This window comes from Pontibacter qinzhouensis (assembly GCF_008017455.1).
Classification (GTDB): domain Bacteria; phylum Bacteroidota; class Bacteroidia; order Cytophagales; family Hymenobacteraceae; genus Pontibacter; species Pontibacter qinzhouensis.
In genome coordinates this window covers 1-57,671 of sequence record NZ_VRTY01000008.1, presented here as the reverse complement: position 1 = coordinate 57,671, position 57,671 = coordinate 1, and the positions used below count along the sequence as shown (strand labels likewise).

Genomic DNA, 57,671 nt, shown 5'->3' with positions numbered 1-57,671 from the left:
GATGCTCATGTCGCTGGACCGGACCGTGAAAACCGAGGTGATGAAGCGAAAATTCAAGTCGGGTGTTTATACCCTCAGCATCGACAGAAGCAAGCTCGAAGCAGGCGAGAACCTGCTGGTGCTGACCATCAACAACAAGCAATCTATTAAAAAGATAATGCTGAACTAAGCCTGGTTTGCCTTAGCCCAGGCTTTGCAGCTTCTCCGTCAGGGTCTCTATCAGTTCGTCGGTCCAGCGGGTGGCAATAGTCTCGTATTCGTTTTTAGTCCAGACTTGCGGGTACTGCTTTTCGAGCCATGTTTTGGTTTTGTCGGGGCCAACCTCGTAAAAATCGATGTGCAGCTTAAAGAGCAGGTCTTTGGCCAGGTCGAAAGCCGGCACGCCTGCCCGCTGAAAGCCCTCCAGCCGCAGCCGCAGCCCAAGCTGCTGCACATTGCCTTTTTCGAGGCTGATTTCTTCTGTTGTGTCGGCAGCAGTTCCTTTCGTCCAGGTATCCAATACGCGCTCCAGGTGGAAATCGTGAAACATCGGGATAATAGCCTCCAGGTTTCTGTGTAGCTGCTCTGCCAGCACCGGCAGCACTTTATCGTAAAGCTGTTGTATAGCCTGTTTATCTCGTGTCATTATGGGTAGTAATGATAGGTTCTGATACAAAATTAAGGAACATATCCGGATTAAGCGCACGGTAAATTCAGGACCTTCCTGAACATACCCTTGACACCAAAAGCGACAAAATGCCTTTGGAAGGGTATTTTTATTTGAATAATTGATGCGCCCCTCCCACTAAGCTCCCATGCTGCTGGTGCTCACGTTTTTAATGTTGTGCAGCAGGCAACTAAAAAGTCCGGAAACACGCCGCTGCAGCTATGCCTCAATAAATTTAACCTACTCGTTACGGTAAACCTTCAGGACTTCCGGGCATAATCTTTAATTTTGAAGTTCTGATGCTGGTGGTCTACTGCCTTTGGCAAGATACGCGAAAACTGGTAACTGAGAGGCTCTGGCGGGGAAACAGTACCTATAGCATACCATTCTAAAAAAAGTGACTGCCCCCGAAAACATAACGATCTGCTGCCTGTTAAATATTTTTTATAACCTATATATACGCAGTTCTACAGAACACACGTTGAAGTTCTAAATACAGTAGTTCATTTAGATCTGAACTATTAAAACCAATTAAAAGAATGCTCTTTACCTCTACTTGTACCAATGCAATTCGTTTGTTTGCACCTTTGCTCTTTTGCCTGGTGCAGTTATCACAGCATGCTGTCGCTCAGGCAACCAAATATACCATCAGCGGCACCATAAAAAATAAAGCCAGTGGCGAGACCCTGATCGGGGCAACCGTGCGGGTGGCAGAACTGCCCGGAACAGGGGCCGCTACCAATGAGTTCGGTAATTTCTCAATCACACTTCCGGCTGCTTCCTATACGCTCCTGATCGATTATGTAGGGTTTCAGCAACAGCAGCAGCAGGTAAACCTCGACAAAAGTTTGCGGTTAACTATTGGGCTGGAGTCGCAGAGCAGGCAGCTAAGCGAGGTAGTGGTAACATCTACGCGTGCCGACCAGAACGTAAGAAGCCCGCAGGCGGGGGTGGAGAAGCTCGATATGCAGGAAATTAACCTGCTGCCCGTGCTCATGGGCGAACGCGATGTGCTGAAAACGGTGCAACTGCTGCCGGGCATTAAATCGGCGGGCGAGGGCAATGCCGGATTTTATGTAAGAGGAGGAGGGGCCGACCAGAACCTGATTCTGCTCGACGATGCGCCTGTTTATAATGCCTCTCATTTACTCGGTTTTTTCTCCACTTTTAACTCCGATGCCATAAAAGATGTGACCGTGTACAAAGGCGGTATGCCTGCGGAGTACGGTGGCAGGCTGTCGTCGGTGCTGGATATTAAGATGAACGATGGCAACAACCAGGATTATAAAGTGAGTGGTGGCATCGGGCTTATCTCGGCCAGGCTTAATGTAGAAGGTCCTATTCAAAAAGATAAATCGTCGTTTCTGATAAGCGGACGCAGAACTTATGCCGACACCTTTCTGAAACTGAGCGGCGACGATAACTTCAGGAACAGCTCCCTTTACTTTTACGACCTCAATGCCAAACTCAGCTATACCTTATCGGAAAAAGACAGGCTTTTTGTGTCGGGTTACTTTGGCCGCGATAAGCTGGGTTTCAGAGATCAGTTTGGCATTGACTGGGGAAATGCCACCGGCACTGTGCGCTGGAGCCACCTGATCAGCGACCGCCTTTTCTCCAACACCTCCTTTATCTTCAGCGATTACAGTTACAAAATCGGCATCAACACAAATAATAATAACTTCGAAATTACCTCGCGCATTCAGGACCTGAACCTGAAGCAGGAATTCGATTTTTTCCCTAATCCGCAAAATGCGATCAAATTCGGGATAAACGCTATTTACCACAAGGTTGTGCCCGGCGAGATATCAGTAACCGGCGAGTCGAATATAAACCCAAGTGCCCTTCAGGAAAGATATTCGCTTGAGAATGCTGCCTATATCACCAACACCTGGACAGCCAACGAGCGACTCAGCCTTATTTATGGGTTGCGGGTTACCTCGTTCAGCATTTTTGGCAAAGGCGATTTTTATACCCTTAACCAAAATCGTGAGGTAACAGGATTTACCAGTTATGGCTCCGGCGAAATTGTGAAGACTTATTTTAACCTGGAGCCGCGCCTGTCAGGAGCGTACCAGCTTAACGAAACATCGTCGCTGAAGGCCTCTTATGCCCGCACCAGCCAGTACCTGCACCTGCTCTCAAACTCCACCACCACCAACCCCACCGACAGGTGGGTGCCAAGCTCCAACAACATAAAGCCGGGGCTTGCCGACCAGGTATCGTTGGGTTACTTCCGTAACTTCTCCGATAACCTGTATGAGTTTGGTGTGGAAGGTTACTACAAGCACATGCAAAACCAGATCGACTATAAGGACGGTGCTAACATTACCAACAGCGATATAGTGGAGACGGAGCTGCTCTTCGGCAAGGGCCGCGCGTATGGCGTAGAGTTTTTCCTGAAAAAGAAATACGGCCGGTTTAATGGCTGGATCGGCTACACACTCTCGCGCTCCGAACGATTAATAGAGGGCATCAACAACAACAACTGGTATGCTGCCAGGCAAGACCGAACCCACGATATTTCTATTGTAGGTATTTACCAGCTTTCAGAAAAATGGACGCTTTCGGGTAACTGGGTGTACAACACTGGCAACGCTGTTACCTTTCCGAGTGGGAAGTACCGCGTAGACGACCAGGTAGTGTTTTACTACACCGAGCGTAACGGCTACCGCATGCCCGATTACCACCGCATGGATATAGGTGCCACCAAAACCCTGAAAGACACTGAAAAATACTCTTCGGAGCTGGTCTTCAGCATTTACAACGTGTATGGCCGCGAAAACGCTTTCCTGATCAACTTCAGAGAAAACGAAGTAGACCCCTCCAGAACGGAAGCTTACCAGATTGCTCTCTTTAAAATGGTGCCTTCCATCTCCTATAATTTCAGATTCTAAACCAGTCGCTCCAGATGAAACTATATCAAATGCGCTACCTGCTCCTTCTGCTTGCTGCCGCACTCTTAACCCAATTTCTGACCGCCTGCGAACGCGTAGTAGATATCGACTTAAACACAACCTCGCCGCGCTATGTTATAGAAGGCTACCTGACCAACGGCGAAAACCCGGGCCAGGTAACCATTACCCGTACCAAAAACTTTTCTGATAATAATGTGTTCGAAGGCATCAGTAATGCTGTTGTTACTATTTCTGATAACGCTGGCACAACCGAAACACTAACGCAGCAAAGCCCGGGCATTTACACAGTTAGCAGCCTGGCTGGCGTGCCGGGCAGATCTTACCATATGGTGGTCACTATCGGCGACGAAACGTTTAGCGCTGTTTCTACTATGCCCACACCTGTTCCTTTCGATAGCTTGTATGTAGAAGAAGTAACTACTTTCGGCGATGGGCGCCTGGTGCCTTATGCCCTCTTTAACGATCCGGCCGAAGAAGATAATTTTTACCGCTACGAGCTGTACATCAACAACCAGAAGGTAAACAACATTTTTATAAGCCGCGACCAGTATAACAATGGCAGAACCGTACGGCGATCTTTGCCCCGCTTTGGCGACGACGAAGATGACATTAAACCGGGCGATAACATTCTGGTAGAAATGCAATCGATAGAGCGCCCTGTTTACGACTACTTCTATAGCCTGAACCAGACCATTGGCCAGAATGCGGCTGCTCCGGGTAACCCGGTAACTAACATTACGGGTGGTGCTTTAGGATATTTTAGTGCGCACACGGTGCAGCGAAGAAATGTAGTGGTAGAGTAAGTTCTGATGGAGTAAGGCAGGTTTTACAAAAATATAATCGGATATAGCCTTTTGCCGATATAAAAAGTCGTACAACAAAGGCAGCCAACTTCTATCTTTGAGGTTGATGCTGTAGAAGCAGCTGTGTTCGGCTTCCTGCATTACATTTCTAAAGAACCTTTACGAACAACTATGCATAGAATTATACTGTTTTTCTTATTTCTGCTCCTGAGCCAGGTGCAGGTGCTGGCACAGGTAGAGCTAAGCAGCTTTTCAGCGACAGGCCGTGGCGGTGTTATGAACACGTTTGTGTCCGATTACCAGGCCATTGGCGTGAATCCATCTAACCTTGCCAGAGGCTCCAACTTGGTGGCATTTACGGTGTTTGAGGGTGGTGCCGCGGTGAGTTCAAAAACCTTTACCAGGCAAACCTTACGACAATTCCTGAACATCTCGGATGCGCAGAGTATTTCTATGGCCGACCGGCAGCAGTTTGCCAGAGCTTTTGCAAGCAACAACGTGCTGAACATTGGTGCCGATCTGAACACATTTGCCATTTCAGCTAACCTGGGCCATTTGGGTAGCTTTGCTTTCAGTAACCGGCAGCGTATGCTGGGCAATGTGGCCTTCAATAAAAACTTTGCAGAGTTGGCTTTTCTGGGCGACGATGCCCCTATTTACGACGAAGTAAATTCAGGCGATATAGTGTATGTGTCTGATGTGTTTGATGGTACTGCCATAAAAGCATCGTGGCTGAACGAGTGGAACCTGGCCTATGGGCGCAAACTGCTGGAGTTGCCCCTGCTCGATTTGTATGCCGGTGTTGGCTATAAGTACCTGCAAGGCATGGCCATTTATGAGTTCAGCGCCCTTGATGGTAACGTAAAAGCCTATAACGCCGCTGCTCCTGTACTGGATATCGATTACAGCGAGTACATCAACAGCCCTGGTTTTAATTATAAAGGAACAGGAGGCTTGTTGCGCCCGGTAGGGCATGGGCATGGTTTCGACCTGGGCATTTCAGCTGAAATAAATAAAATGGTGAAGGCCGCTCTCTCTGTGACCGATATCGGAAAAATAACCTGGAACGAAAACCTGCTCCAAGGCCAGGACAATGGTTTCAGGCTACCACCAAGAGGAGACAGAAACAACGACGATTACTGGGATGAGTTTATAGACATTGCCCAGAACGTAGTCGACAGCGCTTTTACATTTACTCCTGTAGATCAGATACAAACCAGCCTGCCCACTCGCCTGCGCGCAGGTGTTGGTATGCAGTTAGGAAAAAGAGTAGAAGTCGGGCTGGATTTTGTGGCACCCTTAAACAAAGCGCCAGGTAATTTGGCATCGAGCTTTGTAGGGCTGGGCGTAGATTTTATGCCGGTTCGGTTTATCCGCTTAAGTTCGGGCCTCTCTACAGGTGCCGGCGAAAAATTTAACCTGCCGCTGGGTTTCTCTGTAGTTACACCGGTTTATGAGTTCGGTATTGCCACTCGCGATATTGTAGCCCCCTTCTCCGAAAATAATCCGGGCGCTTCGTTTGCCATGGGCTTTCTGCGGTTTAAGATCGGCAAAGCCGTAAGGTAAGCTTGGTTAAGCCCTATAGCAGATTTAGAATTCCCAATTATTCTAATGGAATACCCCTTCCAAAGGTTTTGAGGCTCCTTAGCATCCAAGGGTAAAAACTATTTGATGATTACCAGATGTCTCACCTCTTGTTTATGATCCTTTATAAACAGGAGGTGAGACACACCAGTTACTTCCTGAAATCTTATTGAACAAACTCCTTTTGCGCTCACATAGCTGTGTCAGCGCTTTTTTGTTATATAACAGGTGTTAGTTGTGCCACTATATGAAAAGAGAATGCAGACAATTACGCATGAAAGAATGTTCCATGGTTTTAATTTTTATTTGGACTTATTCTAAATAAGTCTACATTTGCAGATGTATTTGGTACAGCTGTACCTGGTACTGTTAAAAAATAGAGCTACACAGCGCCAACTGTGTAGCTCAACCCAGCTTTCGCCGGGTACTTTCGAGAAAAAGTATATGCAAGTTAACAAAATTTTGCTGTTGGGCATACTCTGTGCCCTTAGCTTATTAGCGCACGCCCAACAGGGTGCATCAGGTACTATTGCCGGAAAGGTGACTTACCCAACAGGTGAGCCATTTGCAGGCGCAACCATTCGCGTTGCCGGAACTACTACAGGCGCTGTTACCGATCCAGAGGGAGCTTATGCCTTGTCGGTGCCTGCCGGTACTCCCATTACCATTCATGTTACGGCAGTAGGGCAGGTAGCGCAGCAAAAGGAAGTTACCCTGAAAAACGGCCAGCAGCTTCGCCTCGATTTCGAACTGAAAGAAAATGCCCATCTCATTAAAGGCGTAACGGTTGTAGGCAAAACCGAAATAAACCAGATCAGGGAGCAGGCCTATAACGTTACCGCCATCGATGCCACCAAACTCCACAACTCTACCCTCGACCTAAGCCACGCCCTCGATAAAGTAGCCGGTGTGCGGGTGCGCGAAACAGGAGGTGTCGGTTCCAGCATGAATTTCTCGCTGAACGGCTTTACGGGCAGGCAGGTAAAGTTTTTTCTGGATGGCGTGCCCATGGATAACTTTGGCTCCTCGTTTCAGCTGAACAACATACCGGTAAACCTGGCCGAGCGCATTGAGGTGTACAAAGGCGTGGTGCCGATTTGGCTCGGTTCTGATGCCTTGGGAGGCGCTGTAAATATTGTAACCAGCAGTGCTCCCCGCTCTTACCTCGATGCTTCCTACTCCTTCGGTTCTTTCAACACACACCGGTCGGTGCTAAATGCTGGTTATGTTGCGAACTCAGGCTTCACGCTGCAGGTTAACGCTTTTCAGAACTACTCCGACAACAACTACTGGGTAGATGTAGATGTGGCAGACATCAACACCGGTAAATATTACCCGAACCAGCGGGTAAGGAGATTCCACAACACTTACCACAACGAAACAGTTATAGCCAAGGTGGGAGTGGTCGGAAAGCCTTACGCCGATAAACTTTTTCTGGGTGTAACCCTGGGGCAGAACTACTCCGAAATTCAGACAGGAGCCCGCCTGGTAAGTGTGTTCGGCGACTGGCACAGAAAAGGCAACATTGTAATGCCCACGCTGCAGTACCAGAAGCGTAACCTGCTCACCAAAGGCCTCGATGTAACATTAAATGCCAACTACAACCTTGGAACAGAGCAGAACATAGACACGGTGTACCGCCGTTACAACTGGTTCGGAGACTATAAACAGTACGAAGGTGCCGGTAGCGAGCGCTCCAGGTCTATGTACAAATACAGCAACAACAACGGCCTGCTGACCGCAAACCTGAACTACCAGCTCGGCCAAAAGCAGACCCTGTCGCTGAACCACGTGTACAACACCTTCGACCGGAAAGGCAGCGATGAGCTTTACCCGGAAAACAACAGCTACGAGCAACCCAGAAAGAGCCTTAAAAACATTACCGGCTTTGGCTATAAGTTCGACTATAACGAGCGCTGGAGTTCAACTGCTTTTGTAAAACACTAAGCCCAGACCAACAGGTACAGCCAGTCTGTTAACCCGAGTGGCAACTGGGGCGATGTAGCCTACCTGGAGCAGGAAAACAAGTTCAGCAAGTTGGGGTATGGTGCTGCCTCTACCTATTACATAACGCCCAACGTTCAGGTAAAAGCCTCTTACGAAAAAAGCTACCGTCTGCCCGAAACCGAGGAACTGTACGGCGACCTGATAAACCTGCAGGGTAACATCGCTCTCGACCCGGAAACCAGCCATAACTATAACCTGGGCATCAGCTACGAAACAAACCCGGGCACGGTGCACCAGTTCAGCCTGGCCGGTAACATGATGTACCGCGATGCCCGTGACTTTATAAGGGCCAGGCTGAACAACAACCAAACCATGCAGGTAATGGATAACCTCTTTAACGTAACCAATGCCGGCGTTGATGGCGAGATCAGGTACTTCTACAAAAAGCTGCTTTCTGCAGGCGTAAACTTTACTTACCAGAACCTGCGCAACAACACCCACTACGATGAGGACCAGGCAACCGAGAGCGTGGTGTACCGCGACCGCATACCGAACATGCCTTTTCTTTTTGGCAACGCGGACCTGTCACTTTTCCTGCGCGACCTCCTGAAGAAAGGCAACCATCTGACCTTAGGCTACAACCTGCTTTATGTGCACGCTTTCTACCTGTACTGGCCCAGCCTTGGCTCCGACAAGCTCGATATTCCGAGGCAGCTCTCGCACGACCTGAACTTTACTTATGCCCTGGGTGGCGGCAAATACAACCTGACCCTGGAATGCAGAAACCTGGCAAACGCCAAGCTCTACGACAACTTTAGTCTGCAGAAGCCGGGCAGAAGCTTTGCCGTGAAGCTAAGATATTTCATGAATCGCTAATCAGTTAATCCATCTTACATAAACCAATTTTATAAACGTGAAAAATAACAAAATTTTACTTGCTGCTTACCTGTTCCTGAGCATGTTGTTCACCACCTCTTGTAACGAAGACGATCCCATTCCGGCTGTAGAAGAAACCACCGGCACGACCAAATACATCATCACCTCTACGCCCACTGCCTCCGAAGGAGTAGCCGACTACCTGCTCACCACCGACGACCTGACAACCGGCACTATAAGCACAGTGGGCAATGGCATAGAGCAGGATGGTACTTATCGCTACTATGTTACAAACAAAAACAGGTTCTTCAGCTTGTTGTACGGGCAGGGCAACCCGGGAGCTGTAACCACCTACGAACTGAACGGGCAAGGCAAACTCACCAAACTGTCTAACTTCCAGTCAGAAGCAGTGCAGGCTTTTGCAGCCGTAAACGACGACATCCTGATGATGAAAATACCTCGCAGCGGAGACGAAAACGCATCGTGGTACCGGGTAAACGCAGAGCAGATGCAAATAGTAGGCGAAGGCAAAGTAAACATCGTGAAGCTGGCTGGCAACGGAGAACGGGCACACTTTACGTGGCTTACACAGGTTGGCGACAAAGTATACGCCCCCTACATGAGCATAAAAGGCTGCTGCAGCGATGCCTTCGGAACGCAATACCCTGATAGCAGCTGGGTAGCCGTGTTCTCTTACCCCGACATGGCCCTCGAAAAAGTTATAAAAGATGATCGCATCAGCTTTGTTGGTCGCTATTTTACCAATGGCCTTGTAGCCGATGAGAAAGGCGATGCTTATGCTTTTTCATCATCGGTGGCGACCAGCAGCGGCAACTATACTTCTTCTAAGCCATCGGCGGTACTCAAAATTAACAAAGGACAAACGGAGTTTGACCAAATTTATTACTTTGACCTGGAGCAGGCTTCCGGCGGCTATCACATAACGGCCCAGAACTATGCTGGCAACGGTAAATTTATCCTGATGATGTCTGATGTGAAAAATGCCTACGGTGTAGGAAAACGATTTGCCGTGGCCGATGTGTATGCCAAAACATTTACCTGGGTGCAGGGAGCACCAGAGGCTACTGCTATTACAGATGTAACCACCAACAACCTGGTAGTGGAAGATGGTATTGCCTACATTGGTATTACCACCGCCGAAGGCAGTTATGTGTATAAGTTCGATGCCGGTGCTGCCACTGCCACACAAGGTATAAAAGTGGACGGTGGCAAAATTACAGCCATCAGCAAGCTCAGCTACTAACCTCCTGTACCGTTTTCAGGAAGAGGCTCTAAAAGCTAATCCCGGATAGGCCACCAGTATACTTATAAATTAATACACGCCATGGCGAAGCAACAGAAAAAAACCTCCCGCTCCTTGTTTTACCGCATCTCGGCCTGGCTGCACCTTTGGCTGGGGCTTATTTCGGGTATTGTGGTGGTGGTGGTGAGCCTAACGGCTGCTGCCCTTAGCTTTGAACACGAACTGCGGGTATGGCTGCAGCCCTACCAAACAGTAGCAGACACCGGAAAAGAGTTTCTGCCGCCTTCTGTGCTAAGCCAGGCAGTAAAAGATAAATACGGGTTTCCGTCGGTTTACGCGGTTAGTTACCAGGGCAGAACCCGCAGCGCCATTGTGCCCTACTACGCCAACCGGAAAGATTACCAGGTGGTGTATGTAAACCCCTACACGGCCGAAGTGCTGCACAACCAGCACCTGAACGACGATTTTTTCCGGATTATGCTCATGGGCCATTACCAGCTATGGCTGCCCCGCAACATCGGCAAGCCCGTGGTAGCCTACAGTACCCTTATTTTTGTAATTACCTTGGTAACCGGGCTTGTATTATGGTGGCCTAAAAAGTGGACTTCTGCTACCAGAAACCGTAGCTTCTTCCTGAATTTTAAAGCCAGCCTGAAGCGAATAAATTACGACCTGCACAATGTGCTCGGGTTTTATGCCCTGCTGGTGGCCCTGGTGCTGGGTTTAACCGGCATGGTCTATGGCATGAAATGGTTCTCCGACACCGTGTACTGGGTTGGCTCCGGCGGCCAGACGCTTACCCTGGAAAGGCCTGTGTCAGACACCACACTACTAGCCCAAGGTGCAGGAGCCGAAGAAGACGTACTGTTTACCCAGCTGCAGCGACGGCAAGTAGATTTGCAGGCAAATAATGTAAGCATCACATATCCGTTTAGTAAGGCGGGTGCCTGGGGAGTAGAAGTAAATCCGAAACCGGGCACTCGTTTTCTGGCGCAAACAGATTATTACGAGCAGCATTCGCTAAAGAAGTTGCACACCAAACCTCCTTTTCCGCATGGCAACGGAGGCGACAAACTCATGCAACTGAATTACGATCTCCATGTAGGCTCTATTGGTGGAATCTGGACAAAAATTATCGCTTTCCTGGCTTGTATTATTTCAGGAAGCCTGCCTATTACCGGTTTCATTGTCTGGTGGGGCAAAAAGAAAAAAGGAAAATTAAGGGGGAAGAAGGAAAGAATGCCTGAAAACCGGGAATTGGTAACTGCCGATGCGGCTGCTCCGGCGAAACGCCGGGTCAGAAAAGTAGTTCGCTCCTAATCTTTAAAAGGGCACAAGTATCTAGGCATAAGATGTTAGACTTTTTTCCCTTCTATCAAAATTAAAGAAATCAAACGTTGGATTCCGGAATTTGTGACGCTGTCTATATCTGAATAGGACTTTTGGCCTGTATTGATTCAAATAAATTCCATTCTCTTACATGAATTAATTAAATTCAAAATACAATTAATATGAAACTACTAAAATGCACTTTTTTACTTTGCGGTTTATTGTTGCTACATACTACCGCTACGGCGCATGCCCTCTGGATAGAAACAGCCGGTGCAGGCAAAGCCGGGCAACCGCACCAGGTAAAAATATTTTATGGTGAATTTGAGCACGGCACTCTTGAGACTGTTTCGGAATGGTATGCCGATGTGCGTACGTTTAAGCTTTGGCTTACTGACCCGGACGGAAAGCAGCAGGAGGTAGAGGTGTGGGCGGCAGAGAATCATTTTGTCGCATCGTTTACGCCTGCCTCAGAGGGCCAGTACCGCCTGCACGTAAACCACTTGACCGGCGAAGTAGCAGGAACCACGGTATACGAATTTAACAGCTCGGCCCTTGTAATGGTCGGCAATAAAGCATCGGTAGCACCAGAACCGCCAATTAGGAAAGACCTGTTGCTGACCCTGCCAGCCGGGCAGCAGCCTCGCCGGAACAAGCTCGTTACTTTGCAGGTGCACAACCAGGAGCAGGCAGCAAAAGAGGTGCGTGTTAATGTTATGGCGCCTGCTGGCTGGCAAAAGCAAATTGTAACCAGCTCGCAAGGGCAGGCCACATTTACACCTGAGTGGAGCGGCAACTACCTGTTAGAGGCACAACACAAAGAGGAAGCAGAAGGGGAGATAGGAGGCAAACCCTACAAGGCCATCTATAAAATAGCTACGCGACACCTGGAAGTTAAATAAAGTCTCGCTTACTATCATTTATTTCTAAGTCAAAAGAGCGTCTGCCTCCAATGTCGGGCAGACGCTCTTTTGATTTATTGGCCGGTGGTAGTGCCTAGGCCGACACTGTCGGTGCCAGTGCCGGTGGCGTTCGTGCTGAGTGTGTCGGAGGTGCCGGTGCCAGGCATGTCGCCTGTTATGTCTGCTCCCGTTTCGCGGGTTTCGCCCTCTAGCGATTCTGGTGGCATGCTTGCATTTTCGCCAGAATCTCCTCCTGTACCTCCACACGATGCCAGGCTAAGCGAGGATCCTATAAACAGTGAAGCTAATATCAGTTTTAGTTTATTTTTCATAGTATTTCTTTTTAAGTTGATGCGGCACATGATACAGGCTGTGCGGCAATTTTAATTATCATTATACGCAAGTTGCCCGATAGGTTCTAAAAGAGACGCAGTGTGTGAGGGTATGGAGCAATGAAAAATCAAATTATTCGAATCAAAATGCCCTCCAGAAGCTTTTTGCTCCTTTAGAGGCCAAGGGTAAGTAGACGCGGAGACAGGCTTAGTTCTTTGGCTGGAAAGGCTGCCTCACAAACGACACCTGCCCCATGGCGTCTTTCTCGTAACGGGCCAGGCAATGTTCCTGGTAGGCAGCTGCTATGTTTTCTTCGCCTGGAGTTACCTGTTGAGGAACCGGAGAACCTTGCCTGAAAAAATAAACTTTGGTGTTGCCGTATTTAGTGTGTGGCATAAAGTCGCCATACTGCTGCATTTCCTGCCACAGCGTGTCGGTTACTGTTATGGCATATACACGCACAATAGGACCTGTATTGTTCTCGTTTCGGTACATAGCTATTTCCTTGAAATCACCCTCCAAATCCTGCGGACCGGGCTGTGAGAAAGAATCGAAAATGAACCAGATGATTAGGGCTGCAGCGATCAGGATAAGAATCGTTTTTATTTTCATAAGGGAAATCTAACGTTTGATAAGGATGAGGCTGTCGGGTTTGGAACCAGAGCAAAACTAGCCAGATTGCCTCTGGAAGGCTCTTTTCATTAGAATAATTTGTTGCTGATCTGACTATCAGGGCTTGGGCGCCTTTGTTTAAGTTTTCTTGATTTTAGTAATGAGGTCAGTAGCATATAAACGGCCGAAGGAATACCCACCCAGACCAGTTCACTTTTAATAACCCGCCAGCCCCACTCGCTAAAGAAGTTGCCAACTCCAATTGGCGAAACTTGGATTGGCCGCCAGGGCAGAAAATAACGGGTATTATTGAAGGGTGCAAATACGGCAACCCCTAAGCCTCCATTGGTTAAGGCATCGAGCAAAATATGGGAAGCCGTGCAGAGCGAGAAAAAGAGGATAAGCAGTAAACCCTTTTGGCTAGTGAGTTTAATATTCCTGTAAAAGATAGCTGTTATGATGATGCCCAACAGCAAAGCAAACACCAACGAGTGAGAAAAGCCTCTGTGGCCCAGTGCATGTTCATAAGGTACTCCCAGCTTAAACATCACCACATCCGCATCCGGAACAATAGCACACACGATGCCCAGAAACCAGAATTTAGCAGAGGTAAGCCTGCCGGAATATGCTTTACCAATGGCGACTGCCGCCAGAGCATGCGCAAACGCTGATGCCATCCTTTTTTTGAAGTGAAGATACGGATAAAGTCGTACTTGTGGAAGCAGCAGTAGCTGTGAGTGGTGGTTCACGCGAGTTACAAACTCGCTTTTATTGGCAGGTCACGGAAGTAACTTCCGCGCCAGTATAAATGTTATAATTATACCAAATCGCACAAACCTCTTTCCATAACTGCATCTATTTTTCTGTCATCTTGGAAAGATCTTGTGGGAGAGAGCCACAAATGACCGCGAAAAGAGATGAGCAAATGCTATGGAAGTGCCTTTATGCTATTTGGTATTATACTACCCCTTCATCAGCTTCTCCAGAATATCCTGTGCGGCTACCGAAATAATAGTGCCCGGGCCGAACACGCCAGCTACTCCGGCATCGTAGAGGAACTGGTAATCCTGGGCCGGAATCACACCGCCTACTATCACCATAATGTCTTCGCGGGCCAGTTTGCGGAGTTCTTCTATCAGTTGTGGCACCAGTGTTTTATGCCCAGCCGCTAACGACGATACCCCCACCACGTGCACATCGTTTTCGGCGGCTTGCATGGCTACTTCGGCAGGTGTCTGGAACAGTGGGCCAATATCTACATCGAAGCCGAGGTCGGCAAAGGAGGTGGCAATTATTTTGGAACCACGGTCGTGGCCGTCCTGGCCCATTTTGGCCACCATCATGCGGGGGCGGCGACCTTCCTGTGCATCAAATTTGTCTGCCAGCGCTTTTGCACGGGCAAAGTTCTCATCGTCGGAGAGTTCTGCTGCGTAAACTCCTGAAATAGATCGTATCACGGCTTTATGTCTTCCATATACTTTTTCCAAGGCATCCGATATCTCGCCTAAGGTAGCGCGGTGGCGGGCAGCTTCTACTGCCAGTGCCAGCAAATTGCCAGAACCAGTCTGAGCAGCAGCCGTTAAGGCTGCCAGAGCCTTTTGCACTGCCTCCTGGTTTCGAGTTTCCTTTACCTGTGCCAGCCGCTGCAACTGCGATTCACGCACCGCAGTGTTATCAATATCCAGAATATCGATTTCCTGTACTGATTCCGGGCGATACTTGTTCACACCCACTATTACATCCTTACCCGAATCGATACGGGCTTGCTTTCGGGCTGCTGCTTCCTCTATTCGCATCTTGGGTAAGCCTATTTCAATGGCTTTGGCCATGCCGCCAAGTTCCTCTACTTCCTCTATCAGAGCCCAAGCTTTATTAGCCAGCTCATGCGTCAACGATTCAACATAATAAGAGCCACCCCAGGGGTCTACTACTTTGGTAATATTGGTTTCTTCCTGCAGGTACAGCTGCGTGTTGCGGGCAATGCGGGCCGAAAAATCGGTTGGTAGAGCAATGGCCTCATCCAGCGCATTGGTGTGCAGGCTTTGGGTACCACCTAAGGCAGCAGCCAGCGCCTCCACGCAAGTGCGGGTTATGTTGTTAAACGGGTCCTGCTCCGTCAGGCTCCAGCCAGAGGTCTGGCAATGGGTACGCAAAGCCAGCGATTTCGGGTTTTTAGGATGAAATGGTGTTAGGAGTTTGGCCCAGAGCATCCGGCCAGCGCGCAGTTTGGCGATTTCCATAAAATGGTTCATGCCGATAGCCCAGAAAAAGGAGAGGCGCGGTGCAAAATCGTCGATGCTCATGCCTGCCTTTAGGCCAGTGCGCACATATTCCAGCCCATCGGCCAGGGTGTAGGCCAGTTCTATGTCGGCGGTGGCACCGGCTTCCTGCATGTGGTAGCCCGAAATAGAGATAGAGTTGAAACGTGGCATGTGCTGAGAGGTAAACTCAAAAATGTCTGCAATAATCTTCATGCTTGGCTCCGGCGGGTAAATGTAGGTGTTGCGCACCATAAACTCTTTCAGAATATCGTTCTGGATGGTGCCGCTCAGTTGCTCCGGCTTTACACCCTGCTCCTCAGCTGCTACTATATAAAAAGCCATAACCGGCAGCACGGCCCCATTCATGGTCATCGAAACCGACATCTGGTCCAGCGGAATCTGGTCGAACAGAATCTTCATGTCTTCCACCGAATCAATAGCCACACCGGCCTTGCCCACATCGCCGACCACGCGCGGGTGGTCTGAATCGTAGCCACGGTGCGTGGCCAGGTCGAAGGCGACCGAAAGCCCTTTTTGCCCGCCAGCCAGGTTGCGCCGGTAAAACGCATTAGACTCCTCGGCTGTAGAGAAACCGGCATACTGCCGAATGGTCCAGGGTTTTTGTACATACATGGTGCTGTAGGGTCCGCGCAGGTACGGTGGCAGACCGGCTCCAAAATCGAGGTGCTCCAGCTCCTGTACGTCTTCAATTGTGTAAAAACTCTTCAGTTCCAGCTGCTCTGCCGTTTGCCAGGTAGCAGCTGGCAAAGGAGCCTTGGGCCCGTGTGTGGCAGCCGCTACTTGCTGTAAATCTATGGTAGAAAAGTCTGGTTTCATGTAGTGAATATTGATTGAATGAATGAGTAAATGAGTGAAAGAATTTTTGATCTTGAAATGATCCGTTTATCTGAAGGCCTGCACTAAAGAATGATTGAATAATTATTAATTTTTTATGGTTGAGCTAAGACAGAGTAAAAAAACATTCACTCATTCAAAATTTCAGAAGCATACACTCATTCAAAATTCAGGAAAGAAGCCGCTTGTGCAGCAGGTCCAGAATAGTGGCCGTGTCGCAGTCTTCGAACAGGAACTCGTCGAGGCCGTTTGCCACCAGGTCTTCTTTCATGTGCTCGGGGTCATCGGCCATAATTACGATGGGTTTGGCTTTGTGCGCTTTAAACGTAGGACCAAACTCGCGGGCATAAGCTGCCTCCGCACACGATATAACCACAACTTCTGCCTCGGCCTGCTGCAATTTTTCTGAAGCTGCTTCTACGGTTGCGTAAGGCTGCAGCTCTGTTTCGAAGCCGGCACAACGCAGAAACTCCTGCGCGAAAGTAGCTCCTGACCGGCGCTGTACCGACTCCCCGATAATAGCCACAATGGCTTTGGGGCGCCGCTTGCGCTTACGCAGGTGCAGCTCGGTAGCCATGCGCATCACTTCGGTAGGGTAGGCAGCCCGTGTGGTATCGAAATCAACGCTTTGTATAAGCTGTTCCGGGTCAAAGTTTATATTCTCTTTCGAGTTAACGTATTTGTTTGTGCCCACCAGTACCTGTTTGCCTATAGCCAATGCACTAAATTTTTTGCGGCTGACCTCTGTGATCGATCTCAGGATAAAGCCATGTTCGTAGGCAGCCTTAAAACCGCCCAGTGCCTCCACTTCCTGAAACAGGTTCCAGGCTTTAGAAGCCAGTTCGTGGGTGAGCGACTCCAGGTAATAAGAGCCGGCAGCAGGATCTATGGTCTGGTGCAGGTAAGCTTCCTCCTTCAGAATAATAGAAATATTACGGGCAATGCGCTCCGAAAACTCGTCTGATTGTTTAAAGGTGGAGTCGAAGGGGAGCACCGTGAGCGAATCGCAACCTGCCAGTACGGCGGCCATGGCTTCTGTGGTGGCGCGCAGCACGTTGCTGTAAGGGTCGAGGGTGGTTTGGTGCCAGCTGGAGCTGGAGGCATGTAGACGCAGTTTTGCAGCAAGCGCAGGTTCAGCTTTGTAAGCCTCTACCACAGCAGCCCACAGCAGCCGCACCACACGCAGCTTCACCACCTCAAAAAAGTAGTTCGTGCCCGAGGCCAGGTGCAATTGCATGTTGTGCAGCACCGATTCAAGCGTTTCGCCAGCTGTTGTCAGGTTATCGATATACTCTACGGCAGCACTCAGGGTATAGGCGATCTCCTGTACTGTGGAGGCTCCGATGCTGCTGAAGCGGGTGCCGTTTACCGTAATGCCGTACAGCTCGCTGCTGTCTTTGGTTAGCTCCAGGGTTTTGGTAAGCTGTTTTAATTCGGTTTTGCCCAGGGTGCCGCTCTGGGTAAGCGGGTCGTAGTCTAAAAAGCCCTGCAGGTTGCGATGCGAAATTTTCTGCTGACTCAGGTGTGCGTAGAGTCGCTCCAGAAACAGGTGCGGAGAATCGTGCAGCGTATAAGAAACAGTATGCTTGCACAAATCAATGGTCCGGACGAGGTAGGGCACGTCGAACTCCTGGTGGTCTTTTAGAATGAAATGAATCCCATCTGCTCCTTTCGTCAGGGCGTTTGCTGCCTTATCGATGGCGGCTGTACCGTTGCCTGTTGCCTTTACCTGCTGAATAGTGAGCCAGTTATTGTTCCCGGTTTTCCGTCCGCGCAGAAACGGGAAATCGCCGGGCCGCTGCCCCACAAAAGGCAGCTGCCGGGTATCTTCGCTCGTAAAGTAAGGCTTTAGGCTGATGCTCTCGGAGGTATGCCAGGTCAGGTTCTCCAGCGGCGTGTCGCGGAGGTCCTGCTGTGCTTTTTCGGCCCAGGCAGCCACAGGAGCAGGATTGAACTCCTTAAAAAGGTGTTTTAATCGCGGGCTATCATCCATCTTCTGGTTCGGTCTATTTTTATGTAAAGATAACGTATTATACCGTACGACAGAAAAACCAAGGAGAGGGGTTATAGGTTTGAAATTTTGGAAGATTTAGCTACTCGCAAAGTAAATCTGTAACATGCATGTCATCTTTTACAATCTGTGAACAGGCAAACCCTTGGCGGTAAAAGTGTCTAAAAGCCTTCGGAAGGCCATTTTCATTAGAATAATTTCTGAATAACAGATAAGAGCAAGTTCTCTATTGATGCAGGTAACAGCCTGCTTTAGTAATCTTTGCAATCAGCGGAATCCTATAAATCCGTGATTCAGACAAGAAACAGCTCTGTTATTTTAGACTTATCACGTACTTTGCCTTTTCTAATCTTACCATAGCCAGACATGAAGAACCGTTACTTTTTCCTCCACTATACGTTACCCATTGCTTTTGCCCTACTTACAGCTCCGGCTATTGCCCAAAACAGCAAATTAGCAGCCAGAGCCACTGCCATGGCCGACAAACTGGAACCAAAAATGTTGGAGTGGCGGCGCGATTTCCATCAGCATCCGGAGCTGGCCAACCGCGAAACCAGAACAGCCGAAAAAATAGCGCAACACCTGCGGGCACTAGGGCTGGAGGTGCAGACGGGAGTGGCACATACGGGTGTGGTCGGTATTTTAAAAGGAGGCAAGCCGGGACCGGTAGTCGCGCTTCGGGCCGATATGGATGCCCTGCCGGTAACAGAGCGGGTAGATGTGCCCTTCGCTTCGAAGGAGCGCACGACTTTTAACGGGCAGGAAGTGGGCGTCATGCATGCCTGCGGTCACGATGCCCACGTGGCCATGCTTATGGCAGCCGCAGAAGTACTCGCCAGTATGAAAGCTGACCTTTCCGGTACAGTAAAGTTTATTTTTCAGCCGGCAGAAGAAGGTGCTCCTTTAGGTGAAGAAGGCGGTGCCTCGCTGATGGTGAAGGAGGGAGTGCTGAGCAAAGGACCAAAGCCGGAAGTAATTTTCGGGTTGCACATGAACTCGCAGGCAGAAACGGGGCAGCTGCTCTACCGGCCGGGAGGCGTTATGGCCAGTGCCGACAACTTCCAGATAAAAGTAAAAGGCAAGCAGGTGCACGGTGCCAACCCCTGGGATGGCGTGGACCCGGTAACCATATCGGCGCAGATCGTGACCGCGCTGCAAACCATCGTGAGCCGCCAGGTGCAGCTAACCGAAGATGCCGCCGTTATCAGCATAGGTCGGATACAGGGCGGCGTGCGCAGCAACATTATTCCGGAGGAGGTGCTGCTGGAGGGTACCATTCGCGCCTTTAACCCCGCCATGCAACAGCAGCTCCACGACAAAATTACCCTGACTGCCACCAAAATTGCCGAAAGTGCCGGAGCCACAGCAGAAGTTAGCATCCAGAAGATGGCACCCGTTACCTACAACGACCCGGCCTTAACAGAGCGGATGCTGCCGGTGCTGCAAGCCGTAGCCGGCCTCAAAAAGGCAGTACCCATGAAAGCCGTAACCATTGCCGAAGATTTTGCCTTTTATCAGCAGCAGATTCCGGGGTTGTTTGTTTTTCTGGGAGGTATGCCCAAAGGCCAGGACCCTAAAACCGCTCCAGCCCACCACACCCCCGACTTTTTCATAGACGAGAGCAGCCTGAAAACCGGCGTAAAAGCTCTCACCAGCCTTACGCTGGCGTATATGGAGGGGAAGGGGAAGAAGTGAGGTGTGGTTTTCTCAACTAAAACTATGTGCCTACAAAGATTAATGTTGAGTAGACCCTTGGCAAATTTCAGTTAAAAAATCTTCTGAAGGGTATTTTTATTTGAATAATTGCGCCTTTACTCTGTAGAACCAGGCACTTACTAAAGTTGCTCCAAAGACGCTCGCAGCGTCTTCCAGACCTGCGAGCGTCTTCCAGACCTGCGAGCGTCTTCCGGAATAGCTACGGCTTTTAATTTTCTTTACTACTCTTTTTCCTGGTGCTGCCAGGTTTAAGTTGCTGACTGCTCAGGCAAATTATTTAAATGAATTTGGCCTTCCGAAGCCTTTGGGGAGGTTTTAGGCTCAAGGGTACAAGAGGTCAGACTTTTTTAGAAACCGGTTTCAAGCTTTCTTCTGCTTGTTTTGGTGCAGACACTCGCAGGAGCTGCACACGCTGCGAGGTTTTTCCGGCTCTTCTTAAAATCAGCCATTTAACAATCTAACCATTTAGCCTTCCAGCCACCAGCAATCATTCTAATGAATATGCCCTTCTAAAGGTTATGAGCCAAAAAATGCTTCAGGGCGTTTATAAGAAAATCTCATCTTAGCCAATAGAGCCACCTCATGCCAAAGCCGAACATCCTGCTTCTCCTATTCTCCTTTAAATCCTGGTTCAGACAGAATAATCTACAGCCTATCATCTATCATCTAAAGAACAGCTTACCAGTTCTGCTCCGGTAACCTTCGCTGCTGATGCTATAGGTATAAAGGCCAGTGCTGAGGTCTGATTTTCTTAAAACCTTGTTCTTGCCAGGCTGCAGTAGCTGCTCCTGCACAAGCCGGCCATCGAGGGCATAGAGCCTGAAAACAGCACCTGCGGCAGCGGGAGCCTCAATCATAAAATGGCGGCCGGCCGGGTTGGGGTAGAGCAGGTGCGCCAGCTCGGGGAGCAGGTCGGGCAGCGAGGTCGAAAGCTGGTCGGCGATGAGCAGGTACACAAATTCGCGTTTGTAAGCAGTGGTGGTGTTGCCTGAAGAACTTAGTTCGCCTCTGATGCTCAGGGCATAAGGCCAGCCTCTTCGGAGAGAATTGTCTGGTGTAAAAATAATTTCCTTCACAATACCATCTGCCGAGTCGCGCTCGATCACCTGCAGAGAACTCTGGTTGACCAGGTGTGGCTCCTGCAGTTCAGTTACCGGGTTTAAAACCTGTAGTGTTTGCTGCGTGGGGTTCCGAACAAAGAAGCTGAGCTTTAGAGGCGATTCGGGTTTAGCCAAAATATACAGACCTGTGGCGGTAATTAGCCGGTTCTGGTTTGTAAGCGTAAAATCCGGAGCTTCTGCTGCATTGCGCACCAATACCTGCAGGTCGTTTATGCTGGTGCTCACCAGGCGTCTGTTCCGGTAAGCTTTCACCTCCACGGCAAAAGCATACTCGCCTCGCGTGCTTGGGTTTGGCCAGTTAATTTCACCAAATTGGTTAACAGATATACCCGATGGCAGCGTGTAGCCTGGTACTGCCTGACCAGTACCGGTGGTTCCCATTCTGTAGGGACTGGTGAGGGTATACACCAGGCTGTCGCCATCGGCATCGTAGGCTTGCAGGTTGTATTTAAAAGGAGTGCCCACATAAGCTTCGGAGCTGGAAGGGTTTAAAAAGCTGATGCCATGCCTGTCCGGGTTCAGGGCGCTAACTGTAACGGTGGTGCGGAGCAAAAGAGAATGCTGATCAGATGGCTGCGCAACATTAATAATGCTGCTGTTACGATTTATTCCTGTCCAGGTAACAGTGTAGGTGCCATCGGCAGGGTAGGAGGTGCTCCAGGTGTAACTCGTCCTGCTGATATTATCGCCAAGGTCTGTATCTTCTTGCTTGGATACCTCTACCTGCTGCAAACCATCAAAAATAGAAACCTTGTCCCCGATCTGCACGCCACTAACGTCTCTGAAAATCACCATTCTGAAAAGATATTGACGTGGGTTCTGCGAATCGGTGGTATAGGTAATATAACCGCCCCGCAGGTGTGTGGCCTGAGCTGGCGCAAACCACAGGCCGCAAAAGCAAAGCAGCAGGAGAAGCCGGAGCGATAGAAGTTGTTTCATAGAAGTGGCAGTTTGGATTAATTTTTATAAAATTAGCAATATAATCATGAAAAACAAGGTTTAGACTTTAAGTATAAACATGGCTTAAACTTGGTTGCGCTGCTGGTTGTATCTGCGTATTTTTGCATTTTGTTTCCGACCTTCAACCTCTATTCATGAAAAAGCTATACCGGGCCAGTTCCAGCACATGGCTGCTCTTGTTGCTGCTGTTCAGTTGCCAGCCGCGCGCGTGGCAGGCAAGCATTGGCACAGCGCAATCAGATATTTCCGTAGATCATAACCTGCCGGAAGATGGCACTGCCGAAGCTACCATTGCACCTTACCGCGAGAAAGTAACCACCCAGATGTCGGAGGTAATCGGGTATTCGGAGGCAGAGCTTACCAAAGGCGATTACGAGTCGCCACTGGGCAACTTTGTAGTAGACCTGTTGCTGGAAGAGTCGCGTGTGCTGTACGACCAGCCCATCGATCTGGCGGTGGCTACCAACGGAGGGTTCCGGTCGCCGATACCGGCAGGTGAGGTAACCATGGGGAATGCGTTTGAGTTGATGCCTTTCGAGAACGAGATGCTGGTACTCACCCTCGATGGTCCAACCATGCAGGAGCTTTTCGACTTTGCCGCCCGCACCAGAATTGCCCCTATGGCCAACGCCACCTATACCGCCCTGCAAGGCAAAGCAAGCAACATTACCATTGGCGGCAAGGCATTTGACCCGGCAAAACAATACACAGTCGTTACAACAGATTACCTTGCAAACGGTGGCGATAACATGACCATGTTCAGTAAAGCACTGGCATCAGAAAAAGTCGGTATTCTGATGCGCGACCTCATTGTGCTGCACATCCGGAAGCTGACTGCCAGCCAGAAAAAGATAAAACAGGACACCGCGCCACGTGTTACCTTTCATCCCTAACCCACGACCATGGAAAGAAGAAACTTTTTGAAAACAACGGCAGCAGGGGTGGCAGGTATTAGTTTGCTCGGCATTCCGTTCAACACCGAGGCGGCCAGCCAGGAAATAAAACTAACCATACTCCATACCAACGACCAGCATTCCCGCATCGATCCGTTTCCTGATGATGGCCGGCAATATGGCGGCATGGGTGGCATGGCCCGCAGAGCTACGCTTATTTCCGACATTCGGAAGCAGGAGGCTAACGTGCTCCTCTTCGACTCCGGCGATATTTGGCAGGGCACCCCTTATTTTAACTTTTTTGAGGGAGAACTGGAATACAAACTCATGACCCAGATGCGCTACGATGCCGCCACCCTGGGCAACCACGACTTCGACAATGGCCTGGAAGGGCTGCAAAGGCAGTTGCCGCATGCCGGTTTTCCGTTTCTGAGTGCGAACTACGATTTTTCCAACACCATACTTAATGGCCAGTTTAAACCTTACAAGGTATTTGAGAAACAGGGGCTGCGAATCGGGGTGTTTGGTCTGGGTATAAAGCTGGAGGGGCTGGTAGGGAAAAAAAATTACGCCGAAACCCTTTACCTCGACCCGGTGCAGAAGGCGCAGGAAATGGTGCAGGTGCTGCGCGAGCAGGAAAAATGCCACTTGGTGGTATGCCTCTCGCACCTGGGCTACAGTTATGTGGGCGAAAAAATAGACGACCGGAAACTGGCGCAGCGCGTAAGCGGAATAGACCTCGTGCTGGGTGGGCATACCCATACTTTTATGGAGGAGCCAGAAGTGATCAGACACGACAGCGGGCACGACACCATGATTAACCAGGTAGGCTGGTCGGGTCTTTTTTTAGGCCGGATCGACCTCACGTTTCAGAAAAAAACAAAGCGAAAAGTGGGCGTACGCACAGCTGTTCTGGGTGTGGATAACCCTGTATTAACTTCGTAAATAAATAATTTTTTGTTTAGAAATATTTGAGCAAATTTGTAACCCCCCTGCCGATAAAGGAGAGGTTTGTTTCACCAAACGAATCTTGTGAGTTTTGGAAAATTGGATGATTAAAGACTGTACAACTGTGTGGAGCAACTGCCTGCAGGTGATAAAGGAAAACATTGGCGAACAAAGCTTTAAAACTTGGTTCGAGCCAATAAAGCCTATATCGTTGCGCGATAGCGTGCTTACCATACAAGTGCCCAGCCAGTTCTTTTACGAATGGCTGGAGGAGCACTATGTCAGTCTGCTAAAAAAGGTCATCTACCACGAACTTGGCAGCGAAGGCAGATTGGAATATTCTATTATCGTGGATCGGGGTAACGACTCTAACAAGCCACAGACTGTCAACATTCCGACCAAAAAAATTCCACAAGCGGTTGTTAACTCTTACCGGCCTGAGCAAAACTTCATCAAAAGTCCATTCGAGTCTAAGACGATAGACAGGAATTTCCTGAACTCGCAGCTGAACGGGGCCTATACTTTCGAAAATTATATTGAAGGAGACTGTAACCGCCTGGCCCGCTCTGCAGGCTATGCCGTAGCCAACAAGCCTGGTACCACTTCGTTTAACCCCCTGATGGTGTATGGTGGCGTGGGGCTCGGTAAAACGCATTTGGTGCAGGCAATCGGCAACCAGATCAAGAACAGCAACCCCGATAAGTTTGTGCTCTATGTATCTTCTGAGAAGTTCGTAAACCAGTTCATCGAATCTCTGAAGACAAACAACGTGCAGGACTTCGCCAACTTTTACCTGCTCGTAGACATCCTGATCATAGACGATGTGCAGTTCCTGAGCGGGAAGGAGAAAACGCAGGAAATGTTTTTCCACATCTTTAACCACCTGCACCAGTCCGGCAAGCAAATAGTGATGACCTCTGACTGTCCGCCACGCGACCTGAAGGGGCTGGAGGAACGTTTATTGTCGCGCTTTAAATGGGGCCTCACCGCCGACCTGCAAAGCCCGGACTTTGAAACGCGTATGGCCATTATCCAGAAAAAGATGCAGAGCGATGGTATCGATATTCCGGATAATGTGGTGGAGTACCTGGCCTACAGCGTAGATACCAACGTGCGGGAGCTGGAAGGCGTGCTGATCTCGCTTATCGCGCAATCGTCGCTGAACCGCAAGGAAATTGACCTGGAGCTTGCCAAGCAGGCCCTGAAACATATTATTGAAGATGTTGAGACAGAAGTAAACCTCGACTTTATTCAGAAGACCGTGGCCGAGTACTTCCAGGTAAGCCTCGATTCGCTGAAAGCCAAAACCCGTAAAAAGGAAATCGTGACGGCGCGGCAGGTTGCCATGTACTTTGCCAAAGAATTTACCAGCCACTCTCTCAAATCCATCGGTTACCACTTCGGCGGCCGCGACCACAGTACCGTTATCCACTCGGTGCAAACGGTGTCTGATATGATCGATACCGACAAAAAATTCAAAGCCAGTATTCAGGAACTGCAAAAGAAATTCAAATCGAAGGCAGGATAGGGCTTTTGATTTGAAATTAAAAATTCAAAATCAGAATTTAGCCTTGAGTAAAATTAGCCTGAAATCTTTCTGGAGGCCGTTTTCATTAGAATAATTTGTTGTGATTATTGTTTGGCCGATTTAAAATCCGCTGTTCGTAGTTTCCGACTACGCATTTTTTATAGTTGGTAGTCGCTTTATCATTCTCCCGCTTTTGTGTCAGCCACTGCCTGTTGGTATCATTGCTCCTTATTATCTCTTATCGCAATCATTAATGGTGCTCGCCCATAAGATCTTTCCAAGAAGACAAAAAATAAATTTAGTTATAGAAAGAGCGTAGTCGGAAACTATGCACAGCGATTCAATTTTGGCGCTGGAAACAAGACTCTGTACATTCTTGCATTTTGTAAATTCTGATTCAGCCAAAATACAAACCTGCCAAAAAAACAGCAGCCTCTGATTCTTGGGAGAGTCAGAGGCTGCTGTTTTCTTAATTTGGCGAAGCCATTCTATTTAGAATCCAGGGTGCTCATTTCGAACTGATGTTTTGCGGCTAGCTCCTGTATTTTGTCTTTCAGGCGTCTTATGTCGCGCTTCTTGCGGACTTGCCGCAGGTTCAGGAGCAGTTCAGAACCATCGCGCTCCTGTATCAGCATAGAACGCTGCGCTAGCTGAATCGCCTTAATTTGCGGTATAGTCGCCAATTCCTTTTTCCGGAATACGCCCTCTTTGTGCACAATGTACTCCGAGGTTACCTCAATATACGACTGAACGCCAAACACTGAGGTGTTCTGGAGCACCACGTACACCAGGAACGAAAGCGCTGCAAATAAAAAGACATAGTACAGTAGTGTGCTCTCACTAAATGGGTCTCGTTGCGCCAATATGTACACGGCCCAGCCCAGCCAAAAAAGCGCCAGCGTAAACTGAACCATAAAAGAAAGCAAGGCATTTCTGGTTGGGCTTAGCTGCACGATTAAAGAAGATCTGGCATTGTTACTGGTAGGCGACATAGAGGTTATATGAGGTAAAACATAAGCGAAAATCGCTGACTTGGCTGCAATATAGCGATTTTACGCTTTTAAAGAAGCTTTCAATGTCATCTCTGGTACAGCAGAGAGCACCTTAGAGATAGGGCAGCCCGCTTTGGCTTCCTGCGCAAGCTGCTGAAAATCTTCTTCTGAGATGCCGGGAATGCTGGCTTCGGTGGTGAGCTCGATTTTCATGATGTGCGGACCACCATCTTTTTCGCCCAGATACACTTTGGCATCTGTTTGAACATACTCCGGGCTAAGGCCTTTGTTGCCAGCCAGAGCGCTCAGAAACATAGAGAAACAGCCGGCATGAGCGGCTCCTATCAATTCTTCGGGCGTAGTGCCGCTGGTGCTGTCGCCGAAGCGGGTGTTAAATGTGTAGTTGGCCTCCACGGTGCCGTTTCCTGTTTTTACCTGGCCTGAGCCGTCTTTCAGGCCTTTGCTCCATTTGGCTGATGCTCTGTGTGCTTTCATAATTTTAGATTGATTTTTATAAAGTGTATAACATTATAAGAAGAGCTAAGGTTATGAAAATTATACCGAAATAGAAAGAAAACAGGAGCTTTCCTGATTTTCTTTACGGCCCTTTATGCCATTAGGCTTTATCTGCCTATCTTTACATCAGGACTAACATAAACTTTATGGGTGTAAAAGCATGGTTAAGTAAGGCTTTCGCAGCGTACATACACAAAAAGCATCAGCAGTGGATGCAGCATCCGGTTGAAGCTCAGAAAGCTGTATTTGATCATATTCTGGCCAAAGCACAGTCTACCGACTTTGGACGCGACCACAAGTTTGCCAGCATAAAGTCGCATGCCGATTTTGTGAAGGCAGTTCCCGTAAAAGATTATGAAGGCCTGAAAAGCTATTTTAACCGCGTAAAAGAAGGGGAGAAAGATGTGCTGTGGCCCGGAAAACCGCTATACCTGGCCAAAACCTCCGGCACCACCTCCGGCACCAAGTACATCCCGATTACCCGCGACTCTATCTCCAACCACATCAACGGTGCCCGCGACTCTTTGCTGGCCTACATCCACGAAACCGGGAAGGCGCAGTTCCTGAACGGCAAGCTTATGTTTTTGTCGGGGAGCCCGGTATTGGAAGAGGTAGGCGGCATTAAAACAGGGCGTTTGTCGGGTATCTCGAACCACCACGTACCCGGCTACCTGCGCACCAACCAGATGCCCAGCTACGACACCAACTGCATAGAAGACTGGGAAACCAAGCTCGACAAGATTATAGACGAAACCATAGACCAGCCGATGTCGCTCATCTCGGGTATTCCGCCCTGGGTGCAGATGTATTTCGACAAGCTGATGAAGCGCACCGGCAAACAGATAAAAGACATTTTCCCGGATTTTTCGCTGTTTGTGTACGGCGGCGTAAACTTTGAGCCCTACCGGCCCAAACTCATGGAGTCGATTGGCAAGCAGATAGATTCTATTGAGCTTTTTCCGGCCTCAGAAGGCTTTTTTGCGTTTCAGAACGAGCAAAACGACAAAGGGCTGCTGCTGCTGCTCAACAGCGGCATTTTCTACGAATTTATCCCTACAGAAGAATATTTTAACGAGAACCCCACCCGCCTCACTATCGGGGAGGTAGAGCTGGGCGTAAATTATGCACTGGTGGTGAGCAGCAATGCCGGCCTCTGGGGCTATTCTATTGGCGATACAGTAAAGTTTACTTCCCTGAAGCCTTACAAAGTAATTGTGAGTGGCCGCATCAAGCATTTTATTTCGGCTTTTGGCGAGCACGTAATAGGCGAGGAAGTAGAGAAAGCGATGCAGCGCACCATTAGCAAGCACCAGGAGGTGGAGCTGTTTGAGTTTACAGTGGCACCTTACGTGAGCCAGAATGAAGGCGAATCGTACCACGAGTGGCTGGTGGAGTTTGCCCGCCAGCCCCACGACCTGAAGGGTTTTGAGCAGGAACTGAACAAGCAGATGCAACAGCTCAACACCTACTACGACGACCTGATAACCGGAAACATTTTGGCCGACCTGAAGGTTACTTCTCTGCCAGCCGGAACCTTTAGAGATTATATGCGCTCACAGGGCAAACTAGGTGGCCAGAACAAGGTACCGCGCCTGAGTAACGACCGGACACTGGCCGACGGGCTGTTGGCAGTGCAGAAGTAAGGCTTTGTGTACACAAGAAAGATGCTGAAAGTAATAAGTTTGGTATTTGTAGGGGGAGTGGTGCTCTACTTTCTGTTTTATCCTTTTCTGAAAAATAAGGTGAATCGGAAGAAAACCTTTAAGTGGTTCATCATCATTTATGTTATAGTTACTGTGGCTTCTACTTTGGGTAATTACTTATTGAAAACGGATCGGGTGGAAAATGAAAAGAAGGTTGTAGAGGATAAGCAGGAGTTGCAAAACAAAAACAGCTGGTATTAAAATTGAGTATCTTTGGGTATAAGACAAGACAATGGCAGAATTTACAGAAAGATACATCAACCCCTTCACTGACTATGGCTTTAAGAAGCTCTTCGGCGAGGAGCCCAACAAAGACCTGCTGCTTGACTTTCTGAATGTGCTTTTAAAAGAAGAACAAGGAGAGATAAAAGACCTGACTTACCTGAAAAGCGAGCATCTGGGAACCGGTGACCTGGACCGTAAAGCTATCTTCGACCTGTATTGCGAAAATGAGCGAGGCGAGAAGTTCATCGTAGAGCTGCAGAAGACCAAGCAGAACTTTTTCAAAGACCGCACCGTCTACTACTCCACCTTCCCCATAAGAGAGCAGGCCAAACGGGCCGACTGGAACTACGAGCTGAAAGCCGTCTATACCATTGCCATTCTTGACTTCGTGTTTGACGAGGGCAAAAGCGATACTGCCAAGTTCCGCTACGATATAAAATTGACGGATACGGAAACCAAGGAGGTGTTTTACAACAAGCTCACCTTCATCTACCTGGAGATGCCCAAGTTCAACAAGGCTGTGGAGGAGCTGGAGAGCAGGTTTGACAAGTGGCTCTACGTGATCCGGAACCTGAACCGGTTAGATAAAAGGCCGGAAAAATTAAGGGAACGCGTCTTTGAAAAGCTGTTCGAGACCGCCGAGATAGCCAGGTTCACCCCAGACCAGGTACGCTCGTACGAAGACAGCCTGAAATATTACCGCGACCTGAAGAACTCCCTGGATACGGCAAGAGAAGAAGGTTTGCTAGAGGGAATAGAAAAAGGCATAGAGGAAGGGATAGAGAAAGAAAAGCATGCCGTAGCTAGTGTCATGATACAGGAGCATGAGCCAATCGAAAGGATTATTCTGTTTACAGGTTTATCACGTGAACAAATTGAAGCATTAAAAAAACAAACGAGGGGTAACTCATTAGAATAATTCGTTTCTGCAGCCAAACTGCTACAGGAACGATCGCCATTTAGAGAAACAGATTTTGAGAAAAAGAATCGCCATACTGGGTTCTACCGGCTCCATCGGCACGCAGGCGCTGGAGGTGATAGCGGCAAACCCCGACAGCTTTGAGCTGGAAGTAATTACGGCACACAACAACGCAGACCTGCTAATAGCACAGGCACTAGCCTTTAAACCAAACGCCATCGTTATCTGCAACGAAGCCTATTACGAAAAGGTACGCGATGCCCTGAAGCAGGAAGACGTAAAAGTTTATGCCGGAGCTAATGCCCTGAACTCGGTCGTAGAAATGAGTACTGTCGACATGGTGCTGACGGCGATGGTGGGTTATGCCGGTCTGCAGCCTACTATTAAGGCCATAGAGGCTGGTAAAGAAATTGCGCTGGCCAACAAAGAAACGTTGGTAGTGGCAGGGCAGCTGATTACAGAGCTGGCAAGGAAGAAGGGTGTGAACATTTACCCCGTAGACTCGGAGCACAGCGCTATTTTTCAGTGCCTGGCCGGTGAGTTTCATAACCCCATCGAGAAGATCATTCTCACTGCCTCCGGTGGCCCCTTCCGTGGCAAAGACACCGCCTACCTCCGCACCGTTACCAAAGCGCAGGCCCTGAAACACCCGAACTGGGACATGGGCGCTAAAATTACCATCGACTCGGCCTCGCTCATGAACAAAGGCTTGGAAGTGATAGAGGCAAAGTGGCTGTTCGGACTCCGCTACGACCAGATAGAGGTGGTGGTGCACCCGCAGTCTATTGTGCACTCGCTGGTGCAGTTCCAGGATGGCTCCATAAAAGCCCAGCTCGGATTGCCCGACATGAAACTGCCTATCCAGTATGCGCTTGGTTACCCCAACAGACTAAAATCCGATTTTCCGCGTTTCAACTTCCTGAACTACCCGCAGCTCACTTTTGAACAGCCCGACCTCGAAAGCTTCCGGAACCTGCAACTGGCCTACAATGCTATGGAGCAGGGCGGTAACATGCCTTGCATCTTAAACGCTGCCAACGAGGTTGCCGTAAGCGCTTTTCTGCACGAAGAAGTTGGGTTTCTGGAGATGTCTGATATCATAGAAAGTTGTATGGCGAAAGTTGCGTATATTGCGAATCCTTCTTTAGACGACTATGTTCAAACCGATAAAGAAGCCCGTGCACGCTCTCTGGAGCTGGTGAGTAAATAAAAATACATTAAGTAAAGGTTAGGCAGGGTTTCTGCCGTTTTAAAAAAGCATACTTTTTAAATTTTATCAATGGATATTTTAATAATGGCAGGCCAGCTCATCTTGGGCTTGACAATTCTGGTTGGTCTGCACGAGTTGGGCCACATGCTGGCTGCTAAATGGTTCGGGATGCGCGTTGAGAAATATGCCATAGGCTTCCCGCCGAAAGTGCTGAGTAAGAAAATAGGTGAAACAGAATACATGCTCGGGTTAATTCCACTGGGCGGTTTCGTGAAAATATCGGGCATGGTAGATGAGTCTTTAGACACTGAAACCCTGAAGCAGGAGCCGCAGCCCTGGGAGTTTCGGGCCAAACCAGCCTGGCAGCGCCTGATCGTGATGATGGGTGGTATCATCGTAAATGTTATTACAGGTATTGTTATTTACGTGGCCCTTACCTATAACTACGGCGAAAGCTACCTGCCAGCATCTCAGGCCAAATTTGGTGTGGTAGCTAACGAAATAGGCCGGGAAATCGGCTTCCAGACCGGCGACAAAATTGTGGCCGTGAATGGCAAAGAGCTGGAGAAGTTTGAAGATGTGTACTCGATGGATATGCTCCTTGGCCGCGATGCCTACTATACCGTAGATCGCAACGGCCAGCGCATCGACCTGAAAGTGCCAGCCGACCTGATGGATAAAGTAGCCGACAACAAAGAGCGCATGCTGTTTGTGCAGCCACGTGTTCCTTTTGAGGTAGGCGAGGTAATTTCGAACAGCGCCGCAGCCAAGGCAGGCATACAGAAAGGCGATGTGTTTAAGAAAATCGCAGGTGAAAATGTAACATTCTTTAACGAACTACAGGAGGCGCTGCAAAAGAATTCCGGCAAAAAAGTGCCGATAGAAGTTGAGCGGGAAGGCAAAATTCAGCCGCTGACTGCTCAGGTAAACGAAGATGGCACACTAGGCTTTTACCACAAGCCGCTGCTGGAGTACGCTACCCGCGACTACAGCCTCGGCGAAGCTATACCGGCCGGTACTAACCAGGCCTTTGGTGTTATTACGGCTAACCTGAAAGGTTTCGGCAAGATTTTCCGTGGCGAGGTGTCGGCTTCTAAATCGTTAAGCGGCCCGATTGGCATTGCCCAGATCTTTGGCGATACGTTTAACTGGTACAAATTCTGGTCGATTGTAGGCATGTTGTCTATGGTATTAGCGTTTATGAACTTCTTGCCGATACCTGCGCTAGATGGTGGGCATGTAGCATTTTTAACATACGAAATTGTGTCGGGACGTAAACCATCTGATAACTTTTTGGAGAATGCCCAGAAAGTGGGAATGGTGATATTGCTCGGCTTAATGGCTTTTGCTATCTTTAACGATGTGTTTAAGATGATCTTCTAAAAAGATTTGCTGATGAGAGCTATTACAACGTTTGCCCTGTTAATTTTTACTTTTTTAGTTTTTGTATCTACAAGTTCAGAGGCGGCTCCAGTAGCTTTAGGTGCCGCCAACGTGCAGCAAGCGGCTGTGTCTGATAGTGTGTATGTAGTGCAGCAGGGCGATACGTATTATAGTCTTTCACGGAGGTTTAACATTCCGCTTGACTCGCTGCAGCAGTGGAACGAGAACAAGCTGCAGATCGGGCAAACACTTTACCTGACCTCCAGAGTAGCGGCTACACAGAAAAAAGCTGGGTCAGGGGATAATAGCCAAAATCAAACTGTCCCAGCGCCGGCTACAGGTGACCGTGCCACCAGCCAGTACACAACCGGAGCAGGCGTAAACAGTACTACCGCTTCGGCCTCACCAGCCCCTGCAGCCACCAAAACCAAAAGCCGGATTATGGTGATCCCTTTCGACCCTTACCTGTACTTTTCGGATGCCGATGATGAGATTGCACAAAAATCGCGGATACCGCGTCCGAACATCCGGTATGCCTTCCGGAACCGCCTCGATGCCTTGATGGCGAGCCGCGAGTACGAAACCATACACCTGCTCGGCGATGTATACCGCGACAGTGTAAATGAAATGAGCAGTGTCTACAAATCGTTGCACTACAGCTATCAGGACAACAAACAGTCGAAGTACAACAGGCAGCCTGCGGTGAATACAAACGACAAGCAATCGCCAACAGACTGGCTTAAGAAGCAGAAAGAGAAGATAACCAACAAAGAAGCAGGACCTACACCGGTAGCCAAAGATCAGAGCAAGCACTACGGCGTTACGGTAAAAGATGCTTCTTTCTTTGATCGCTACAACAGCGCCTACGATATCGATTACTATGTTTTCATAAACCAGTTTGAGGTAAAAACAATTTACGAGAATTGCCTGGACAGGGCGGCACAAAACTATCAGCGTGATTTTTTGGTTCACTATTCGATCTACGACAGCTCCGGGAAACTGATATCGGGTAACAAGGTAAATGTGCCTTACGAATCAAATATAAACGATGTACAACGCATTGTGAGTGATACCATGCCCAGCATGGCCCGGCGTGTGATGGCAGATCTGCCACCAGCCGAATAATTAATATGAAGTTATTTCGCACTCTGTTTTTCCTTTTTTCCTTGCTGCTGAGCTTGCAAACTTCAGCACATGATTACCATGCCAGCATAACCGATATTTCCTATAACCCCAAGACGCAGCGCCTGGAGGTAGCCATAAAAGTGTTTATGGACGACCTGGAAGATGCTCTCTCCAAAAAAACGAAGGGCAAGATTGTTTATAGCAAGGCAGCGCATGTGCAGCAGCACCTGCAGGCATACCTGCAACAGCACCTGGTGTTTGAGCAGGAAAAAGGAAAACCATTGCAGCACCATTTCCTGGGGTCAGAAGCAGAGACAGATGCTGTATGGGCTTATGTGGAGGTGCCTGTTCAGCATGCGACCCTGCCACTTCTGGTGCACAACACTGTGTTAATGGAGCTGTTCAACGACCAGATGAACATAGTCAATATCAACTCCAAAGGCAAAACCAACAGTTTGCTTTTTCAGAAAAACGACCGCCCCAAAAAAGTAAACCTGTAGCAACGGCAGGCCTTTCAAACCCTTGAAACCAAAAGCCTGTTTTTTCTTCTGAAGGGCCTTTTTATTGGAATAATTTATTTGTGCAGTAGTCGTCTCATAACGATTTGTACTCCATCATCTCTCCTTTTGTCATCCCTTTGGGATCTTGTAGGCAAGATCCATCAGCCATGGCAGCTCTTTGTATAAGTGCTGCCATGGCTGTGAGAGTAGGATACTTCCAATTTCAACAAACCGCTCGACATGCTCCTACGAAATACTCCAAACAGTAATCTTTACTTTTTGCACAGGAGGAATTATTCTAATAGAAACAGCCTCCGGAAGGTTTTTTCTGAGAGTTCTGCCAAGGGTCAACTCATCATGTTTTGATGGTAGCGGCACAGGCTATGAGACTTTTTTACTTGTTCTACAAATCAAAAAACTGTGTGTCGTTTTTTTGAAGATGATGCATTTTCTGATACCAATAAGTTCAGAGTCGGTCTAAGTTGGCAGCTTTACTTGTTCAGGACCAAACCATACCCGACGCTGCACTAGCTACCGTATTGCTTGCTAGTTAATTTTTATCAGGATGGCTGAGTAAGAAAGAGACTTAGACCAGAAACTGCAGCCCATGCGGCACCAGTTCTATGTTTAATCTATTTTCTTTGTTTTTCTGTGTGTCATCGTCTATGTGGTAATGGGAACATTCGGTTGTCACCTCAATATTCTTAGCGCGATGCACTTTAAATTGGTCTGAATTTTCAATGCCTCGTAGGCACGCATCCAGGTAGGCAGAGAATTTTTTTCGCTCGTGCTCTTTTACTACTACTACATCGAACCAACCATCGCCTGGGTCGGCTTTCGGTGCAAGGTCCATGTTCGGGCCCGTAAATTTTATGTTCATGATCTCGACCAGCAGGTAATCGTCTTCCAAGTGCTCCTCATCGAGTTGTAGGGTGGCTTTAAAAGAAGAGGCTTTCTCTAAGATTTCCTGCTGATGCTCCAGTGCGTCCTGTAGCTCTTCTTCGCGGCTGTCGAATTCTTCATCATCTTTTTCGCGTTTTTGGATGAGCTTCGGGAAGATACCCAAACCCACGGCCTCCACGAAATATTTCCTGCCTTTTGGCCCATCCAGAATGCCCACATCAAATAGCTTTTTTCTATTTAGATCCCAGCTGGCAATAATTTCGGCAGGTTGGCCTTTTATGCCTAACGTGGTGGCAATGTTGTTGGCAGTGCCTAGTGGCAGCAGCCCGATCGGGATGTCGCGGCCTACCAGGTATTTTGAAATTTTCTGAACGGTGCCATCACCTCCTGCTACTATCACCAACTCGCCCGGAGCATGCAGGTACTGTTCGTAATCGTCTTCTTTGGTGGAGGCGTAGTGAACATCGTAGCCTTTTTTCTTCAGCTCATGTATCAACTCTTCGGGGGTGTATTGCTCAAAGCCGGCTCCCGGATTGTGCAATAAGGTAACACGTGCAGGCATAAAACAGTATCTAGTAAGGATTAACTCGCTCACACATAACGGACAAGTGAAGAAGTTAGTTATCTGAAAACAGCTTTTTAAATAACAGAACAGACTATGCGAATTTTAATAGCAAACGACGACGGAATTTATAGCCCGGGCATTCTGGCTCTTGCCGAGGTGGCTTCGGAATTTGGACAGGTGCGCATTGTGGCCCCTGATGTGGAACAATCTTCGATGGGGCATGCCATTACGGCAACCCGCCCGCTCTCGTACCGGCCCACGCCTATCGGCGATTTTGAGGCGTACCGCGTTAACGGTACTCCGGCAGACTGTGTGGCCATGGGACTTTTTCATTGGGAGCAGCAGGTCGATATTGTGCTGTCGGGTATTAACCTGGGTACAAATTTGGGTAACTCGGCCTGGCACTCAGGCACGTTGGCTGCAGCCAAGCAGGCGGCATTGTTTGGCACCAGAGGCATTGCCTTCAGCACACCCGTTACCCGCGACGAGCCAGATTTTGACCTGATAAAGCCATTTGTGCGCGAAACCCTGGAACTGCTCTTGCCCCAAAACGACCTGACACTGCTCAACGTGAATATTCCGGTTCAGGCCAAAGGCATTAAATGGACACGCCAGTCGCTCCGGCACTACGATGGCAAGGTAGTACCGGGCACCGACCCCATGGGCCGCGAACACTTTTGGTTCACGGTAATACCAGTGGAAGAGACAGAAGACGGTACTGATCGCTGGGCCATGGACCACGGCTACGTTTCTATTACGCCGCTACGCCTGGACCTTACCAATTATGAGGAGCTGGAAAAAGCTATGAAGCGGGGATAACAGAAAAGTAAACCAACCCTATTCTCTGGATCACAGATTAAAAGGTTTTGCTCCTATTTCGCTATCTGGAAAGGTAAGCTATGTTAAGTTGTGAGGTAGGGGTAAAAGCCAGTTAATCTGTGATTCAGCAATTATGCTAATGAAAATGGCCTTCAGAAGGATTTTTGGGAAAATCGGCTCAAGGGTTTGAGAGGTTAAAGCTCATTGCTAAGGCAAACTGATTGCTAATTTGGCACAGCCATAAATTACCTGCCAGCCCCCGGTTTTGGCCTGTCTGGTTTCTCTACCCTAAACTCTACCCGGCGGTTAATACGTTTGTCTTCGTCGGTTTTTTCTTCGCGCAGGGGTTTGCTGCTGCCATAGCCAATGGCTATTATACGACCTTCCTGCAGGTTCACTTTCTGTTCTATGTAGCGGCGTATAGCATTCGCCCGGTCCTGAGACAGTTCCTGGTTGAAATCGGCATTTCCGGCACCATCTGTATGGCCCGAAATCTCGAGCATATAGGTGGGGTGGTCAATCAGGAAAAAAGCAACTTCATCCAGAATAGGCTCCATTTCTTTTTTGATATCCGATTCCATGGGGTCAAATTCGATGTTCTCGAACACCAGCGGAATGTTGTAATCTATGAGCGTGGTCATCACCTGCAGCGACGTGTCGTTCTGCAGCGATAACTCCCGCTCAATGGTAAAAAAGTCAGGGCTCTGAATAATGATCATGTAGCGCGAATGGTCGATGAGGTTAAATTCAAAAGAACCATCGGGCCGAATGTATTTAGAGGAAATTTCGATGCCATTTTCCAGGTCGATAACGGAAATAACGCCCGAAAGTGGCTTCTGCGTGACTGAATCTACCAGCGTACCCTCTACTTTGGTTACAGCTAGCGGGTGCGCCTCCATGGGCAACGGAAAAGAAAACAGATCCAGGTTCTCGATGTTGTCGGCTTCGGAGCGGGCGTAGTAGAGGTTTTTGGAGTCGGTATCTATCGTAAAATAGTATTCGCTGCCCTTACCGTTTACCAACGGACCAATGTTCATGGGTTCCTGCCACTTCCCTTTAACCTTATAGGTTTTATAAATATCGAAATCGCCGAAATTAAAAAGCTGCCCCCTGGAGCTAAAATACAGCACCTGGTAGAGGGGGTGGAAAAAAGGACTAACCTCACTCTCGCGGGTGTTTATAACTGGGCCCATGTTCTTGGCCGGAGCCCAGTCGCCGCTTTTGCGCTTGTAGGTAAAGTATATGTCGGAGAGGCCGAACCCTCCCAGGCGGTCGGAGGCAAAGTAAAGGGTATCTTCTGTTGTCGAAAGGCTAGGCTGTGAGTCCCAGGCGTAGCTGTTTACATTAGCTCCGAGGTTTTTTATCTGGCCCCAGGTGCCATCGGGTTGCAGGATGGCCGAGTAAATGTCGCAGTTGCCCAGTCCATCTGGTGCTTCGCAACGGGCAAAATACATGGTTTTGCCATCGCGGGTCAGGCACGCCGATCCTTCGTTATAAATGCTGTTAAGGGGTTTGCCAAACGCTTTGGCATCCTGCCAGTGGCCGTTTACCTGCCTGGAGTAAAACAAGTCTTCGTTCGACTTGCCGTGTATGCCCTGTATGTTGCGTTTCGATGTAAATATCAGAAGCTCATTGTCTTTGCTCAGCGCCGGGCCGTAATCTTCATAAGCAGAATTGATGGCATTCCCCATGTTCAGGTAAACACCTTTTGGCGGCTTAAACGTAGTAATCTTTTTGCGGTACTCTACCAGCTCATAGTAGTAGTCGAGGGGTACGTAAAAATCTTTGGTGTTTTGCTCCAGCGAGTCGTAATAGGATTGCACCCGGCGGGCATCGGAGCGGTGGTGCTTCAGAACGAGCCTAAACATGGCAACGGCCTTCTCCTTTTGCCCCTGCCGCTCATAAAGCTGCCCTAATCGCCAGAGCAGGTGCGTATCTTTGTAAAAATTTTCGATGGCGAAGTTTTTAACATATTTCTCCAGTAGCGGCAGTACCTGTTTGTATTGTTTCCGTTTCTCAAGCTTCTGGATAGTAGCTAATGCTTTGCGGTCGTTGTAATAAGAAATTACATTAATATTAGAAAATTGTAGTTGAAAACCGACAGATGGGGTATTTTTGTGAACTTTAGTCTGAGCAGAATCCAACGGGACATGCTGATACTGCCCTGCGCTGAGGAATGGCAACAGAAAAAAAGACAAAAAGAACCCGAAAAGGGAATTGAACTTCATTAACCCGTATACATTTACTATAGGCTCAAAGATATTGTTTTTAGCAAATAAATTTGATAACAACAATCACTCTCTAAGTATTTATTTTTTGAAGAAAAGAAGACTCCAGGGTTTTAATTAGAGAATTGCCTCGGCTGTAGCTTACAACTAAATTCCGCAGCTTGTGCTGCAGGCTGAATTAAAGGCGACCATCAGAAATTAAAACTACAATTGTTGTGCGGTTGCCTGCCATAAACTGCAGGCTTGGCACAGGTCTTGACTATACACGTACTACTTACAGAGAAAGCATACTGCTGCTATTTTCTGTCAAACTGGCACTAATCTGACTTATGACATATAATTCCAATAACTTTTTACACCAGCTTTTGATGAGCGATATCACCGGAGAAGAAAATGATGACATGATTCCAATTATCACATTGGATCCGGACGAGAATGTTTCAACTGAAGACTTGCCTGATGAGTTGCCTATTTTAGCTGTCCGAAACACAGTGCTGTTTCCGGGCGTGGTGCTGCCGATTACGGTAAGCCGCAAAAAATCGGTGAGGCTGGTGCGTAAAGCTCATAAGGGCGATAAAACCATTGGTGTTGTGGCCCAGAAAAACATGACCAGCGATGAGCCTGCCGCAGAAGACCTGTTTGAGGTAGGCACGGTAGCTAAAATCCTGAAAATGCTGGTGCTGCCAGATGGTAATACCACCATTATAATTCAAGGGCAGAGCCGCTTTAAGATAGAGGAAATTACCCAAGAAGATCCTTTTCTGCAGGCTCGCATCAGCTACTGCACCGAAACGTTCCCAAACAAAAAGAGCAAAGAGGTAAAGGCACTGGTGCAGTCGCTGAAAGATGCGGCGGCTAAAATGCTGAAACTCAGCCCTGAAATTCCGCAGGAGGCGCAGGTAGCCCTCGATAATATAGATAGCCCTAGCTTTCTGACGCACTTTCTGTCGTCGAACCTGAATGTGGAGGTGGCCCAGAAGCAGCAGCTCTTAGAGGTAAACGACGGGGCAGAGCGTGGCACCCAGCTGTTGGAACTGATGCTGCGCGAAATACAGTTGCTGGAGCTAAAGCAGGAGATCCATACCAAAGTACACACCGATATAGACCAGCAGCAGCGCGACTATTTTCTGCGGCAGCAGATAAAGGTGCTGCAGGATGAACTGGGGCAGGAGGGACCCGACCAGGAGATTGCCAGGTTCAGAGAGCGTGCCGCCAAAAAGAAATGGCCTGAGCCAGTTGCCAAGCACTTTAGCAAGGAGATAGAAAGGCTGGCGCGAGTAAATCCGCAGGCGGCTGAGTATCCGGTGGCGGTAAACTACCTTGAGTTCCTGCTCGACCTGCCATGGAACGAGTATACCAAAGACAATTTTAACCTGAAGCGCACTAAAAAAATTCTGGATGCCGACCATTACGGCCTCGAGAAGGTGAAAGACAGGATTATAGAATACCTGGCCGTGTTGAAACTGAAGCAGGACATGAAAGCGCCGATTCTGTGCCTTTACGGACCTCCGGGCGTAGGTAAAACGTCGCTTGGTCGTTCGGTTGCCAAGGCATTGGGCCGCGAGTATGTCAGGATGTCATTAGGAGGTGTGCGCGATGAGGCAGAAATTCGCGGGCACCGGCGCACCTATGTGGGGGCCATGCCGGGAAAGATCATCAACCAGATCAAGAAAATAGGTTCATCTAACCCGGTTATCATTCTGGATGAGATCGACAAGCTGGCTTCCGATTTCCGTGGTGACCCGTCTTCGGCTCTGCTCGAGGTGCTGGACCCGGAGCAGAACCACACCTTCCTGGACAATTACCTGGATGTGGAGTACGACCTCTCGAAGGTGCTCTTTATTGCGACTGCCAACTCTTTAGATACCATACAGCCTGCCCTGCGCGACCGGATGGAGATAATTGAGCTGACCGGCTATACTCTGGAAGAGAAAACCGAGATTGCCAGGCGTCACCTGGTGCCGAAGCAGGTAAGCGAGCATGGTTTAAAGGAGGAAGACGTGAAGGTGCCGAAAGCAACCATTCAGAAGGTAATAGAAGATTACACCCGCGAATCTGGTGTGCGGAGCCTGGAGCGCAAAATCGGGCAACTGGTTCGGAACACGGCCAAGCTGAAGGCCATGGAGGAGGAGTTTACTCCTGCCATTAAGCCAGAAGATGTGGTGAAGATTCTGGGATCGGAGATCTTCGACAAAGAAATTTACCAGGACATAGACACAGCTGGCGTGGTAACCGGCCTGGCCTGGACATCGGTAGGAGGGGATATCCTCTTCATCGAGTCTATTCTGAGCAGAGGCAAAGGCAAACTTACCTTATCGGGGCAATTGGGCGATGTAATGAAAGAGTCGGCTATGACGGCTATTTCTTACCTGAAGGCACATGCTGAACTCCTGGATATCGATTACAGGCTTTTCGACCAGTACGACCTGCACATTCACTTCCCGGAAGGTGCTGTTCCGAAAGACGGACCATCTGCGGGTATCGCTATTTTTACTTCTATTGCCTCGGTGTTTACGCAGCGCAAGGTTCGTGCACGCCTGGCTATGACCGGTGAGATTACCTTACGGGGTAAAGTGCTACCTGTAGGCGGTATAAAAGAGAAGATTTTGGCTGCACGCCGTGCCGGCATCTCTGACATTATTCTATGCCAGAAAAACCGCAAAGACATAAACGAAATTCCGGAGAACTACATTAAAGGCCTGAAAATACATTATGTTGACCGCGTGGATGATGTGGTAAAGCTGGCCCTGCTGAAAGAGAAAGTGAAATACCCGCTAAAGCTAACGGTAACAGAAGAGAAGCCGGTGGTGGAGTAGCAGAAGAGCCGTTTTGTTTAAGCAGACTATCAGAAACTGAAGTTTATTACGTTCTGGTAAAAGTGTGGCCGCAAGCTCTTGCATACCCTTGACCCTATTTAATGGAAATAGCCTTCGGAAGGCTATTTCCATTAGAATAATTTGATTAACGCGTTAATGGTTAAATATTCTGAGGTGCTGATTTTTTAGTTGAAAGTTAGAAGATAGGGGAGAAGCTGCACTTTGGCTGGGATAATAGCTTTTAACTCACGAGAAGTTTCTCCTCCTGCATCTATGTATATAAAGGATAACAATTTAGCCATTTAACCATTAAACAATTTAAAAAGAGCTGCTTAACTTAAGGGCATGGTAAAAAAAGTAAGTGCAGTTATGGCCTTGCTCCTGGGTGTGGTAATGGGAGCCAATGCGCAGCTGGGAGGGCAGCGGACCTTCTCCTTTCTGGAGTTGCCTTCTAACGCGAAGCTGGCAGCACTGGGCGGCGTAAACGTAAGCTCCTGGAGCCACGATGTAAACATGGTAGCAGCTAACCCTGGCCTGCTCCAGTCCGAAATGGATAACCAGCTCTCGCTTAGCTACACCGGCTACTTAGGCGATATAACCCACAGCAACCTGATGTATGGCTTCCACAACGAGAAGTTTGGCCGCTATACAGTAGGTTTGAATTACATTAACTACGGCAACTTTATCAGGCGAGATGCTAATGGCATGGAGCTTGGCACTTTTTCGGTGAACGACTATACCTTTAGCCTGAGCCATGCCCGGCAAACAGAGGCCTTCACAATCGGGGCTACCCTTAAAATGGCTGTGTCGAGTATGGCTGGCGACAAAGCAGTAGGTGTGCTGGCCGATGTGGGTGGCAGTTTTAAACACCCGGAAGAAGATTTTACGGTTGGCCTCGCTTTTAAGAACATTGGCTACCAGCTAAAGCCCTTCGATGGCGGTGAGAGGCAACCAATGCCTTTTGATGCGCAACTAGGCCTGAGCTACAAGCCAGAGCACATGCCCGTGCGGCTGTCGCTTACCGCGCACCGGCTTTACCAGTTCGACATTGTGTACCTCGACCCAAATGAGCGGGGAGCACTCGATGAGAACGGCGAGGAGATAAAAGAAGAGAAAAAACTGGGCGATAAAATAGCCCGCCACTTTGTGGCAGGTGCAGAGTTTGTTTTCAGTAAGAACTTTCAGCTGCGGGCGGGGTATAACCACCTGCGCCGTAAGGAACTTCGGCTAGATACGGCCTCTGGTGGTGCAGGCCTTTCGTTGGGTGCCATGTTGCGGGTTCGGTCCTTTGAGCTGAATTATGGAGCTGCCTTCTTCCACCCGTCCGGCGGAAGCCACTATATTACCGTAAGTACCAATACAAGCACCTTCCTGAAACGGAAAAGCAGTTGAAGAGCTGCGCTAAATTAAAAATTAGAAATTAAAAATTAGGAATGTTTAAAATACTGCTTCAAATCATTTATAGAAGCGATTTTCAGGGTTTCTAATTTTTGAGTTGCTGAAGCCTTTATGACCGCTTTACAAAGCTGTTATAAAGACCGACAGATAAATAAATGAGATTTCAAATTAACAACCAATTGAAATGTTAGAGTCCTTAGAACACTTAACCCCGGCTCAGATAGTAGCAGAACTGGATAAATATATTATAGGTCAGAAAGATGCCAAGCGAAATGTAGCCATTGCGCTCCGAAACCGCTGGCGCAGAATGAATGCCGATGAGAACATCAGGCGCGAAATAGTGCCGAACAATATTCTGATGATTGGTGCAACAGGTGTGGGTAAAACAGAAATTGCCCGCCGGCTGGCCAAAATTGCCGATGCTCCTTTTACCAAAGTAGAAGCCTCTAAATTTACGGAGGTTGGCTATGTAGGCCGCGATGTGGAGAGCATGGTACGCGACCTGGTAGAGCAGTCGGTGAACATGGTGAAGGCTGCCAAAAAAGAAGAGGTAAAGCAGAAAGCGGCAGAGGTGGTAGAAGACATCATATTAGATGCCCTTATACCGCCAATACAGAGCCGTGGTGCAGCGCCTGTGTCTTTTAGCTCCGACGCTAACGCGATGCCCGATACCGATTACGAACTTAACGAGCGCACCCGCGAAAAATTCAGAGAGAAAATCCGCAATGGTGAGCTCGAAGACCGCAAGATTGAGATAAGGGTGCAGCAGAGCGCTTTGCCAGGTGTAGGCGTTATGGGCCCCGGCATGGACGAAGCTTCTATGATGAACATCCAGGAGATGATCAGTGGCATGATGCCCAAGAAAACCAAAAAGCGCAAAGTGACCATTGCGGAAGCCCGCAAAATTCTGCTCGAAGAAGAAGCCGCCAAACTAATCGATATGGACGAGGTGAAGGAAGAGGCGATTTTTAAGGCAGAGAACGCAGGCGTGATCTTTATAGATGAGATCGACAAAGTAGCCAGTTCCAGCAAGAAAAGCGGTGGCCCCGACGTGAGCCGCGAAGGCGTGCAGCGCGACCTGCTCCCGATTGTAGAGGGCAGCGCTGTGAACACCAAATACGGCATCATCAACACCGACCATATCCTGTTTATCGCAGCCGGTGCGTTTCACGTGGCCAAACCATCCGACCTGATTCCGGAGTTGCAGGGCCGCTTCCCGATTCGTGTGGAGCTGCAAAGCCTGACCAAAGAGGACTTCTACCAGATCCTGAAGTTCCCGAAAAACGCGCTCACCAAGCAGTACGAAGCCTTGTTGGCCGCAGAAGACGTAGAGCTAACCTTTGCCGACGAAGCCCTGGACGAAATAGCTTCTATTGCCTTTGAAGTAAACGCAGAAGTAGAAAACATAGGTGCCCGTAGGCTGCACACCGTTATGAGCCGCTTGCTAAACGAGATTTTGTTCGATGTGCCGGATAAAATAGGAGCCAACGCCAAAATACTGGTAACCCGCGAAATGGTGCTCGAAAGATTATCTGATATGGTTCGCAACCGCGACCTTAGCCAGTATATTTTGTGAGTTAAAGAGTTAGAAAGTTAGAGAGTTAAAAGTTAGATTTTCTGCTTTCGATTTTATAGGACAGGAGCTTTTGCTGTGGCAGGGGCTCCTGTTTTTTTGTTGCTGATGCCTTTGCTTACATGAGTATATTCTAAAGGGTTTAAGGAGGCAATTGCTGTTTTGCCTCATCAGAGGCTGTGTCCGCAGTAGCGGCGTTATACTATAACGCCGCTACAGAACGATTTACAGGAGTCAATGATTAGATGTTGGGGCAATTGTTTATTCTCCCATTCACTCACTCGAAATTTATACCTTATGAAGTCTGATGCGTTTGTAAAGAGTATGAGATCGTGCAGTAAAAGCCTTCTATTCGTATAAAAACAATGCCCACCGCCTTGCCAGATATCGTGCTGCTGCTTTTGCTGGCTGGTAGTTACCTGTTGCTGCTGGTGGCTGTGTACCGGGCGCTGCAGCAGAAAGACTCGTTAAGGGCGCAAGGCAGAAACGTGACAGCGGCTCAGGCTGCCGTAACTGTCACCACTCTAGCCTCACTTTATTTTGCTAAAACAGCCATCACAGGATTTTTACTCTCCCTGGCTTTGCTGTTGCTTATCTTTTTCGTGCTGTTGCTGTACCTGAACACATACTTAAACAAATAGCCGGAGCATCTGCAAACTACTATCTTTCGTAATCTATACTTTATCGTTCTATATATTAGCAGCATGAACTACTACATTATAACAGGGGCCAGCAAAGGCATAGGCAAGGCAATAGCAGAAGAACTTTTGCAAGATGAAAGTAACTATGTGATCGGGGTATCCCGCACGAACAGCATCAACCACAAAAATTACCGTTTTCAACCGCTCGATTTTTCGGACCTGGAAGGAGTGGAGCATAACCTGCATAAAATTTTTACGCCTTTAAAAGATGCAGACCGGCTTGTGCTGATCAACAATGCGGGTGTGCTCGGCGATATAGGTTATGTGGGTGAGCAACTACCCAACGACTTGTTTAAATTCGTGATGGATGTAAATGTGGTGGTGCCGGCTATTTTTATGAACACTTTTCTGCAGGTGTACCACAAGCAGCCTTGCCCTAAAGTTATTGTCAACATCAGTTCCGGAGCAGGCAAATACCCCATCGATGGCTGGGCCAGTTACTGTGCCTCCAAAGCCGCCCTCGACATGCTTTCGCTCACTGTGCAGAAAGAGCAGGAGGTGCGCCATGCTAAAGTAAAAGTGTTTTCGCTATCGCCGGGTGTGGTAGACACAGGCATGCAGGAGCAGATAAGAGAGTCGAATGCCACGCAGTTTAGCGCTGTAGAAAAATTCAGGCAATACAAAACAAGTGGCGAGTTATCTGCACCAGAGGCAGTAGGTCAGAAAATCGTGAAGTTCCTGCATGAGACCGACAAGTATGATGACATTATTTTATCGGTAAGAGATATGTGATTTTAACTTGAAGTTTACCTGTTCACGAGGAAGCGCTGCCGCAAAGGCAGCGCTTTTTTGGTTATAAGTTATCAGTTACTTTGCCAGAGTTCTTGAACAGTCCGAATGGTTTATCTTAGCCTTCTACAACCCTTGACCATTTTCTGCCCAAATTCCTTTTGAAGGTCATTTTCATTAGCATAATCGATGATTAATAGATGCTGATTGTTAAACTGGTTATTGCTCAGAAGCCTTTGCAGGGACCACAAAAGCTGCCTTGTAAACTATTTTTGCTAAAATGGTATATATATGCTAAAATACTATATGTTTGCACTAACAAATGTAAGTTAGATAGAAAAAGCCGGAACTACTTATGAAGCACCCTCTATGCCCCCGCTGCGAAGCGCAACATGTTGTAAAAAGTGGTATCATAAACGAAAGGCAACGGTATCGCTGCAAAAAGTGCAGCTATTATTTTACCGTAAGCAAACTTGGCAAGAACATCGATAGCTACTATGTTACAAAAGCGCTGCAGCTGTACATAGAAGGGGTGAGTTACCGCGAAATAGAACGCATTCTGGGGGTAAGCCATGTGTCGGTTATGAACTGGGTGCGGAAATACAAGGTAAAGCAACCGGAGCAAACGGAGTACCACCCCTCCTACAAAGTGTTGAGCCACAGCGAGCTGGTAGCACACATGCAGTCGGCTAAAAACCTGCAAGGCGCTGGTATGATGATAACAGAACTCGGCGACAAATACATGATGATTAAGTGGAAACGCTTTAAAGAATAACTGCGGTTTAGGTTCTGCCTAAGCACTACTATACTCACTTCTCTCCACCTTAGCGAACCTATATTGCAGGCAGCTATAGTTAATTAGCATTTGTATACACGCGAATCGTCTTTCTCTCCAAACCTGCCTATACTTATAGCTGATTCAGAATTTAAAATTCAAAATTAGAGATTAACATGGCGCGAACGTCCTCGCTCGTGACCTCTATTCTGCGGCCTTTGGCCGCTTTGAATTTTGATTGTCGTACATCACCTACATTTAGGTTCGGCAGCACAAGCAGTATGTATCTAAAACCTAATATCTAAAATCGAGCATCTAACACCCAGCATCTATAAAAATGGAAAATAACAAAGCGAGAATGAAAGAGTATTGGCGGCGCAATGTCCGGATCCTGATCATACTGCTCAGTATTTGGTTTATTGTATCGTTTGGCTGCGGCATATTGTTCGCAGAGGAGCTAAACCAGTTCCGGTTTGCAGGCTTTAAACTAGGTTTCTGGTTTGCGCAGCAAGGCGCTATCTACGCGTTTGTGCTCATCATTTTTGTGTACGTGTGGCTCATGAACCGGCTCGACCGCGAATTCGATGTGCACGAAGATTAATTGTTAAACGCAACAAGAAACAGAACAGACCCATGGGAATATTAACCTGGACCTACATTATCGTCGGGATTACATTTGCTATTTATATCGGCATCGCCATCTGGTCCAGAGCCGGATCAACAAAAGAGTTCTACGTGGCCGGGGGCGGTGTTTCTCCGCTTGCCAACGGTCTGGCCACAGCTGCTGACTGGATGTCGGCTGCCTCCTTTATCTCTATGGCGGGCCTTATCTCGTTTATGGGCTACGATGGCTCGGTGTACCTGATGGGCTGGACAGGCGGTTACGTGCTACTGGCTTTGCTGCTGGCCCCGTACCTGCGCAAGTTCGGCAAGTTTACCGTTCCCGATTTTGTAGGCGACCGCTACTACTCCAAAACGGCCCGCTTGGTGGCCGTAATATGTGCCATCTTTATTTCCTTTACCTATGTGGCAGGCCAGATGCGGGGCGTGGGCATCGTGTTCTCCCGCTTCCTGGAAGTAGAGATCGAGACTGGCGTGATTATCGGTATGATTATCGTGCTTTTTTATTCTGTGCTTGGCGGCATGAAAGGTATTACCTACACCCAGGTGGCACAGTTCTGTGTCCTGATTATTGCCTACATGGTGCCTGCCATCTTTATCTCCATTATGCTGGTGGGTACTCCTATTCCGCAAATAGGTTTAGGCAGCGAGCTAACTGATGGAAGCGGTTATCTGCTCGACCGGCTGGATGGCCTGCTCACCGAGCTTGGTTTTGGTGCCTACACCAGCGGCAGCAAAGCTAAGATAGATGTGTTTTTTATTACGGCTGCCCTTATGGTAGGCACAGCTGGTTTGCCGCACGTAATTGTGCGCTTCTTTACGGTGCCACGGGTAAAAGATGCGCGTCGCTCTGCCGGGTTTGCGCTGCTTTTTATTGCCATTCTATACACCACAGCACCTGCCGTAGGAGCCTTCGGGATGTACAACATGCTCAGCACCACCAGCAACCAGCCTATCGCCTCTATGCCGCAGTGGGTAGAGAACTGGCAAAAAACCGGTCTGATTGGTGTAAACGATAAAAATGCGGATGGCATAATTCAGTATGTGCAGGACGCGGAGCGGAACGAACTGATGATAGACAAAGACATTATGGTGCTGGCCAACCCTGAAATTGCCCGATTGCCAAACTGGGTAGTGGCCCTGGTAGCAGCTGGCGGACTGGCAGCGGCGCTTTCTACTGCAGCCGGCCTGTTGCTGGTTATCTCCAGCGCTATTTCTCACGACCTGCTCAAAAAATCGGTTATGACGGGCATCTCAGAAAAACAGGAGTTGGTAGCGGCGCGTGTGGCTGCTACAGCCGCTGTGGTTATAGCTGGCTACTTCGGCATTAATCCGCCCGGCTTTGTGGCCGAAGTGGTGGCCTTTGCCTTTGGTCTGGCGGCTGCTTCTTTCTTCCCGGTTATCATCATGGGTATTTTCTCCACACGTATGAATAAGGAAGGGGCCATCTGGGGTATGATCACAGGCCTGCTCTTCACGATCGGTTATATTCTGTACTTTAAATTTATTAACCCGGCCGCCAACGTACCCGAAAACTGGATCTTCAGGATTTCGCCGGAAGGAATCGGTACATTAGGTATGCTGCTGAATTTTGTAGTCTGCACCGTGGTATCGAGGTTCACGCCGCCGCCGCCCCTGCACATTCAGGAGCTGGTTGAAGATATCCGGATACCAAGAGGCGCAGGAGAAGCCGTGCACCACTGATGTTTAATTAGAAATTAATATTTTGAACATGCCCCCTGTAGCCGCACCCCTCGCGGGTGCTCATGCCCCCAAACATCAAAATACCTCCGGAAGGCCATTCTCATTCAAATAATTGCTGATTGTTAAATGGCTTAATGGTTAAATAGTTGATTTGGAAATTTGAAGATGGAGGAATTTTATTGAGTGAATGAGAGGATGAATGTATGAAAACTCTTAACTAAAAAAATCCTGTGTCTTACGTCCCAAAATGCCTCCGGAAGGCCATTTTCATTAGAATAATTGCTGATCCGGAACCACCATACACCATTGCCGGTAGCCTGGCAATTATTAACATCAGGGGAAAAATTAAATGAAAAGACAGTTGGAAGAGCCTTAGTAAAGCTGTCCTGAACAGATCAGCAACTCACAAATAGGAAACAGGTGAAAAATTTTTCTACGGCTGTCATTTGAGCATATTTTCTGACATTTCTAATTTTTAATTTGGCGAAGTCCCTTCGCAGAAAAGTCTATGAAAGAGAATGAGAAGCTGAAAGTGCTGATTGTGGACAATGAGCCGGGAATTCTGATGCCGCTGGAGTTCCTGATGCGCAAGAGCGGCTATGAGGTGTACATCGCCTGCAACGGCACAGAGGCTATGGAAAGCATAGACAAGGAGCTGCCGCAGGTGGTAGTGCTCGACCTGATGATGCCCGACGTGGATGGATATGAAGTGTGCCGCTACCTGCGCCGGAAAAAGGAAATGGGACAGGCCAAAGTGATCATCATCAGTGCCAAAACAAAAGAAGAAGACATGCAGAAAGCCTATGCTGCCGGAGCCGATATGTACCTGCCAAAGCCATTCTCAACGCGCCAGTTGGTAGAAAAAGTAAAGGAGCTGGTAGCCTGATTCTGAGCCAGATAGCTGTAAATTCAAAAACGATGTCCTAACTTTTATTTCTGAACCGTGTTAAATTGGTATTAATACTGAATTCAACAACCACACTATTATTTACGACCATGACAAATTACCAGATAAAGACATTTGAAGATTACCAGGAAGCCTATAAAGCAAGCGTGGAGGATCCTGCCGGGTTCTGGGCAGACATTGCCGGCACCTTTAAGTGGCACAAAAAGTGGAACACCGTATTGGAATGGGACTTTGAAAAGCCAGACGTGAAATGGTTTGTAGGTGCTAAACTCAACATTACCGAAAACTGCCTCGACCGCCACCTGAAGACTAGGGGCAACAAGCTGGCCCTTATCTGGGAATCGAACGACCCAAAGGAACGGTTTATCCGCTACACGTACCGGGAGCTGCATGAGAAGGTGTGTCAGTTTGCCAATGTGCTTAAAAACAACGGTGCCAAAAAAGGCGACCGTATCTGCATTTACATGCCCATGATTCCTGAACTGGCTATTGCCGTGCTGGCCTGTGCCCGTATTGGGGCCGTGCACTCGGTGGTGTTTGCCGGTTTCTCTGCAGCGTCTATGGCCGATCGTATTCAGGATGCCGACTGCTCTATGGTGCTTACCTCTGATGGCCTGAACCGAGGTGCCAAGCAGATACCGGTAAAAAGGGTGGTAGACGAGGCACTGCAGACCTGCCCTTCCGTAAAAAAAGTAATTGTGGTGGAGCGTCTGGGCTGGGCCGTGAACATGGTAGAAGGCCGTGATGTATGGTACCACGAAGAGGTTGTGAATGCAGCTAAAGAGTGTCCGGCAGAAGAGATGGATGCGGAAGACATACTGTTTATTCTCTACACTTCGGGCTCCACTGGCAAACCGAAAGGCGTGGTGCACACAGTGGGCGGCTATATGGTGTATTCGCAATACAGCTTTAGTAATGTGTTTCAGCCGGAAGAAAGCGATGTGTTCTGGTGTACGGCCGATATTGGCTGGATTACAGGGCACACTTACCTGCTTTACGGCCCGCTACTGAACGGTACCACCACGCTTATGTTCGAAGGCATTCCGACTTATCCCGATGCCGGCCGTTTCTGGCAGGTGGTCGATAAGTTTGGTGTGAACATTTTCTACACAGCGCCTACAGCCATACGGTCGCTTATGGGAGCCGGCGAAGACCACGTGCTTTCCTACAGCCTCGACTCGCTCAAGGTGCTGGGCTCAGTGGGGGAGCCGATAAACGAGGAAGCCTGGTATTGGTACTACATCCATGTGGGCAAAGAAGAATGTCCGCTGGTAGATACCTGGTGGCAAACCGAAACAGGCGGCATCATGATTTCCTCGCTTGCAGGTGTTACACCTACCAAACCGAGCCATGCCGCTTTTCCTTTGCCCGGCATACAGCCCGTGCTGCTCGACAGCGACGGCAAAGAGATTACAGACAATGAAGTAGAAGGCTACCTGTGCATGAAATTCCCGTGGCCCGGCATGATCCGGACCACCTACGGTGACCACGAGCGCTGCCGCCTGAGCTACTTCTCGACCTACAAAGGCTATTATTTTACCGGCGACGGTGCCAAGCGCAACAAAGACGGCCTGTACCGTATTATAGGCCGTGTAGATGATGTTATTAACGTATCAGGCCACCGCTTTGGCACTGCTGAAATAGAAGAGGCCATTAACCACAACAAGCATGTGGTGGAGTCGGCGGTGGTCGGATATCCGCACGATGTAAAAGGGCAGGGAATCTATGCTTTCGTTATCTGCAACGAACCTCCCAGAAATGTAGACCATCTACGTGCTGAAATAGTAGAGACTGTAGCCAAAAAGATTGGTAAAATTGCCAAACCCGACAAAATTCAGATTGTGTCTGGCCTGCCCAAAACACGTTCCGGCAAGATTATGCGCCGCATCCTGCGCAAAGTAGCCGAAGGCGACACCTCTAACCTCGGCGACACCGCCACGCTCCTCGACCCGGACATTGTAGATGAAATTGTGAAAGGTGCTCTGTAAAAGGACGCAAGACACAGGACACAGGCTTTTAATTTTTTATGGAAAGCTCCTGCAGTTCGTGCTGCAGGAGCTTTTTGTTTGCTGGTTTCTGGCTGGAAATAAACGTGATAAACCAGAAACTACCCTTGTGCCTAAAAAGCAAAATAAGCTTCGGAAGGCCTTTTTCATTAGAATAATACCAAATCGCATCAACTTCTTTCCCTAACTACATCTATTTTTCTGTCATCTTGGAAAGATCTTGTAGGCGAGAACCATGAATGATTGCGAAAAGAGATGAGGAAATGCCTTGGAAGAGCTTTAATATGAAGTGGCATTAATTTGCTTTGGAAGGGGGAGGAGTTGGGGCGGCTGTGGTTATATAGCTTCTATTCTGTTTAGGATTTTACTTTATTAATTGGATCTATAGGAGAATTGTTTATAATTCATTTTATTGAGCTGCGATGGCTTTTCTCTCGCAATACTGGTGAATGCTATCTTCATACATAGTGCAGATAAGCCGAATATTTGGTTTATGATCTAGTTATCTAAAATAGGAAGTTAATGAAGAACATGTTACTTGTACTTTTTCTTCTCTCGTGTAAGCCAAAGGATAATGAACTTCTGAATGAATTTGAGTTTTGTGAGCCTAAGCAAGAACAAGCATTAAGACAAGATAATACGGACCCTTTTCTGTTTGCTTTTCGTGAAAGAACCAGACTTAAAAATGGTGATTGGTACAGAGCAAAAGTGTTTTTAGTCAATCACTCTATTCCCTCGGAATATTCTGACAGTACAGTAGTAAAATTTCTTCCAGCTAGTGCATCCTATGAAGAAGTCTTGAAGAATGGTGTGAATGCAGTGGTAGTAGGTGATACAGGGTATATTAAGTTTAATACCCATCAACAAAGCATCGTAAAAGGAGACTCTGTATTGAAGCAATGGACTGCAATTTATACTAACCCTGCAATTCCATATAATAGGGAATACAAAGTTCATGTGGAGTACTTTTTAAAAGGAAAATAAAACTAAATTAGATAACCACACATTTACTATAGCTTCGCCATGGCAAAGCCAAGTCCGTTGTGCGGCAATACTGAACAAACCTTGCTTTAACATGCCATTTTGCTAATACCTTAACACAGAGGATAGAAAACAAAAACGTATTGTTGGATTAAAATGTAAAGTGAACGACCTGACACCATAATGAAAGACAGACAATCAAGCTAACTCACTTTCTAAAACTGGGCGAAGAAACTGAATGAAAGAAATGCAACCATATAACGGCCTGATTCGGCAAATTGGAGAGCTGCTTAAAACCGGGCGGGAACAGGCCGGGCGGGCTATTAATACCATTCTGGTACAAACCTATTGGCAAATAGGCAAACACATTGTAGAATTTGAGCAGGGAGGCAAAGCGAAAGCGGAATACGGAGCTGAACTGTTAGACCGTTTATCGAAAGACTTGACCTTGGAGTTCGGCAAAGGCTTCAGTCGGTCAAATTTGTTTCAAATCAGGCAATTCTATAGCCGGTTTCCAAAAGTCCAGACACTGTCTGGACAATTAAGCTGGAGCCATTACACTGAAATACTAAAAGCTGACAATGACCTGGAGATCAGCTTTTATGCCAGGCAATGCGAAAAGGAAAACTGGAGCGTGCGTGAGCTGAAACGCCAGATGAAAAGCATGCTGTTTCACAGGCTGGCATTGAGCAAAGACAAAGCTGGCGTGTTGCAGATAGCAGAACAGGGAGCCGAAATTCAAAAGCCTGCCGATATTATTAAAGACCCTTATGTATTTGAGTTTTTGGGCATTTCGCAGCAGTTCCACTATAAAGAAGGCGAACTGGAAGAAAAACTGATCCGGAATTTAGAAGAGTTTCTGTTGGAACTAGGCAAAGGCTTTGCTTTTATTGGCCGGCAATATAGAATAAGTCTGGCTAACCGGCATTTCTTTGTAGACCTGGTTTTTTACCACCGCATTCTTAAATGCTTTGTATTAATTGACCTGAAACGGGGCGAAATAGAGCATAACGACATTGGGCAGATGAACCTGTACCTGAACTATTTTGCCAGAGAAGAAAACGTGGAAGGCGACAACCCGCCAATTGGTATTGTTTTAGGCGCTTACAAAGATCATATTTTGGTCGAATACGCCACAGAGAATATCAGTAACCAGCTATTTGTAAGCAAGTACCAGCTTTACCTGCCAGATAAAGCGGAGCTATCGGCGGAGCTTGAAAAATTGTTAGAAGATGATACAAACTAACTATAACCCCGGCGTATTATTCTGCCTTGCCAATTTAAGCAACAACGAAGTTTTTACGCCGCCTAACCTGGTAAACGACGTCCTGGGTTTGCAGGAATGGGCATTTCAGATTAATCCTTTAAAATAAACGACTATGTACTTAGCGGTTAAAGATGTAAAAGCTCATGCCGACTATCGTTTATTGTTGACTATTGAAAATCGAGAAAAAGTCAATTTGGTGTGAAGCCCTATCTTCATTTAGGAATATTTCAGGAACTGTAAGATGAGTGCCTTGTCAAAACTGTAAGAAAAAGCTTTAATACCACGGAGTGGGCCAACGAAGCGGATTTTGGCCTTTGTGAGGCTGCAGCTCGATCTGTGCAATTATATGGAAAATAAAAAGGAGTGGCACAAACCACTCCCTTTACAAGTAAACAACTAAAGGTAATCCATCTTAAAAAACTTAATGCGATTCGTTTGTTTCGTAGCCCAGCACGGCGAGCTTAGTAGGCTGCCCGGAAACAGTGTGTTTCTGCACCTGCGAGAAATTAGTCAGACTGATCTGATGTACTTCTCCTAAGGCAGGCACTGCGATGTAGGCATACTTGGCAGTAGCTTCCAAAACAGGCTTAAAGGTGTCAGCTGTATTGGTTGGGGCTATCACATTTCCTTCTTTCTTCAGGTTTCCGGAAGCCAGGTCATATACCTTTAATGTGCCATCGTGCAGCAGCGCCAGCAGGTTTTTGCCGGCTGCATCAAGTTTGCACTGCATAATATCGGTATTCTCGATAATGGGAGTAAACCTGTTGGAGGCAAGATCGATAAAATAAGCGCCCTTTAGGTTTGTGTACCCGATAAATTTATTTGCTCCTTTGGCATACAGCACGGTGCCTACACGCGTAGTACCCCAGCCCTCCGGGTTCGGGATCAGGCGCTGCTGACCGGCTTGCGTTACCACCAAAGCACCTCCCTCTACACCAAAAACAGCGTTGCTACCATCTGTGGCATTGCCATGCAAGCGGCTTACAGGCAGCGATGAGGCATGAACCGTAGCACCGGCAGAATTTATGATTTTAACTCCATGTGGGCCCGACAGCGAAGAAGCAGGGTCGGTGAGCGTAATGGCGTAGTTGCCGTTGCTGAACTTGGCCATAGCTCCGTGGTGGGGCGCAACTCCAGCCTGAATGACCCGCATAGTGGCTCCGGGCGTATGAAAGTCTGCTTCGCTGCCTACACTTAGCGTACCATCGCCATCGTTAAAAACAATAGATTCTGTTCCTTCTGATTTGAAGTGCGACGGTCTGCTGCCACTGCTGGTCATGGCACCAAACTTAGGCGTTCCCTTTACATCTACATGGTCGCCGTGGTACTCCAGGCCGGTATCGAAAAACTGCACATGATTCTGGCTACCGAAGAGCATAGCGGCAAAACGGCCCGATGCCGTGCTGTAAAGATTGGCGTTGGCATAAGGTGCTTCAAAAGTGGAGGTAGTGCCATCATACGGGTTTACTTGCGTAATGGTGTTGGCCGTGCCATCAGCAACGAGCAGTCGCACGTACCTGAATTCTGTGGCGGGTTCCGCAATTTCGGGGTCATTCTTATCGCAGGAAGAAAAGGCTGCGACTGCTAAAAAAGAAAGGAACAGTTTGTAAAAAGAGGCTCTCATATGTTGTATTTAATTGAAACAATGTTGCAAGTATAAACTTAATGCAAGTATGTTGCAAATCAGGAGAGTTATTTTTTTATAAATGCGCAGCAGGCGAGGCAGCTTTTAATGAGAAAACTTGAAAAGTTGAAGATTTCTGAATCATAGACTTCGATTGTAAGATTACTGGAACGCACTTTTAGAGAAGGGGAGAAGTGCCTGCCAGAAAAGTAGTTGCACGAACCTTGGCATAATTTCTTATCTAATCCTTCTGAAGGACTTTTTCATTAGAATAATTGCTGTTTACTCAATTGTTCATTGGTTAAAGGATTGCGTAAGGAGTCTGAATATGAAAAGGTTTGGAATGTCTGATGAAGAAAATAGTAGACAACCTGGCTCTTGTATTGCTTACCAGCAGACATCTGCCATTTTAAAAGAACAGTTGTAAGCACTCTCCTTGCAAAGCCCCCGCCAAAGCTGTAATTTCAAACTTCTAAACTAAGCGCACATGCAAGCAACCAATACCATACAGGAGCGGGTGCACGAGTTCCTGAAGCAATACCCACCCTTTAGCCTGGTAAAGGAGGAAGAGCTGCGAGCCATTGCCCAACAGGTGCGGGTGTTGTATATGGAGCCGGAGCAGGTGCTTTTTGCGCAGGGCGATGCCGCACATGATTATTTTTATGTGGTGCGGCAAGGTTCTGTGCGGCTCGAACTGCAGGACCCTGAGCGCATAGGGCAGATTTTGCTCCTCGATGTTTGCGATGAAGGCGATGTGTTTGGCGTACGGGCGCTTATTGTGCGTAAAAGCTATTCTTCTACGGCTGTAGCCGGCGAGGAAACCCTCTTGTATGCTATTCCGAGCAAACCTTTCGAACACATTCTGGCCGAAAACGAAGAAGTAGAACTTTACTTCGCGGCAGGCTTTGCAGCGGGTGCCTCTGCCTTGCGCCGCACCATGACTCACACGCAGAAAGCCCGTGTTGGCTTGCGCAAAGGTGCTGGTGCTGTGCATCCGCAGCGCCTGGAAGAACTGGTAAAAGTGGCCGCCGACAAAGACCTGCTGGCGTGCCTGCCGGACACTCCCATTCAGGAAGCTGCCCAACGCATGACCACCAAAAACTCCAGCTTTATGTTGGTATGGGATGCGCAGCAGCGGCCAATCGGCATTGTAACCGATACCGACATGCGCAAAAGAGTGGTAACCGGGCGCGTGGGCATAGAAGAACCCGTTACAGCCATCATGACCAGCCCGGTTATAACCATTGCCCCGGAACCAGCCATGGCCGATGCCCTCATCCGAATGATCCGGAACCGGGTAAAGCATATTTGCGTAACTGCCGACGGAACTCCCAAAAGCAAGGCAGAGGCAGTTCTGACAGAGCACGACCTGCTGCTGACGCAGGGCAACAACCCGGCGGTGCTGGTGTGGGAAATACGGCAAACAAACGTAGAAAACCTGCCGGGTATACGCGAGCGGGCCGAAGAACTGCTGCAGAAATACCTGGAGCAAGAAGTAAAGATCTCGTTTATAGCGGGCATCATCACCGAAATAAACGATGCTATAATGGTGCGGGCGCTGCAGCATGCCGAAGAAGTGCTGGGCGAGCCGCCGGTGCCGTATTGCTGGCTCTCGATCGGGAGTGAGGGGCGCGAAGAGCAGTTGCTGCGAACCGACCAGGATAACATGCTCATTTTTGAGGATGTACCGGCTGCAGCCGTAAAGGAAGTGCAGACGTATTTTCTGCAACTGGCCGACATGGTGCAGCAGGTGCTGGAGCAGTGTGGTTTTTACAAATGCCGCGCTAACATGATGGCTACTAACCCTCTGTGGTGCCAGCCACTGTCGGTCTGGAAAAAATATTACCACAGCTGGATACAGGAGCCTACGGAGCAGGCGCTGCTGAATGCTTCTATCTTCTTCGACTTCCGGCCAATTTTCGGGGACTTTAGCCTGAGCGCCCAACTAACAGATTGCATTTACGAGGAGCTTTC

The 57,671-nt window shown here is 48.3% G+C and carries 46 protein-coding genes and 1 pseudogene (1 of these 47 running past the window's edge); 35 read left to right on the top strand and 12 right to left on the bottom strand.

Annotated features, from left to right (window positions below; all coding sequences use genetic code 11):
- On the top strand, positions 1-169 hold the 3' portion of the coding sequence (locus tag FVR03_RS03345; protein WP_147920352.1) for a glycoside hydrolase family 10-like protein. Its footprint begins 1,712 nt before the window's first position; only the last 169 of its 1,881 coding nucleotides appear in the window; its start codon lies beyond the left edge, outside the window; the stop codon is at positions 167-169.
- A gap of 12 nt (positions 170-181) precedes the next feature.
- On the opposite strand, the gene FVR03_RS03340 is transcribed toward FVR03_RS03345, so the two are convergent.
- A complete protein-coding gene (locus tag FVR03_RS03340) occupies positions 182-625 on the bottom strand; it encodes a hypothetical protein (RefSeq protein WP_147920351.1) in 444 nt (147 codons plus the stop codon).
- A 623-nt stretch (positions 626-1,248) separates the two neighbouring features.
- Between FVR03_RS03340 and FVR03_RS03335 the strand changes: the two genes are divergently transcribed.
- From FVR03_RS03335 to FVR03_RS03305, 8 genes and pseudogenes are all read left to right on the top strand, one after another.
- Entirely contained in the window at positions 1,249-3,543 is a 2,295-nt protein-coding gene (locus tag FVR03_RS03335) for a TonB-dependent receptor (protein ID WP_255474041.1), read from the top strand.
- A gap of 14 nt (positions 3,544-3,557) precedes the next feature.
- Positions 3,558-4,367: a DUF4249 domain-containing protein gene (locus tag FVR03_RS03330; RefSeq protein WP_147920349.1), complete on the top strand. Its 810-nt coding sequence runs from the start codon at positions 3,558-3,560 to the stop codon at positions 4,365-4,367.
- A gap of 171 nt (positions 4,368-4,538) precedes the next feature.
- Positions 4,539-5,933 (top strand): DUF5723 family protein, encoded by a 1,395-nt coding sequence (locus FVR03_RS03325; RefSeq protein ID WP_147920348.1) that lies wholly within the window; start codon positions 4,539-4,541, stop codon positions 5,931-5,933.
- A gap of 462 nt (positions 5,934-6,395) precedes the next feature.
- Positions 6,396-7,898, top strand: a complete 1,503-nt coding sequence (locus FVR03_RS24895) for a TonB-dependent receptor plug domain-containing protein (RefSeq protein ID WP_255474040.1) — start codon at positions 6,396-6,398, stop codon at positions 7,896-7,898.
- 54 nt (positions 7,899-7,952) lie between these two features.
- Positions 7,953-8,774 (top strand): annotated as a pseudogene (locus FVR03_RS24890) (TonB-dependent receptor domain-containing protein); the annotation flags it as partial.
- Between the two features lie 37 nt (positions 8,775-8,811).
- Complete coding sequence (locus tag FVR03_RS03315) at positions 8,812-10,038, top strand: DUF4374 domain-containing protein (protein ID WP_255474039.1); 1,227 nt, start codon at positions 8,812-8,814, stop codon at positions 10,036-10,038.
- Between the two features lie 81 nt (positions 10,039-10,119).
- Entirely contained in the window at positions 10,120-11,358 is a 1,239-nt protein-coding gene (locus FVR03_RS03310; protein WP_147920347.1) for a PepSY-associated TM helix domain-containing protein, read from the top strand.
- Positions 11,359-11,549: 191 nt separating this feature from the next.
- Positions 11,550-12,269, top strand: coding sequence for a DUF4198 domain-containing protein (locus FVR03_RS03305; RefSeq protein ID WP_147920346.1), 720 nt, complete (start codon positions 11,550-11,552; stop codon positions 12,267-12,269).
- 74 nt (positions 12,270-12,343) lie between these two features.
- Here FVR03_RS03305 and FVR03_RS03300 read toward each other — a convergent pair whose 3' ends face one another.
- The 5 genes from FVR03_RS03300 to FVR03_RS03280 all read right to left on the bottom strand — a co-directional run bounded on the left by FVR03_RS03300 (position 12,344) and on the right by FVR03_RS03280 (position 18,323).
- On the bottom strand, positions 12,344-12,601 hold the full coding sequence (locus FVR03_RS03300) for a hypothetical protein (RefSeq protein WP_147920345.1): 258 nt from the start codon (positions 12,599-12,601) through the stop codon (positions 12,344-12,346).
- A gap of 208 nt (positions 12,602-12,809) precedes the next feature.
- Positions 12,810-13,214, bottom strand: coding sequence for a hypothetical protein (locus FVR03_RS03295; RefSeq protein WP_147920344.1), 405 nt, complete (start codon positions 13,212-13,214; stop codon positions 12,810-12,812).
- An 89-nt stretch (positions 13,215-13,303) separates the two neighbouring features.
- Entirely contained in the window at positions 13,304-13,891 is a 588-nt protein-coding gene (locus tag FVR03_RS03290; protein WP_147920343.1) for a metal-dependent hydrolase, read from the bottom strand.
- 285 nt (positions 13,892-14,176) lie between these two features.
- Positions 14,177-16,312: a methylmalonyl-CoA mutase gene (gene scpA, locus FVR03_RS03285; protein WP_147920342.1), complete on the bottom strand. Its 2,136-nt coding sequence runs from the start codon at positions 16,310-16,312 to the stop codon at positions 14,177-14,179.
- Positions 16,313-16,499: 187 nt separating this feature from the next.
- A complete protein-coding gene (locus FVR03_RS03280) occupies positions 16,500-18,323 on the bottom strand; it encodes a methylmalonyl-CoA mutase family protein (protein WP_147920341.1) in 1,824 nt (607 codons plus the stop codon).
- 384 nt (positions 18,324-18,707) lie between these two features.
- Between FVR03_RS03280 and FVR03_RS03275 the strand changes: the two genes are divergently transcribed.
- A complete protein-coding gene (locus FVR03_RS03275) occupies positions 18,708-20,036 on the top strand; it encodes an amidohydrolase (protein ID WP_147920340.1) in 1,329 nt (442 codons plus the stop codon).
- Positions 20,037-20,719: 683 nt separating this feature from the next.
- On the opposite strand, the gene FVR03_RS03270 is transcribed toward FVR03_RS03275, so the two are convergent.
- Positions 20,720-22,117 (bottom strand): T9SS type A sorting domain-containing protein, encoded by a 1,398-nt coding sequence (locus FVR03_RS03270; RefSeq protein WP_147920339.1) that lies wholly within the window; start codon positions 22,115-22,117, stop codon positions 20,720-20,722.
- Positions 22,118-22,272: 155 nt separating this feature from the next.
- Between FVR03_RS03270 and FVR03_RS03265 the strand changes: the two genes are divergently transcribed.
- The 3 genes from FVR03_RS03265 to dnaA all read left to right on the top strand — a co-directional run bounded on the left by FVR03_RS03265 (position 22,273) and on the right by dnaA (position 25,507).
- Complete coding sequence (locus FVR03_RS03265) at positions 22,273-23,031, top strand: 5'-nucleotidase C-terminal domain-containing protein (RefSeq protein WP_147920338.1); 759 nt, start codon at positions 22,273-22,275, stop codon at positions 23,029-23,031.
- A gap of 9 nt (positions 23,032-23,040) precedes the next feature.
- The gene (locus FVR03_RS03260) at positions 23,041-23,976 is read left to right on the top strand and encodes a bifunctional metallophosphatase/5'-nucleotidase (RefSeq protein ID WP_147920337.1); all 936 of its coding nucleotides are present in this window, start codon (positions 23,041-23,043) and stop codon (positions 23,974-23,976) included.
- 106 nt (positions 23,977-24,082) lie between these two features.
- Positions 24,083-25,507 carry a chromosomal replication initiator protein DnaA gene (gene dnaA / locus FVR03_RS03255; RefSeq protein WP_147920336.1) on the top strand — a complete coding sequence of 475 codons (1,425 nt, stop codon included), beginning with the start codon at positions 24,083-24,085 and terminating at the stop codon, positions 25,505-25,507.
- 488 nt (positions 25,508-25,995) lie between these two features.
- Here dnaA and FVR03_RS03250 read toward each other — a convergent pair whose 3' ends face one another.
- Positions 25,996-26,499 carry a hypothetical protein gene (locus FVR03_RS03250; RefSeq protein WP_147920335.1) on the bottom strand — a complete coding sequence of 168 codons (504 nt, stop codon included), beginning with the start codon at positions 26,497-26,499 and terminating at the stop codon, positions 25,996-25,998.
- A gap of 60 nt (positions 26,500-26,559) precedes the next feature.
- Positions 26,560-26,994: an OsmC family peroxiredoxin gene (locus tag FVR03_RS03245; protein ID WP_147920334.1), complete on the bottom strand. Its 435-nt coding sequence runs from the start codon at positions 26,992-26,994 to the stop codon at positions 26,560-26,562.
- A 167-nt stretch (positions 26,995-27,161) separates the two neighbouring features.
- Here FVR03_RS03245 and FVR03_RS03240 point away from each other — a divergent pair, with 167 nt between their 5' ends.
- The 7 genes from FVR03_RS03240 (at position 27,162) to FVR03_RS03210 (ending at position 34,080) form a co-directional block, all read left to right on the top strand.
- Positions 27,162-28,658 (top strand): GH3 auxin-responsive promoter family protein, encoded by a 1,497-nt coding sequence (locus tag FVR03_RS03240; protein ID WP_147920333.1) that lies wholly within the window; start codon positions 27,162-27,164, stop codon positions 28,656-28,658.
- Positions 28,659-28,679: 21 nt separating this feature from the next.
- Positions 28,680-28,919 carry a hypothetical protein gene (locus FVR03_RS03235; RefSeq protein WP_147920332.1) on the top strand — a complete coding sequence of 80 codons (240 nt, stop codon included), beginning with the start codon at positions 28,680-28,682 and terminating at the stop codon, positions 28,917-28,919.
- A gap of 31 nt (positions 28,920-28,950) precedes the next feature.
- Complete coding sequence (locus FVR03_RS03230; protein WP_147920331.1) at positions 28,951-29,862, top strand: Rpn family recombination-promoting nuclease/putative transposase; 912 nt, start codon at positions 28,951-28,953, stop codon at positions 29,860-29,862.
- A 52-nt stretch (positions 29,863-29,914) separates the two neighbouring features.
- On the top strand, positions 29,915-31,072 hold the full coding sequence (locus FVR03_RS03225) for a 1-deoxy-D-xylulose-5-phosphate reductoisomerase (protein WP_147920330.1): 1,158 nt from the start codon (positions 29,915-29,917) through the stop codon (positions 31,070-31,072).
- 69 nt (positions 31,073-31,141) lie between these two features.
- A complete protein-coding gene (gene rseP, locus FVR03_RS03220) occupies positions 31,142-32,455 on the top strand; it encodes an RIP metalloprotease RseP (protein ID WP_147920329.1) in 1,314 nt (437 codons plus the stop codon).
- Positions 32,456-32,467: 12 nt separating this feature from the next.
- Entirely contained in the window at positions 32,468-33,580 is a 1,113-nt protein-coding gene (locus tag FVR03_RS03215; RefSeq protein WP_147920328.1) for a LysM peptidoglycan-binding domain-containing protein, read from the top strand.
- A 53-nt stretch (positions 33,581-33,633) separates the two neighbouring features.
- Positions 33,634-34,080, top strand: a complete 447-nt coding sequence (locus FVR03_RS03210) for a DUF6702 family protein (RefSeq protein ID WP_255474038.1) — start codon at positions 33,634-33,636, stop codon at positions 34,078-34,080.
- A gap of 586 nt (positions 34,081-34,666) precedes the next feature.
- On the opposite strand, the gene FVR03_RS03205 is transcribed toward FVR03_RS03210, so the two are convergent.
- Positions 34,667-35,545, bottom strand: coding sequence for a diacylglycerol/lipid kinase family protein (locus FVR03_RS03205; RefSeq protein ID WP_147920326.1), 879 nt, complete (start codon positions 35,543-35,545; stop codon positions 34,667-34,669).
- Positions 35,546-35,641: 96 nt separating this feature from the next.
- Between FVR03_RS03205 and surE the strand changes: the two genes are divergently transcribed.
- Complete coding sequence (gene surE, locus FVR03_RS03200) at positions 35,642-36,367, top strand: 5'/3'-nucleotidase SurE (RefSeq protein WP_147920325.1); 726 nt, start codon at positions 35,642-35,644, stop codon at positions 36,365-36,367.
- A 245-nt stretch (positions 36,368-36,612) separates the two neighbouring features.
- Here the strand turns inward: surE and FVR03_RS03195 are convergent, their stop codons facing one another.
- On the bottom strand, positions 36,613-38,595 hold the full coding sequence (locus tag FVR03_RS03195) for an OmpA family protein (protein ID WP_147920324.1): 1,983 nt from the start codon (positions 38,593-38,595) through the stop codon (positions 36,613-36,615).
- Positions 38,596-38,924: 329 nt separating this feature from the next.
- Between FVR03_RS03195 and lon the strand changes: the two genes are divergently transcribed.
- The 13 genes from lon to FVR03_RS24240 all read left to right on the top strand — a co-directional run bounded on the left by lon (position 38,925) and on the right by FVR03_RS24240 (position 54,179).
- Positions 38,925-41,411 (top strand): endopeptidase La, encoded by a 2,487-nt coding sequence (gene lon, locus FVR03_RS03190; RefSeq protein ID WP_147920323.1) that lies wholly within the window; start codon positions 38,925-38,927, stop codon positions 41,409-41,411.
- A 345-nt stretch (positions 41,412-41,756) separates the two neighbouring features.
- Entirely contained in the window at positions 41,757-42,803 is a 1,047-nt protein-coding gene (gene porQ / locus FVR03_RS03185; RefSeq protein WP_147920322.1) for a type IX secretion system protein PorQ, read from the top strand.
- A 190-nt stretch (positions 42,804-42,993) separates the two neighbouring features.
- Positions 42,994-44,385 (top strand): ATP-dependent protease ATPase subunit HslU, encoded by a 1,392-nt coding sequence (gene hslU / locus FVR03_RS03180; RefSeq protein WP_147920321.1) that lies wholly within the window; start codon positions 42,994-42,996, stop codon positions 44,383-44,385.
- A 362-nt stretch (positions 44,386-44,747) separates the two neighbouring features.
- Positions 44,748-45,023, top strand: a complete 276-nt coding sequence (locus FVR03_RS03175; protein ID WP_147920320.1) for a hypothetical protein — start codon at positions 44,748-44,750, stop codon at positions 45,021-45,023.
- Between the two features lie 63 nt (positions 45,024-45,086).
- Positions 45,087-45,815 (top strand): SDR family NAD(P)-dependent oxidoreductase, encoded by a 729-nt coding sequence (locus tag FVR03_RS03170; RefSeq protein WP_147920319.1) that lies wholly within the window; start codon positions 45,087-45,089, stop codon positions 45,813-45,815.
- Between the two features lie 352 nt (positions 45,816-46,167).
- Positions 46,168-46,587: an IS1/IS1595 family N-terminal zinc-binding domain-containing protein gene (locus FVR03_RS03165; RefSeq protein WP_147920318.1), complete on the top strand. Its 420-nt coding sequence runs from the start codon at positions 46,168-46,170 to the stop codon at positions 46,585-46,587.
- A gap of 337 nt (positions 46,588-46,924) precedes the next feature.
- Positions 46,925-47,188, top strand: coding sequence for a DUF4212 domain-containing protein (locus tag FVR03_RS03160; protein ID WP_147920317.1), 264 nt, complete (start codon positions 46,925-46,927; stop codon positions 47,186-47,188).
- 32 nt (positions 47,189-47,220) lie between these two features.
- Positions 47,221-48,912, top strand: a complete 1,692-nt coding sequence (locus tag FVR03_RS03155) for a sodium:solute symporter family protein (protein WP_147920316.1) — start codon at positions 47,221-47,223, stop codon at positions 48,910-48,912.
- A gap of 508 nt (positions 48,913-49,420) precedes the next feature.
- The gene (locus FVR03_RS03150; RefSeq protein WP_147920315.1) at positions 49,421-49,798 is read left to right on the top strand and encodes a response regulator transcription factor; all 378 of its coding nucleotides are present in this window, start codon (positions 49,421-49,423) and stop codon (positions 49,796-49,798) included.
- A gap of 110 nt (positions 49,799-49,908) precedes the next feature.
- Positions 49,909-51,807, top strand: a complete 1,899-nt coding sequence (gene acs / locus FVR03_RS03145; protein ID WP_147920314.1) for an acetate--CoA ligase — start codon at positions 49,909-49,911, stop codon at positions 51,805-51,807.
- 549 nt (positions 51,808-52,356) lie between these two features.
- Entirely contained in the window at positions 52,357-52,809 is a 453-nt protein-coding gene (locus FVR03_RS03140; protein WP_147920313.1) for a hypothetical protein, read from the top strand.
- 244 nt (positions 52,810-53,053) lie between these two features.
- Positions 53,054-54,052 (top strand): PDDEXK nuclease domain-containing protein, encoded by a 999-nt coding sequence (locus FVR03_RS03135; protein ID WP_222707164.1) that lies wholly within the window; start codon positions 53,054-53,056, stop codon positions 54,050-54,052.
- Entirely contained in the window at positions 54,039-54,179 is a 141-nt protein-coding gene (locus tag FVR03_RS24240; RefSeq protein ID WP_187270025.1) for a hypothetical protein, read from the top strand. The genes FVR03_RS03135 and FVR03_RS24240 overlap by 14 nt, the downstream gene beginning before the upstream one ends.
- Positions 54,180-54,494: 315 nt before the next feature.
- On the opposite strand, the gene FVR03_RS03125 is transcribed toward FVR03_RS24240, so the two are convergent.
- Positions 54,495-55,697, bottom strand: a complete 1,203-nt coding sequence (locus FVR03_RS03125; protein WP_147920311.1) for a hypothetical protein — start codon at positions 55,695-55,697, stop codon at positions 54,495-54,497.
- Positions 55,698-56,184: 487 nt separating this feature from the next.
- Between FVR03_RS03125 and FVR03_RS03120 the strand changes: the two genes are divergently transcribed.
- On the top strand, positions 56,185-57,671 hold a 1,487-nt coding region (locus FVR03_RS03120), incomplete at its 3' end, for a DUF294 nucleotidyltransferase-like domain-containing protein (protein ID WP_147920310.1).

What these genes read in the sequence shown, in the direction of transcription:
- FVR03_RS03125 (WP_147920311.1), bottom strand. Translation starts at nt 55,697, where the DNA reads ATGAGAGCCTCTTTTTACAAACTGTTCCTTTCTTTTTTAGCAGTCGCA.
- FVR03_RS03300 (WP_147920345.1), bottom strand. Translation starts at nt 12,601, where the DNA reads ATGAAAAATAAACTAAAACTGATATTAGCTTCACTGTTTATAGGATCC.
- FVR03_RS03310 (WP_147920347.1), top strand. Translation starts at nt 10,120, where the DNA reads ATGGCGAAGCAACAGAAAAAAACCTCCCGCTCCTTGTTTTACCGCATC.
- FVR03_RS03160 (WP_147920317.1), top strand. Translation starts at nt 46,925, where the DNA reads ATGGAAAATAACAAAGCGAGAATGAAAGAGTATTGGCGGCGCAATGTC.
- FVR03_RS24895 (WP_255474040.1), top strand. Translation starts at nt 6,396, where the DNA reads ATGCAAGTTAACAAAATTTTGCTGTTGGGCATACTCTGTGCCCTTAGC.
- FVR03_RS03250 (WP_147920335.1), bottom strand. Translation starts at nt 26,499, where the DNA reads ATGTCGCCTACCAGTAACAATGCCAGATCTTCTTTAATCGTGCAGCTA.
- FVR03_RS03270 (WP_147920339.1), bottom strand. Translation starts at nt 22,117, where the DNA reads ATGAAACAACTTCTATCGCTCCGGCTTCTCCTGCTGCTTTGCTTTTGC.
- FVR03_RS03240 (WP_147920333.1), top strand. Translation starts at nt 27,162, where the DNA reads ATGGGTGTAAAAGCATGGTTAAGTAAGGCTTTCGCAGCGTACATACAC.
- FVR03_RS03140 (WP_147920313.1), top strand. Translation starts at nt 52,357, where the DNA reads ATGTTACTTGTACTTTTTCTTCTCTCGTGTAAGCCAAAGGATAATGAA.
- FVR03_RS03215 (WP_147920328.1), top strand. Translation starts at nt 32,468, where the DNA reads ATGAGAGCTATTACAACGTTTGCCCTGTTAATTTTTACTTTTTTAGTT.
- FVR03_RS03260 (WP_147920337.1), top strand. Translation starts at nt 23,041, where the DNA reads ATGGAAAGAAGAAACTTTTTGAAAACAACGGCAGCAGGGGTGGCAGGT.
- FVR03_RS03175 (WP_147920320.1), top strand. Translation starts at nt 44,748, where the DNA reads ATGCCCACCGCCTTGCCAGATATCGTGCTGCTGCTTTTGCTGGCTGGT.
- FVR03_RS03330 (WP_147920349.1), top strand. Translation starts at nt 3,558, where the DNA reads ATGAAACTATATCAAATGCGCTACCTGCTCCTTCTGCTTGCTGCCGCA.
- acs (WP_147920314.1), top strand. Translation starts at nt 49,909, where the DNA reads ATGACAAATTACCAGATAAAGACATTTGAAGATTACCAGGAAGCCTAT.
- FVR03_RS03170 (WP_147920319.1), top strand. Translation starts at nt 45,087, where the DNA reads ATGAACTACTACATTATAACAGGGGCCAGCAAAGGCATAGGCAAGGCA.
- FVR03_RS03245 (WP_147920334.1), bottom strand. Translation starts at nt 26,994, where the DNA reads ATGAAAGCACACAGAGCATCAGCCAAATGGAGCAAAGGCCTGAAAGAC.
- FVR03_RS03275 (WP_147920340.1), top strand. Translation starts at nt 18,708, where the DNA reads ATGAAGAACCGTTACTTTTTCCTCCACTATACGTTACCCATTGCTTTT.
- porQ (WP_147920322.1), top strand. Translation starts at nt 41,757, where the DNA reads ATGGTAAAAAAAGTAAGTGCAGTTATGGCCTTGCTCCTGGGTGTGGTA.
- FVR03_RS03195 (WP_147920324.1), bottom strand. Translation starts at nt 38,595, where the DNA reads ATGAAGTTCAATTCCCTTTTCGGGTTCTTTTTGTCTTTTTTTCTGTTG.
- FVR03_RS03325 (WP_147920348.1), top strand. Translation starts at nt 4,539, where the DNA reads ATGCATAGAATTATACTGTTTTTCTTATTTCTGCTCCTGAGCCAGGTG.
- FVR03_RS03235 (WP_147920332.1), top strand. Translation starts at nt 28,680, where the DNA reads ATGCTGAAAGTAATAAGTTTGGTATTTGTAGGGGGAGTGGTGCTCTAC.
- FVR03_RS24240 (WP_187270025.1), top strand. Translation starts at nt 54,039, where the DNA reads ATGATACAAACTAACTATAACCCCGGCGTATTATTCTGCCTTGCCAAT.
- FVR03_RS03265 (WP_147920338.1), top strand. Translation starts at nt 22,273, where the DNA reads ATGAAAAAGCTATACCGGGCCAGTTCCAGCACATGGCTGCTCTTGTTG.
- lon (WP_147920323.1), top strand. Translation starts at nt 38,925, where the DNA reads ATGACATATAATTCCAATAACTTTTTACACCAGCTTTTGATGAGCGAT.
- FVR03_RS03295 (WP_147920344.1), bottom strand. Translation starts at nt 13,214, where the DNA reads ATGAAAATAAAAACGATTCTTATCCTGATCGCTGCAGCCCTAATCATC.
- hslU (WP_147920321.1), top strand. Translation starts at nt 42,994, where the DNA reads ATGTTAGAGTCCTTAGAACACTTAACCCCGGCTCAGATAGTAGCAGAA.
- FVR03_RS03290 (WP_147920343.1), bottom strand. Translation starts at nt 13,891, where the DNA reads ATGGCATCAGCGTTTGCGCATGCTCTGGCGGCAGTCGCCATTGGTAAA.
- FVR03_RS03280 (WP_147920341.1), bottom strand. Translation starts at nt 18,323, where the DNA reads ATGGATGATAGCCCGCGATTAAAACACCTTTTTAAGGAGTTCAATCCT.
- rseP (WP_147920329.1), top strand. Translation starts at nt 31,142, where the DNA reads ATGGATATTTTAATAATGGCAGGCCAGCTCATCTTGGGCTTGACAATT.
- FVR03_RS03340 (WP_147920351.1), bottom strand. Translation starts at nt 625, where the DNA reads ATGACACGAGATAAACAGGCTATACAACAGCTTTACGATAAAGTGCTG.
- FVR03_RS03135 (WP_222707164.1), top strand. Translation starts at nt 53,054, where the DNA reads ATGCAACCATATAACGGCCTGATTCGGCAAATTGGAGAGCTGCTTAAA.
- FVR03_RS03150 (WP_147920315.1), top strand. Translation starts at nt 49,421, where the DNA reads ATGAAAGAGAATGAGAAGCTGAAAGTGCTGATTGTGGACAATGAGCCG.
- scpA (WP_147920342.1), bottom strand. Translation starts at nt 16,312, where the DNA reads ATGAAACCAGACTTTTCTACCATAGATTTACAGCAAGTAGCGGCTGCC.
- FVR03_RS03165 (WP_147920318.1), top strand. Translation starts at nt 46,168, where the DNA reads ATGAAGCACCCTCTATGCCCCCGCTGCGAAGCGCAACATGTTGTAAAA.
- dnaA (WP_147920336.1), top strand. Translation starts at nt 24,083, where the DNA reads ATGATTAAAGACTGTACAACTGTGTGGAGCAACTGCCTGCAGGTGATA.
- FVR03_RS03305 (WP_147920346.1), top strand. Translation starts at nt 11,550, where the DNA reads ATGAAACTACTAAAATGCACTTTTTTACTTTGCGGTTTATTGTTGCTA.
- FVR03_RS03230 (WP_147920331.1), top strand. Translation starts at nt 28,951, where the DNA reads ATGGCAGAATTTACAGAAAGATACATCAACCCCTTCACTGACTATGGC.
- surE (WP_147920325.1), top strand. Translation starts at nt 35,642, where the DNA reads ATGCGAATTTTAATAGCAAACGACGACGGAATTTATAGCCCGGGCATT.
- FVR03_RS03155 (WP_147920316.1), top strand. Translation starts at nt 47,221, where the DNA reads ATGGGAATATTAACCTGGACCTACATTATCGTCGGGATTACATTTGCT.
- FVR03_RS03205 (WP_147920326.1), bottom strand. Translation starts at nt 35,545, where the DNA reads ATGCCTGCACGTGTTACCTTATTGCACAATCCGGGAGCCGGCTTTGAG.